At 62.1% G+C, this 55,284-nt stretch carries 55 protein-coding genes and 1 pseudogene (1 of these 56 cut by a window edge); 47 read left to right on the top strand and 9 right to left on the bottom strand.

Annotated elements, in window-relative coordinates:
• Positions 1–308: 308 nt before the first annotated feature.
• From rpsH to rplO, 6 genes are read left to right on the top strand one after another with little or no spacing between them, the layout of a single operon-like run.
• Positions 309–692 (top strand): 30S ribosomal protein S8, encoded by a 384-nt coding sequence (gene rpsH, locus HMPREF2978_RS11305; RefSeq protein ID WP_070527811.1) that lies wholly within the window; start codon positions 309–311, stop codon positions 690–692.
• A 14-nt stretch (positions 693–706) separates the two neighbouring features.
• On the top strand, positions 707–1,243 hold the full coding sequence (gene rplF, locus HMPREF2978_RS11300) for a 50S ribosomal protein L6 (RefSeq protein WP_049157327.1): 537 nt from the start codon (positions 707–709) through the stop codon (positions 1,241–1,243).
• Positions 1,244–1,246: 3 nt separating this feature from the next.
• Positions 1,247–1,648 (top strand): 50S ribosomal protein L18, encoded by a 402-nt coding sequence (gene rplR / locus HMPREF2978_RS11295; protein WP_046648465.1) that lies wholly within the window; start codon positions 1,247–1,249, stop codon positions 1,646–1,648.
• 40 nt (positions 1,649–1,688) lie between these two features.
• Positions 1,689–2,315: a 30S ribosomal protein S5 gene (gene rpsE, locus HMPREF2978_RS11290; protein WP_010189568.1), complete on the top strand. Its 627-nt coding sequence runs from the start codon at positions 1,689–1,691 to the stop codon at positions 2,313–2,315.
• A gap of 3 nt (positions 2,316–2,318) precedes the next feature.
• Positions 2,319–2,504: a 50S ribosomal protein L30 gene (gene rpmD, locus HMPREF2978_RS11285; RefSeq protein ID WP_010189565.1), complete on the top strand. Its 186-nt coding sequence runs from the start codon at positions 2,319–2,321 to the stop codon at positions 2,502–2,504.
• A gap of 3 nt (positions 2,505–2,507) precedes the next feature.
• On the top strand, positions 2,508–2,957 hold the full coding sequence (gene rplO / locus HMPREF2978_RS11280; RefSeq protein WP_070745620.1) for a 50S ribosomal protein L15: 450 nt from the start codon (positions 2,508–2,510) through the stop codon (positions 2,955–2,957).
• 283 nt (positions 2,958–3,240) lie between these two features.
• On the opposite strand, the gene HMPREF2978_RS11275 is transcribed toward rplO, so the two are convergent.
• The gene (locus tag HMPREF2978_RS11275) at positions 3,241–4,722 is read right to left on the bottom strand and encodes an FAD-binding oxidoreductase (protein ID WP_070745618.1); all 1,482 of its coding nucleotides are present in this window, start codon (positions 4,720–4,722) and stop codon (positions 3,241–3,243) included.
• A gap of 16 nt (positions 4,723–4,738) precedes the next feature.
• Positions 4,739–6,046 (bottom strand): class I SAM-dependent methyltransferase, encoded by a 1,308-nt coding sequence (locus HMPREF2978_RS11270; protein WP_070745616.1) that lies wholly within the window; start codon positions 6,044–6,046, stop codon positions 4,739–4,741.
• Between the two features lie 379 nt (positions 6,047–6,425).
• On the opposite strand from HMPREF2978_RS11270, the gene secY reads away from it, so the two are divergent.
• The 12 genes from secY to eccB all read left to right on the top strand — a co-directional run bounded on the left by secY (position 6,426) and on the right by eccB (position 16,033).
• The gene (secY, locus tag HMPREF2978_RS11265) at positions 6,426–7,751 is read left to right on the top strand and encodes a preprotein translocase subunit SecY (RefSeq protein ID WP_070745614.1); all 1,326 of its coding nucleotides are present in this window, start codon (positions 6,426–6,428) and stop codon (positions 7,749–7,751) included.
• Complete coding sequence (locus HMPREF2978_RS11260; protein ID WP_070527829.1) at positions 7,751–8,296, top strand: adenylate kinase; 546 nt, start codon at positions 7,751–7,753, stop codon at positions 8,294–8,296. Before secY ends, HMPREF2978_RS11260 begins: the two co-directional genes overlap by 1 nt.
• Before the next feature lie 14 nt (positions 8,297–8,310).
• On the top strand, positions 8,311–9,105 hold the full coding sequence (gene map / locus HMPREF2978_RS11255; RefSeq protein WP_070745612.1) for a type I methionyl aminopeptidase: 795 nt from the start codon (positions 8,311–8,313) through the stop codon (positions 9,103–9,105).
• A gap of 52 nt (positions 9,106–9,157) precedes the next feature.
• The gene (locus tag HMPREF2978_RS11250; protein ID WP_070745610.1) at positions 9,158–9,949 is read left to right on the top strand and encodes a L,D-transpeptidase; all 792 of its coding nucleotides are present in this window, start codon (positions 9,158–9,160) and stop codon (positions 9,947–9,949) included.
• A gap of 223 nt (positions 9,950–10,172) precedes the next feature.
• A complete protein-coding gene (gene infA, locus HMPREF2978_RS11245) occupies positions 10,173–10,391 on the top strand; it encodes a translation initiation factor IF-1 (protein ID WP_003854422.1) in 219 nt (72 codons plus the stop codon).
• Positions 10,392–10,577: 186 nt separating this feature from the next.
• On the top strand, positions 10,578–10,946 hold the full coding sequence (rpsM, locus tag HMPREF2978_RS11240) for a 30S ribosomal protein S13 (RefSeq protein ID WP_039673764.1): 369 nt from the start codon (positions 10,578–10,580) through the stop codon (positions 10,944–10,946).
• A gap of 3 nt (positions 10,947–10,949) precedes the next feature.
• Entirely contained in the window at positions 10,950–11,354 is a 405-nt protein-coding gene (rpsK, locus tag HMPREF2978_RS11235; RefSeq protein ID WP_010189540.1) for a 30S ribosomal protein S11, read from the top strand.
• A 21-nt stretch (positions 11,355–11,375) separates the two neighbouring features.
• A complete protein-coding gene (gene rpsD / locus HMPREF2978_RS11230) occupies positions 11,376–11,981 on the top strand; it encodes a 30S ribosomal protein S4 (protein WP_010189536.1) in 606 nt (201 codons plus the stop codon).
• A gap of 69 nt (positions 11,982–12,050) precedes the next feature.
• Positions 12,051–13,061, top strand: a complete 1,011-nt coding sequence (locus tag HMPREF2978_RS11225) for a DNA-directed RNA polymerase subunit alpha (protein ID WP_010189530.1) — start codon at positions 12,051–12,053, stop codon at positions 13,059–13,061.
• A 78-nt stretch (positions 13,062–13,139) separates the two neighbouring features.
• Positions 13,140–13,619 (top strand): 50S ribosomal protein L17, encoded by a 480-nt coding sequence (rplQ, locus tag HMPREF2978_RS11220; RefSeq protein ID WP_070527838.1) that lies wholly within the window; start codon positions 13,140–13,142, stop codon positions 13,617–13,619.
• 237 nt (positions 13,620–13,856) lie between these two features.
• Complete coding sequence (truA, locus tag HMPREF2978_RS11215) at positions 13,857–14,717, top strand: tRNA pseudouridine(38-40) synthase TruA (RefSeq protein WP_070745607.1); 861 nt, start codon at positions 13,857–13,859, stop codon at positions 14,715–14,717.
• 56 nt (positions 14,718–14,773) lie between these two features.
• Positions 14,774–16,033 carry a type VII secretion protein EccB gene (gene eccB, locus HMPREF2978_RS11210; protein WP_070745605.1) on the top strand — a complete coding sequence of 420 codons (1,260 nt, stop codon included), beginning with the start codon at positions 14,774–14,776 and terminating at the stop codon, positions 16,031–16,033.
• Here the strand turns inward: eccB and HMPREF2978_RS11205 are convergent.
• Positions 15,993–17,168, bottom strand: coding sequence for a S8 family serine peptidase (locus HMPREF2978_RS11205; RefSeq protein ID WP_070745603.1), 1,176 nt, complete (start codon positions 17,166–17,168; stop codon positions 15,993–15,995). The genes eccB and HMPREF2978_RS11205 overlap by 41 nt on opposite strands.
• On the bottom strand, positions 17,165–18,496 hold the full coding sequence (gene eccD / locus HMPREF2978_RS11200) for a type VII secretion integral membrane protein EccD (protein ID WP_070745602.1): 1,332 nt from the start codon (positions 18,494–18,496) through the stop codon (positions 17,165–17,167). Before eccD ends, HMPREF2978_RS11205 begins: the two co-directional genes overlap by 4 nt.
• Before the next feature lie 129 nt (positions 18,497–18,625).
• Here eccD and eccCa point away from each other — a divergent pair, with 129 nt between their 5' ends.
• The 10 genes from eccCa to HMPREF2978_RS11145 all read left to right on the top strand — a co-directional run bounded on the left by eccCa (position 18,626) and on the right by HMPREF2978_RS11145 (position 29,923).
• Positions 18,626–22,354 (top strand): type VII secretion protein EccCa, encoded by a 3,729-nt coding sequence (gene eccCa / locus HMPREF2978_RS11195; protein WP_246818772.1) that lies wholly within the window; start codon positions 18,626–18,628, stop codon positions 22,352–22,354.
• A complete protein-coding gene (locus HMPREF2978_RS11190) occupies positions 22,351–23,475 on the top strand; it encodes a type VII secretion-associated protein (RefSeq protein WP_070745598.1) in 1,125 nt (374 codons plus the stop codon). The genes eccCa and HMPREF2978_RS11190 overlap by 4 nt, the downstream gene beginning before the upstream one ends.
• Before the next feature lie 179 nt (positions 23,476–23,654).
• Complete coding sequence (locus HMPREF2978_RS11185; protein WP_010189512.1) at positions 23,655–23,972, top strand: WXG100 family type VII secretion target; 318 nt, start codon at positions 23,655–23,657, stop codon at positions 23,970–23,972.
• Positions 23,973–24,042: 70 nt separating this feature from the next.
• A complete protein-coding gene (locus HMPREF2978_RS11180; protein WP_010189507.1) occupies positions 24,043–24,330 on the top strand; it encodes a WXG100 family type VII secretion target in 288 nt (95 codons plus the stop codon).
• A 431-nt stretch (positions 24,331–24,761) separates the two neighbouring features.
• The gene (rplM, locus tag HMPREF2978_RS11175; protein ID WP_010189505.1) at positions 24,762–25,205 is read left to right on the top strand and encodes a 50S ribosomal protein L13; all 444 of its coding nucleotides are present in this window, start codon (positions 24,762–24,764) and stop codon (positions 25,203–25,205) included.
• Positions 25,205–25,741 carry a 30S ribosomal protein S9 gene (gene rpsI / locus HMPREF2978_RS11170; protein ID WP_010189504.1) on the top strand — a complete coding sequence of 179 codons (537 nt, stop codon included), beginning with the start codon at positions 25,205–25,207 and terminating at the stop codon, positions 25,739–25,741. The genes rplM and rpsI overlap by 1 nt, the downstream gene beginning before the upstream one ends.
• A gap of 172 nt (positions 25,742–25,913) precedes the next feature.
• On the top strand, positions 25,914–27,257 hold the full coding sequence (gene glmM, locus HMPREF2978_RS11165) for a phosphoglucosamine mutase (RefSeq protein ID WP_070745596.1): 1,344 nt from the start codon (positions 25,914–25,916) through the stop codon (positions 27,255–27,257).
• 141 nt (positions 27,258–27,398) lie between these two features.
• Positions 27,399–27,710 carry a hypothetical protein gene (locus tag HMPREF2978_RS11160; protein WP_070446536.1) on the top strand — a complete coding sequence of 104 codons (312 nt, stop codon included), beginning with the start codon at positions 27,399–27,401 and terminating at the stop codon, positions 27,708–27,710.
• Positions 27,710–29,347 carry a zinc metalloprotease gene (locus HMPREF2978_RS11155; RefSeq protein WP_070745594.1) on the top strand — a complete coding sequence of 546 codons (1,638 nt, stop codon included), beginning with the start codon at positions 27,710–27,712 and terminating at the stop codon, positions 29,345–29,347. Before HMPREF2978_RS11160 ends, HMPREF2978_RS11155 begins: the two co-directional genes overlap by 1 nt.
• A gap of 357 nt (positions 29,348–29,704) precedes the next feature.
• Positions 29,705–29,923: a hypothetical protein gene (locus tag HMPREF2978_RS11145; protein ID WP_070527870.1), complete on the top strand. Its 219-nt coding sequence runs from the start codon at positions 29,705–29,707 to the stop codon at positions 29,921–29,923.
• Between the two features lie 73 nt (positions 29,924–29,996).
• Here the strand turns inward: HMPREF2978_RS11145 and HMPREF2978_RS11140 are convergent, their stop codons facing one another.
• Positions 29,997–30,818, bottom strand: a complete 822-nt coding sequence (locus HMPREF2978_RS11140; RefSeq protein ID WP_070527873.1) for a dienelactone hydrolase family protein — start codon at positions 30,816–30,818, stop codon at positions 29,997–29,999.
• Between the two features lie 168 nt (positions 30,819–30,986).
• On the opposite strand from HMPREF2978_RS11140, the gene HMPREF2978_RS11135 reads away from it, so the two are divergent.
• The 11 genes from HMPREF2978_RS11135 (at position 30,987) to HMPREF2978_RS11085 (ending at position 42,586) form a co-directional block, all read left to right on the top strand.
• Positions 30,987–32,948, top strand: coding sequence for a PTS mannitol transporter subunit IICBA (locus HMPREF2978_RS11135; RefSeq protein ID WP_210383645.1), 1,962 nt, complete (start codon positions 30,987–30,989; stop codon positions 32,946–32,948).
• Positions 32,948–34,126 (top strand): mannitol-1-phosphate 5-dehydrogenase, encoded by a 1,179-nt coding sequence (locus HMPREF2978_RS11130; protein ID WP_070527880.1) that lies wholly within the window; start codon positions 32,948–32,950, stop codon positions 34,124–34,126. The genes HMPREF2978_RS11135 and HMPREF2978_RS11130 overlap by 1 nt, the downstream gene beginning before the upstream one ends.
• 11 nt (positions 34,127–34,137) lie before the next feature.
• Positions 34,138–36,009, top strand: a complete 1,872-nt coding sequence (gene glmS, locus HMPREF2978_RS11125; RefSeq protein WP_070745592.1) for a glutamine--fructose-6-phosphate transaminase (isomerizing) — start codon at positions 34,138–34,140, stop codon at positions 36,007–36,009.
• Positions 36,010–36,040: 31 nt separating this feature from the next.
• Positions 36,041–37,138: an alanine racemase gene (alr, locus tag HMPREF2978_RS11120; RefSeq protein WP_198531333.1), complete on the top strand. Its 1,098-nt coding sequence runs from the start codon at positions 36,041–36,043 to the stop codon at positions 37,136–37,138.
• Positions 37,128–37,592, top strand: a complete 465-nt coding sequence (gene tsaE / locus HMPREF2978_RS11115) for a tRNA (adenosine(37)-N6)-threonylcarbamoyltransferase complex ATPase subunit type 1 TsaE (protein ID WP_070745591.1) — start codon at positions 37,128–37,130, stop codon at positions 37,590–37,592. The genes alr and tsaE overlap by 11 nt, the downstream gene beginning before the upstream one ends.
• A gap of 1 nt (position 37,593) precedes the next feature.
• Positions 37,594–39,186 (top strand): aspartate:alanine exchanger family transporter, encoded by a 1,593-nt coding sequence (locus HMPREF2978_RS11110; RefSeq protein WP_070517434.1) that lies wholly within the window; start codon positions 37,594–37,596, stop codon positions 39,184–39,186.
• A 97-nt stretch (positions 39,187–39,283) separates the two neighbouring features.
• Complete coding sequence (locus HMPREF2978_RS11105; protein ID WP_070745589.1) at positions 39,284–39,829, top strand: hypothetical protein; 546 nt, start codon at positions 39,284–39,286, stop codon at positions 39,827–39,829.
• Positions 39,829–40,521 carry a tRNA (adenosine(37)-N6)-threonylcarbamoyltransferase complex dimerization subunit type 1 TsaB gene (gene tsaB, locus HMPREF2978_RS11100; RefSeq protein WP_070745588.1) on the top strand — a complete coding sequence of 231 codons (693 nt, stop codon included), beginning with the start codon at positions 39,829–39,831 and terminating at the stop codon, positions 40,519–40,521. Before HMPREF2978_RS11105 ends, tsaB begins: the two co-directional genes overlap by 1 nt.
• Positions 40,518–41,033 (top strand): GNAT family N-acetyltransferase, encoded by a 516-nt coding sequence (locus HMPREF2978_RS11095; RefSeq protein ID WP_010189479.1) that lies wholly within the window; start codon positions 40,518–40,520, stop codon positions 41,031–41,033. The genes tsaB and HMPREF2978_RS11095 overlap by 4 nt, the downstream gene beginning before the upstream one ends.
• Entirely contained in the window at positions 41,027–42,079 is a 1,053-nt protein-coding gene (gene tsaD, locus HMPREF2978_RS11090; RefSeq protein WP_070745586.1) for a tRNA (adenosine(37)-N6)-threonylcarbamoyltransferase complex transferase subunit TsaD, read from the top strand. The genes HMPREF2978_RS11095 and tsaD overlap by 7 nt, the downstream gene beginning before the upstream one ends.
• A 78-nt stretch (positions 42,080–42,157) precedes the next feature.
• A complete protein-coding gene (locus tag HMPREF2978_RS11085) occupies positions 42,158–42,586 on the top strand; it encodes a hypothetical protein (protein ID WP_070527889.1) in 429 nt (142 codons plus the stop codon).
• A gap of 34 nt (positions 42,587–42,620) precedes the next feature.
• Here HMPREF2978_RS11085 and HMPREF2978_RS11080 read toward each other — a convergent pair whose 3' ends face one another.
• Together HMPREF2978_RS11080 and HMPREF2978_RS11075 are read right to left on the bottom strand one after the other, a co-directional pair.
• Complete coding sequence (locus tag HMPREF2978_RS11080) at positions 42,621–43,256, bottom strand: response regulator (RefSeq protein WP_070745584.1); 636 nt, start codon at positions 43,254–43,256, stop codon at positions 42,621–42,623.
• Positions 43,253–44,383 carry a sensor histidine kinase gene (locus tag HMPREF2978_RS11075; RefSeq protein ID WP_070521551.1) on the bottom strand — a complete coding sequence of 377 codons (1,131 nt, stop codon included), beginning with the start codon at positions 44,381–44,383 and terminating at the stop codon, positions 43,253–43,255. Before HMPREF2978_RS11075 ends, HMPREF2978_RS11080 begins: the two co-directional genes overlap by 4 nt.
• 112 nt (positions 44,384–44,495) lie before the next feature.
• On the opposite strand from HMPREF2978_RS11075, the gene HMPREF2978_RS11070 reads away from it, so the two are divergent.
• The 5 genes and pseudogenes from HMPREF2978_RS11070 to HMPREF2978_RS11050 all read left to right on the top strand — a co-directional run bounded on the left by HMPREF2978_RS11070 (position 44,496) and on the right by HMPREF2978_RS11050 (position 50,871).
• Positions 44,496–45,101, top strand: coding sequence for an ABC transporter ATP-binding protein (locus tag HMPREF2978_RS11070; protein WP_070521548.1), 606 nt, complete (start codon positions 44,496–44,498; stop codon positions 45,099–45,101).
• A complete protein-coding gene (locus HMPREF2978_RS11065) occupies positions 45,085–46,359 on the top strand; it encodes an FtsX-like permease family protein (protein ID WP_070521546.1) in 1,275 nt (424 codons plus the stop codon). The genes HMPREF2978_RS11070 and HMPREF2978_RS11065 overlap by 17 nt, the downstream gene beginning before the upstream one ends.
• 140 nt (positions 46,360–46,499) lie before the next feature.
• Positions 46,500–46,799 carry a co-chaperone GroES gene (groES, locus tag HMPREF2978_RS11060; RefSeq protein WP_167595557.1) on the top strand — a complete coding sequence of 100 codons (300 nt, stop codon included), beginning with the start codon at positions 46,500–46,502 and terminating at the stop codon, positions 46,797–46,799.
• 12 nt (positions 46,800–46,811) lie between these two features.
• The gene (gene groL, locus HMPREF2978_RS11055) at positions 46,812–48,428 is read left to right on the top strand and encodes a chaperonin GroEL (protein WP_070745582.1); all 1,617 of its coding nucleotides are present in this window, start codon (positions 46,812–46,814) and stop codon (positions 48,426–48,428) included.
• A 170-nt stretch (positions 48,429–48,598) separates the two neighbouring features.
• Positions 48,599–50,871, top strand: a pseudogene (locus HMPREF2978_RS11050) (excinuclease ABC subunit UvrA).
• Between the two features lie 41 nt (positions 50,872–50,912).
• On the opposite strand, the gene HMPREF2978_RS11045 reads toward HMPREF2978_RS11050, so the two are convergent.
• Positions 50,913–51,212 (bottom strand): WhiB family transcriptional regulator, encoded by a 300-nt coding sequence (locus tag HMPREF2978_RS11045; protein WP_070527902.1) that lies wholly within the window; start codon positions 51,210–51,212, stop codon positions 50,913–50,915.
• Between the two features lie 396 nt (positions 51,213–51,608).
• Between HMPREF2978_RS11045 and HMPREF2978_RS11040 the strand changes: the two genes are divergently transcribed.
• Both HMPREF2978_RS11040 and HMPREF2978_RS11035 read left to right on the top strand, forming a co-directional pair.
• Entirely contained in the window at positions 51,609–52,226 is a 618-nt protein-coding gene (locus HMPREF2978_RS11040; protein WP_070446495.1) for a sigma-70 family RNA polymerase sigma factor, read from the top strand.
• Between the two features lie 105 nt (positions 52,227–52,331).
• Positions 52,332–53,162: a hypothetical protein gene (locus HMPREF2978_RS11035; RefSeq protein ID WP_070745581.1), complete on the top strand. Its 831-nt coding sequence runs from the start codon at positions 52,332–52,334 to the stop codon at positions 53,160–53,162.
• A gap of 85 nt (positions 53,163–53,247) precedes the next feature.
• Here HMPREF2978_RS11035 and HMPREF2978_RS11030 read toward each other — a convergent pair whose 3' ends face one another.
• Positions 53,248–53,622, bottom strand: a complete 375-nt coding sequence (locus HMPREF2978_RS11030; RefSeq protein ID WP_010189463.1) for a DUF5319 domain-containing protein — start codon at positions 53,620–53,622, stop codon at positions 53,248–53,250.
• 149 nt (positions 53,623–53,771) lie between these two features.
• On the opposite strand from HMPREF2978_RS11030, the gene guaB reads away from it, so the two are divergent.
• On the top strand, positions 53,772–55,284 hold the 5' portion of the coding sequence (guaB, locus tag HMPREF2978_RS11025; protein ID WP_070745579.1) for an IMP dehydrogenase. 2 nt of this gene lie beyond the right edge of the window; only the first 1,513 of its 1,515 coding nucleotides appear in the window; its start codon is at positions 53,772–53,774; its stop codon straddles the right edge of the window (only 1 of its three bases is visible, at position 55,284).

Genomic DNA, 55,284 nt, shown 5'->3' with positions numbered 1-55,284 from the left:
TTCCTATGCTAACGCGTTTTGGAAAACTGCATGTCAGCGGGTAGAGTAATCCGACGGACTTGCATTTTTCCACTCCTGCGCCGCGAAAACAGTGCAGGAGGTGCGGAAACGTGCCAAGCCGGAAGAATTGAAAATCATCTACTTTGTTGTAGGCCCCTCGCCGTAGATAGCGGACCGTTGTCTGTATCAAAGGGTGGCGAGCGCCTCGCGGTATTGACTGCGGGGAGCGTGAGTAGCCCGAAATCACACGGAAAACGCTTTGGTGAGCATTATGGGAACCGCAACGAGAAAGGTTAAAGGTCACTCATATGACTATGACTGATCCTATTGCCGACATGCTGTCGCGCGTGCGCAACGCATCTAATGCGCACCACGACGTCGTGTCGATGCCGACCTCCAAGCTCAAGGCGAACATCGCTGAGATCTTGAAGCAGGAAGGCTACATCGCTGACTACTCCGTCGAGGGCCGCGAGCTGTCCCTCGAGCTTAAGTACAACAACCGTGAGCGTTCCCTCTCGGGTCTGCGTCGCGTGTCTAAGCCGGGTCTGCGTGTGTACGCAAAGTCCACCGAACTGCCGCAGGTTCTGGGCGGCCTGGGCGTGGCCATCATCTCCACGTCCCAGGGTCTGCTCACCGACCGTCAGGCTCAGGAGAAGGGTGTAGGCGGAGAAGTTCTCGCCTACGTCTGGTAAGGGAGGATTGACACATGTCTCGTATCGGTCTAGCACCTATCGCCGTCCCGAAGGGCGTCGAGATCACCATCAACGGCCAGGTTGTCAACGTTAAGGGTTCCAAGGGCACCCTCGAGGTTGAGCTGCCGGAGCCGATCACCGCAGCCGTCGAGGACGATGAGATCAAGGTCTCCCGTCCGGATGACGACCGCAAGAACCGCGCCCTGCACGGTCTGTCCCGCTCCCTGGTCAACAACGCCGTTGTTGGCGTGACCGAGGGCTACACCAAGAAGATGGAAATCTTCGGTGTTGGTTACCGTGTCCAGCAGAAGGGTAAGGACCTAGAGTTCTCTCTGGGTTACTCCCACCCGATCCTCATCGAGGCTCCGGAGGGCATCACCTTCGCTGTGGATGGCGCAACCAAGCTCTCCGTATCTGGTATTGACAAGCAACTGGTTGGACAGGTCGCCGCGTACATCCGCCGCCTGCGTAAGGACGATCCTTACAAGGGCAAGGGTATTCGCTACGACGGCGAGCAAGTCCGCCGCAAGGTCGGAAAGACGGGTAAGTAAGCAATGGCTAACACTGAAAACGCAAAGCGCACCCCGGTTGGCAAGGACATTTCCTCGCGTCGTCGTGAAGCACGCGCGCGCCGCCACTTCCGCATCCGTAAGACCCTCCGCGGCACCCCTGAGGCACCGCGTCTGGTCGTTCACCGCTCCTCCCGCCACATGCACGTTCAGGTCATCGATGACCTGGCCGGCCACACCCTGGCTGCCGCTTCCTCCATGGAAGCCGACGTGCGTGCACTCGAGGGCGATAAGAAGGCCAAGGCTGCCAAGGTAGGCCAGCTCATCGCTGAGCGCGCCAAGGCCGCTGGCATCGAGCAGGTCGTCTTCGACCGTGCAGGCTACAAGTACCACGGCCGCGTTGCCGCGCTGGCCGACGCCGCTCGCGAAGGTGGTCTGCAGTTCTAATGATTAAGGCATACGGAAACATCAACGGAAGGAACGCCTAATGTCGGACCGTGAACAGCGTGACGGCGGACGCTCCGCCGAGAACAACAACGACCGCAAGGGTCGCAACAACGGCCGTCGTAACGACCGCCGCAACCACCAGGACAACGAGCGCGATAAGTACATCGAGCGCGTTGTGACCATCAACCGCGTCGCTAAGACCGTTAAGGGTGGCCGCAACATGTCCTTCACCGCTCTCGTCGTCGTTGGCGACGGCCAGGGCATGGTGGGCGTCGGCTACGGCAAGGCCAAGGAAGTCCCGGCCGCAATCCAGAAGGGTGCAGAAGAGGCTCGCAAGAACTTCTTCCGCGTCCCGATGATTGCTGGCACCATTACCCACCCGGTTGAGGGTCGCGACGCCGCTGGCATCGTCATGATGAAGCCGGCCGCTCCGGGTACCGGTGTCATCGCCGGCGGTGCTGCTCGTCCGGTGCTTGAGTGCGCTGGTGTGCAGGATATTCTGTCGAAGTCCCTGGGCTCCGACAACGCTCTCAACGTCGTCCGCGCTACCGTGGACGGCCTCAAGCAGCTGGTTCGTCCGGAGGAAGTTGCCGCACGTCGTGGCAAGTCCCTCGAGGAGGTCGCACCGGCCCAGATGCTGCGCAAGCGCGCAGGTCAGGAGGCATAAGCAATGGCTCTGAAGATTACTCAGGTAAAGGGCCTTGTGGGCACCAAGCCGAACCACCGCGCAAACATGGAGTCGCTTGGTCTCAAGCGCATCGGTCACTCTGTTGTGAAGCAGGACACCCCGATCATCCGCGGTATGGTTCACAAGGTGCGTCACCTGGTCACCGTCGAAGAAGTGGCAGGGGAGTAAACCATGGCTGATATCATCAAGCTCCACGACCTGCGCCCGGCCGCAGGCTCCAACAAGCCCAAGACCCGCGTCGGCCGCGGTGAGGCATCCAAGGGTAAGACCGCTGGTCGCGGTACCAAGGGCACCGGTGCTCGTAAGCAGGTTTCCGCTGCTTTCGAGGGTGGCCAGATGCCGATCCACATGCGTCTGCCGAAGCTCAAGGGCTTCAAGAACCCGAACCATGTTGAGTACCAGGTAGTCAACGTTGCTGACCTCGCAGAGGCTTTCGCTAACGGTGGCGACGTCACCGTTGCGGACATCGTTGCTGCTGGCCTGGTTCGCAAGAACCAGCCGGTCAAGGTTCTGGGCAACGGTGAGATCAACGTTAAGTTGAACGTCACCGCTGACAAGTTCTCCAAGTCTGCTGTTGAGAAGATCGAGGCTGCTGGCGGCACCGCCACCGCAACCAAGTAATTCTCTCCAGGCTCTGTGAGAGCCATCGCCCTCCCGTGGCGCTACTTCCGAGTGGCCTTCGGGAGGGCTTTTGGTGTTTTCGGGGCACTCCAGCAGGCCGCAAAAGGCATTAGTACCTTTTGAGGAGCACCTTATGGTCCGATTGTTATGTGTTGACCTGGGAGTTTTCGCGGGGAGGGCCGCAAATGGCATCTCTCAAAAGGTACTAATGCCTTTTGAGAGGAACCTTATGGCACGAAGTTTATGCGGCTGAGGTGCAGGTGCAGTTTCGGTTGTGGGAATGTTAGGCGTCGTTGACCGTCTTTTCATAGAGGCCGGGGAAGCGGCCATCCGGATCGGTGACGGCCTTGATGCGGTCTGGTAGGTCACCGCCGTAGAGTTCGGCAAATTGCTCGGGGGAGTAGAAGGCTTCCGAGTACAACGACTTATGCCCGCCGAGTTCGCTGACTTTCGCCTCGATGACGCGGTTGAAGGCGCCGTTGCCCGGAGCGGAGGGATCGATGTGATTTCCCTCTACGCCTGACCAAAAGCCCACGTTGACCCAGGTCTGGCCCGGGCGCAGCGGGTACAGCGGCCACGGGGCCGGGGAATCAGCGGCCAGCGTGCCCGTACCAACGAGGTCTTCGACGCCCTCGCGCAACCGAATCGGGCACAGCCACACCGGTTGTATATCGGAAGCCGCAAAGAACCAGTCCAAGAACTCCGGCAAGTTCTCCGGAGTGACCTCGATGTCTTGGACGACTCGCTCCCCGCGGGGCAGGCCCTTCGGCTTCTTGATGAAGTTGTATTCCAGCTCGTACTTGCGCTCCAAGCGCACCAGCTTCCAGTAGAAGGAGCTGCGGCGCAGCTGTCGCGGCCACATCTTGCGTACGCGGGGGTTCTGCGCCCCGAATGCGCGCGAGCACCAGAACCAGTCAGTATCCCAGCGCCAGATGTAATCGCGCACCGTCAATCGGTCGCGGCGAATCCCGCGGGCGTGCTGGAGACTGCGGTAGAAGATTTTATCCCGCGTGTAGTCGGAGGTCGGTCCTTCCTCATCCGTAAAACGGGCCATGACGAGGTAGGATTCCTCCAGGGAGAAGACCACGCCATCCAAACCGTGCACCTCGATGTCGTCGTAGGTGCGGGTGCGGGAGACGTCGTCAAGCACGCGCGTGAGTGAGTCGAAGTCGTGGAAGCGCACCTGACGCAGCTCCACGTAGGGCTTCACCGCGCGCAGCTCAATCTTCAGGCGCACCGCATAGCCCAAGGAACCATAGGAGTTGGGAAAGAGGCGGAAGAGATCGACATTCTCCTCGCGCGAGCACGTGAGAATCTCACCCGTGCCGGTGAGGATATCCATCTCCAGCACGGATTCGTGCGGCAGCCCATCGCGGAAGCTCGTGGATTCCACGCCCATGCCCGTCACAGCGCCGCCCAGCGTAATGGTCTTGAGCTGCGGAACGACGAAAGGCATGAGGCCGTGCGGCAAAGTTGCGTCCACGAGATCCTCGTAGGTGCACATGCCTTGGACTTCGGCGGTCTGCGCAATCGGATCGACCTCAATGACCCCGCCCAGGCCAGAGACATCCAGCCCTGATTGCTTGCCGCTGCGTCCGCGGAAAAGGTTCGAGGTTTTCTTCGCCAGACGTACGCGCTTATCCTTCGGCACCGCGCGGAAGCTACGCAGGAGCTTGTCGACGCCCTCCGCGTGCGCCTTCCACCCCACCGGCGGGATCTCCACGGCGTCGACGCTGCGGTGATTGCGGATGAGATCGGTCAACATAGAACTCCTTCCAGAATTAGAAGCGCGAATCTTCCCACCAGCGGCGCTCGGGAACGCCGGAGCGGGAGCCGGCGTCACCCAGCTTGACGCCCAAGAAGTGGTACAGGTTGATGATGTTGTGCTCGAAACCCCACTCGGAGCCGGCCATGTAGATGGCCCACAGCCGCGCGGTGGGCAGGCCGACCAGCGAGCAGGCCTCCTCCCACGTCTCCTTGAGGTTTTCGCACCAATCGTGCAATGTGCGCATATAGTCGAAGCGCAGGGATTCGGTGTGGACGACTTCGAAGCCGGCATCCTGCATGCACTTGGTGATGGTGCCGGAGCCGGAGAGCTCGCCGTCGGGGAAGATATAGCGGTCGATGAATCCGCCCTTCGGGGTTTTGTGGTTATCCGGGTAGGTGATGCAGTGGTTGAGCATCAATCCACCTGGCTTGAGCTTGCCGTGGAGGAAACTGAAGAAGCCGGGGTAGTTCTTGACTCCGATGTGCTCCAGCAGCCCAATGGCGGAGATGGCGTCGAAGCCTTCCTCAGTAACGTCGCGATAGTCCACAAATCGGATCTCCGCGAGGTCTTCGAGGCCCTCCTCCTTGATCTTGGCCTGGCCCCACTCAGCCTGCTCCTTGGAGAGGGTTACGCCGAGGGACTTCACGCCGCGGCGGGCCGCATAGCGCACCATGCCGCCCCAGCCGCAGCCGACGTCGAGGTGGCGGTCGCCCTCCTTGAGCCGCAGCTTGTCAAAGATGAGCCGATACTTGTTTTCCTGGGCCTCATCCAGCGTGGCGTCGGGGGAGGGGTAGTAGGCGCAGGTGTATGTCATCGAATCGCCGAGGAAGAGCTCGTAGAAGTCATTGCCCACGTCGTAGTGATCGGAGATGACTTCAGCGTCGCGCTCCTTGGAATGCTTGGACAGGCCCTCGTGGAGTTTGCGGCGCAGCCAAGACGCGCGCTCGACCTCGGGGACCGGCTGGATCTGAAAGGCTCCCATCGAAGCCAAAGAGCGGGCTACCCGGGCCAGCGTCATGGCATCGGGGCGGGAGAACTTGTCATACATCGCGTGCAAAGCGTCGAAGATGCCATAAGGATGCGCAGGGTGCTCGCCTTCGACGGTGATGCCATCGGTGACATAGGCGCGGGCAAATCCGACGTCCCCTGGGTGAGTAGCGATATAAGCCAAGCCTTGGAGGTTATTGATCTTGACGGTGAACTGTGCATCAACCGGGCCAGTGGAGGAGCCGTCGAAAGCCTCCCAGCGGAAGGGGTTGGGGCTGGGGATGAAAGTATCGATAATCTCGGCCACAGTCATCGGGGTAAATCGCTTACTCATAAAATTACATACTTCTTTCGGTTCATCGTCTGGCTGATAAAGAACGGCCATACTCCGAGACGTCCCGGGCGTCGCGGGGGAGGTCGAAAAGACGCAGAAATCTTGTAAGGACATTGCCGCGAAGCAACACGGACCATGGTAGGCCCGATCCATAAATGGCGCTAAGGGAGGGGATATGTCCTCCTGGTTAGGGCGGCGTAAACGGGGTCAATGTGGCGAAAGTGGCCGAGGCTGGTAGGGTAATGGGGTCAAAAGTGTTCAACCGTTCCTATGAGAGACCTTAAAAGGGTTCTTAAAGTTTGGGAACAGATGAGATCCACCCCCGTGCGCGGCGAATTTGAACCGCATAACAAGCGCGGTAGGCCAGGAGGATTGAGTAGTGTCCGCCATTTTGCAGGCTTTCAAAGATGCCGACCTGCGTAAGAAGATCATCTTCACGATCGTGATGATCATTCTCTACCGCGTTGGTGCACAGATCCCGTCGCCGGGCGTTGATTACGCCACCATCGCCGGCCGTCTTCGTGACCTCACGGAGGAAGCAGGCAACCTCTATTCGGTGATCAACCTGTTCTCCGGTGGTGCGCTCCTGCAGCTGTCTATCTTCGCCATCGGCATCATGCCGTACATTACGGCGTCGATTATCGTGCAGCTGCTGACCGTGGTGATTCCCCACTTCGAGCAGTTGAAAAAGGAGGGGCAGTCCGGTCAGGCCAAAATGACGCAGTACACGCGCTACCTCACCCTGGCGTTGGCGCTGCTGCAGTCTTCGGGCATCGTGGCTCTGGCGGACCGCGAGCAGCTTCTGGGACAAGGCGTGCGCGTCCTGGCGGAGGACCGCAACTTCTTTACCCTCATCGTGCTCGTTATCACCATGACCTCCGGCGCCATCCTCGTGATGTGGATGGGTGAGCTGATTACTGAGAAGGGCATCGGCAACGGTATGTCGCTGATGATTTTCGCCGGTATTGCTACCCGCCTGCCTACCGACGGCGTTAACATCCTCCAGAACAATGGCGGTCTGGTCTTCGCCATGGTTCTCGCGGGCCTCATCGTTCTCGTCGTGGGTATTACCTTCATCGAGCAGGGCCAGCGCCGCATTCCGGTGCAATACGCCAAGCGCATGGTAGGCCGCCGCCAGTACGGCGGTTCCTCCACCTACCTGCCGCTCAAGGTCAACCAGGCCGGCGTTATCCCGGTCATCTTCGCTTCCTCGTTGATCTACATGCCGGTGCTCATCACCCAGATCGTTAACTCCGGTTCCGCGGGTGTGTCTGATAACTGGTGGCAGCGCAATGTCATTGCTCACCTGCAGGCACCGAGTTCCTGGCAGTACATCGTCCTGTACTTCGTGCTCACCATCTTCTTCTCCTACTTCTACGTTTCGGTTCAATATGACCCGGCCGAGCAGGCTGAGAACATGAAGAAGTATGGTGGATTTATCCCGGGCATCCGCCCGGGCCGACCGACCGCCGAGTACCTAGGCTTTGTCATGAACCGTCTGTTGTTCGTCGGCTCGATCTACCTTGCGGTTATCGCCGTCCTGCCGAATATCCTCCTGGATCTCGGAATCGGCAGCGCTGGTGCCGCTGGCACCTCCGCTTTCGGTGGTACCGCCATCCTCATTATGGTCTCGGTGGCCCTGACTACGGTCAAGCAAATCGAGTCCCAGCTCCTACAATCCAACTACGAAGGACTGCTTAAGTAATGCGTTACGTACTCCTTGGCCCTCCCGGTGCCGGCAAGGGCACCCAAGCCGCTCTCCTCAGCGAGAAGCTCGGCGTTCCGCACATCTCCACCGGTGACCTCTTCCGCGCCAACATTGGTGAGGGCACCCCGCTCGGCGTAGAGGCCAAGTCCTACATTGACGCCGGCAAGCTGGTGCCGACCGACGTCACCGCTCGCATGGTGGAGGACCGCCTCAACCAGGATGATGCCAAGGATGGCTTCCTTCTCGACGGCTTCCCGCGCACCGTGGAGCAGGCCGACATCCTGGAGAAGCTCCTCGCTGACAAAGGCCTGAAGCTCGATGGCGTCCTCAACTTTGAGGTGTCCGAGGACGTCGTGGTCGAGCGCATGCTTGCTCGTGGCCGCGCGGACGACACCGAGGAGACCATCCGCACCCGCCTGGGTGTCTACCGTGAGGAGACCTTCCCGCTCATCGAGCACTACGGCGATGCCATCATCTCCATCAAGGCTGAAGGCAACGTTGAGGACATCAACGAGCGCACCCTTCAGGCGATGGGCAAGTAGCTCATCCTTTAGCCATGGCTTTTCGACGACGCACTAAGACCATCCCTGCTCGCACCCCGGGCGAGCTCGACGCCATGCAGGCGGCAGGCGAAATCGTCGGCCGCGCCCTGCAGGCGGTGCGTGCCGCCGCCGTAGTGGGAGTGAGCACGCTCGAGCTCGATGAAGCAGCCGAGCAAACCATTCGGGATGCAGGCGCTGTGCCCACCTTCAAGGGCTATGGCGGATTCCCGGGCTCTATTTGTGCGTCCGTCAATGACGTAATTGTCCATGGTATCCCCACCAAGGATCTCCTTCTTGCGGAAGGAGATCTTGTTTCCATCGACTGCGGCGCCACGCTCGACGGCTGGGTGGGGGATAGTGCGTGGACGTTTGGCGTCGGCAAGCTCAGCCCTGAGGCGCAGGCGCTGAGCGACGCCACCGAATGGGTCCTATACGAAGGCCTCAAGGCCATGGTTCCCGGCAACCGGCTTACCGACGTCTCCGCAGCCCTCGAGCAGGCCACCTACCGCGCCGAGGATAAATTCGGCGTCGAGCTATTCATCGTTGATGGCTACGGCGGCCACGGTATTGGCCGTGAGATGCACGAAGAGCCTTACCTGGCTAATGAAGGTAAGGCGGGGCGTGGGCCCATCATTCAGAAGGGCTCCGTTCTCGCCATTGAGCCGATGCTGACTCTGGGCACCGAGGACAACGAAGTCCTCGAGGATGATTGGACTGTCGTGACGCTCGACGGTTCACTGTCTGCCCACTGGGAGCACACGGTGGCGGCCACGGAGAATGGTCCTCGTATCCTGACTCAACGTTTTTAAAACCTGTGTCCTGGGTAGGCATTTCGCCTAAAGAAGGTTTATACTTCTTGCCATGTCTAAGATTCGCTCCCTAGTTGGCGCCCGTTCCCTACGCCGCGCCACCGCAATTGGCCTGGTAACCGCCACTCTCTCGGTTGCTCCAGCCGCCAACGCACAGACGGTTCCTTCGATCGAAACCCTGTCCTCCGACGTTCAGACCCAGCTTGATGAGTTCGCTGGCCAGACCCGCGAGAACGCGTGGAATAGCCGCAACCAGATGCTGGAGACGCTCCAGAGCGTTAACCCGCAGGCGGCTGACGCTCTCCGCCCGGTTATCGATGGTGCTATCGAGCTGATTTTCCCGGGTCTGATTGACCAGAAGAACGCTGAGATCCGCGCCGCTCGTGAAGCTGAAGAGCGCGCCCACGCTGAGCAGATTGCTCGCGAGAAGGTCGCCGCTGAGGAAGCCGCCCGCAAGGCTGAGGCCGAGCGTCAGGCCCAGCGCTTCGATGTTGGCCCGTGCCCGGCGGATGCACGCATCTGTGTGGACCGCGATGGCCGCCGCACCTGGCTGCAGGACGGCAACGGCAACGTCACCTACGTCGCGCAGGGTATGTCTACCGGTAAGCCGGGTGAGGAGACCCCAGCCGGTACCTTCTACATCAACCGTAAGATCAAGGACGAGATCTCCTGGGAGTTCGGTAACGCTCCGATGCCCTACGCCATGTACTTCACCAACAATGGCCACGCCTTCCACGAGGGTTCCCCGGCATACCAGTCCAATGGCTGCGTGCGCCTGACCCACCAGGATGCCGTGCGCTACTGGAATGATGTGCCGATGGGCTCCAAGGTCTTCATTTACTAAGATGTAGCGGTGAGCGAGTCACCGCTACATAGCATCAGCCTCCCGCACCATGTGGTGACGGGAGGTTTCTGCATTTGGAAAACCCGTCTTCGCAGCGTATGCTCTAATGCTGGTGTCTGTACGCAGCCGAAGTGGTTGCTGGAGGCACCAGGCAGTAGACACCAAACATGCAGGTGGGGACGGCGCCAAGCGCGGCACGCACTCCACCAGAAAAGTAGAGGTTATGGCTAAGGAAGGCGCAATCGAGGTTGAGGGTCGCATCGTTGAACCCCTGCCCAACGCAATGTTCCGCGTCGAACTCGACAACGGACACAAGGTACTCGCCCACATCTCGGGCAAGATGCGTCAGCACTACATCCGCATCCTCCCAGAGGACCGCGTTGTTGTGGAGCTGTCTCCTTATGACCTGACCCGCGGACGCATCGTCTACCGCTACAAGTAAAGACTGTAAGCCTCCTCACCCACGGGACGCACTAGCTGCGTCCTTTTTTTACCTCAGGCTGCGATGGCCTGAGCCCACGCTGCTAAGCATGCCCACAGTTCCCCGGCACGGCCCGGGGCAAAGTGTATGTGTGGCGGGGGACGGATGTGGAGAAAACCATCGTAACAACCCGAAAGGACTAGCCATATGGCACGTCTAGCTGGTGTTGACCTCCCGCGCAACAAGCGCATGGAGGTTGCTCTCACCTACATCTACGGCATCGGGCCTTCCCGTGCCAAGGAACTGCTGGAAAAGACCGGCATTTCTCCCGACCTGCGCACCGACAACCTCGACGACGATCAGCTGTCGGCGCTGCGTGACGTCATTGAGGCTACCTGGAAGGTAGAGGGTGACCTCCGCCGCCAGGTTCAGGCTGATATCCGTCGCAAGATTGAAATCGGTTGCTACCAGGGCATCCGCCACCGTCGTGGCCTGCCCGTTCGTGGTCAGCGCACCAAGACCAACGCTCGTACGCGCAAGGGTCCGAAGAAGACGATCGCAGGAAAGAAGAAGTAAAACATGCCACCCAAGACTCGTTCCGGCGCGCGCCGTGGTGGTCGTCGCGTCGTAAAGAAGAACGTGGCCGCTGGCCACGCATACATCAAGTCCACCTTCAACAACACCATCGTGTCCATCACGGACCCGCACGGTGCTGTCATCTCCTGGGCATCCTCCGGCCACGTCGGCTTCAAGGGTTCCCGTAAGTCCACCCCGTTCGCAGCGCAGATGGCTGCTGAGAACGCGGCCCGCAAGGCCATGGACCACGGTATGAAGAAGGTTGACGTTTTCGTCAAGGGTCCGGGCTCCGGCCGCGAGACCGCAATCCGTTCCCTGCAGGCTGCAGGCCTCGAGGTTTCCTCGATCACGGATGCCACCCCACAGCCGCACAACGGCTGCCGTCCGACCAAGCGCCGCAAGGTTTAAGGGAAAGGAAGAGGTAAGAAAATGGCTCGTTATACTGGCCCCGCTACCCGCGTATCCCGCCGTCTGCGCGTCGACCTGGTCGGCGGCGACATGGCATTTGAGCGCCGCCCGTACCCCCCGGGACAGGCTGGCCGCAACCGCATCAAGGAATCTGAGTACCTGCTGCAGCTCCAGGAGAAGCAGAAGGCCAAGTACACCTACGGTGTGCTGGAGCGTCAGTTCCGCCGCTACTACGCCGAGGCTAACCGTCTCCCGGGCAAGACCGGTGACAACCTCGTCGTTCTGCTCGAGTCCCGTCTCGACAACGTGATCTACCGTGCAGGTCTGGCCAACACCCGCCGCCAGGCTCGCCAGCTTGTCTCCCACGGTCACTTCACCGTGAACGGCAAGAAGATCAACGTTCCTTCCTTCCGCGTTACGCAGTACGACATCATCGATGTTCGTGAGCGTTCCCAGAAGATGGAATGGTTCGAAGAGGCTCAGGACCGCCTGGTAGACGCCAACGTTCCGGCGTGGCTGCAGGTCGTTCCGGACACCCTGCGCATCCTCGTGCACCAGCTGCCCGAGCGCGCTCAGATCGACGTTCCGCTGCAGGAGCAGCTCATCGTCGAGCTTTACTCGAAGTAATCCTTCGACACTTTCATCTTTACCCCTTCTACCGGCGTCATATAGCGGGCGCCGACAAGGAGAAACTCCATGCTTATTTCCCAGCGTCCTCAGCTCACCGAGGAATTCATCGACTCGTCTCGCTCTAAGTTCGTTATCGAGCCGCTTGAGCCGGGCTTCGGTTACACCCTTGGCAACTCGCTTCGTCGCACGCTGCTTTCGTCCATCCCGGGCGCGGCAGTAACCTCCATCAAGATTGACGGTGTGCTCCACGAGTTCACCACCATCAATGGTGTGAAGGAAGACGTTTCCGAGATCATCCTGAATGTCAAGGGTTTGGTTCTGTCCTCCGACTCCGATGAGCCGGTCGTGATGTACCTGAGCAAGGAAGGCCCGGGTGAGGTCACTGCAGGCGATATCCAGCCGCCGGCTGGCGTGGAGATCCACAACTCGGATCTGCACATCGCATCGCTGAATGAGTCCGCCAAGCTGGAGATGGAACTCGTCGTCGAGCGCGGCCGTGGCTACGTCCCGGCTGCTGCTACCTCGGGAGAGATCGGCCGCATTCCGGTCGACCAGATCTACTCCCCGGTGCTGAAGGTCTCCTACAAGGTCGAAGCTACTCGTGTTGAGCAGCGTACCGACTTTGACAAGCTGATCATCGACGTCGAGACCAAGAACTCGATTTCCGCACGCGACGCCCTGGCTTCCGCCGGCGGCACCCTGGTCGAGCTCTTCGGCCTGGCTCGCGAGCTGAACACCGCCGCTGAGGGCATCGAGATTGGCCCGTCCCCGCAGGAGACGGAGTACATCGCTGCCTACAGCATGCCGATCGAGGATCTGAACTTCTCCGTCCGCTCCTACAACTGCCTGAAGCGTCAGGAAATCCACACCGTTGGTGAGCTCGCTGAGTGCACCGAATCGGACCTGCTGGATATCCGCAACTTCGGTCAGAAGTCGATCAATGAGGTAAAGATCAAGCTGGCTAACTTGGGCCTGGCTCTCAAGGACACCCCTGAGGACTTCGACCCGACCCAGCTGGAAGGTTACGACGCAGAAACCGGTGACTTCAAGGACCCGGCTTCCGACGATTCCGAGTAAAGAATTCCACTGAATCGTGACGGCGCGGCAACCGCGCCCCGTCGCGCGCTCAATTAATCCGCACACGAGGAGTACATAATGCCTACCCCCAAGAAGGGTCCGCGTCTCGGCGGCTCCGCCAGCCAGCAGAAGCACCTGCTGAGCAACATGGCTGCGAGCCTGATCGAGCACGGCGCAATCAAGACCACCGATGCCAAGGCGAAGGTTCTTCGTCCGTACATCGAGAAGATCATCACCAAGGCGAAGGCCGGCACCGTTGCCGACCGTCGCGCAGTTCTCAAGCTCATCCCGCACAAGGATGTCGTTGCCCACCTCTTTGATGAGCTGGCACCGAAGTTCGAGAACCGTGAGGGTGGCTACACCCGCATCATCAAGCTGGAGAACCGCTCCGGCGACAACGCCCCGATGTCCCAGATCTCCCTCGTTCTCGAGGAGACCGTGACCTCCGAGGCAAACCGCGCTACCCGCGCTGCCGCCTCCAAGCAGGCCGAGGAAGCTAAGGCTGAAGAGGCTGAGGCTGAGTCCGCTGAGGCTGAGGAGACCACCGAGGAGAAGTAATTCTTCTTTAGGTCTTAAAGGGCCCGCGCTCACCATCATAGTGGGGCGCGGGCCTTTGCCGTTTTCTGCGCCCTGGGCGGACGGCCTTGTGGCGCAAAGAGGGGAGCCGTGCTCTGGATGACGTACCGTTTTAACAAATAGTGACCTGAAAACTGCAGTTTTTGGACGCATATTTGTTAAAACCGACCTCGGATGCAGCCTGCATGGCACTTCCGGCGCACGGTATCATCAACCTCCATGAGTGAAAGCGTTCGCCTGCGTCTTGACCTGGCCTATGACGGCACCGACTTCCACGGGTGGGCCCGTCAAAAGGACGGCCTGCGCACCGTGCAGCAGACCGTTGAAGAAAAGCTGAGCATGGTGTTGCGCCACCCGGTGGAGCTCACCGTGGCCGGGCGCACCGATGCGGGCGTGCATGCCAGCGGCCAAGTAGCCCACTTCGACACCACCCGCGCGGCGTTAAGCCAACGCAGCATCGACGGCGAGCCGGACAAGTTGGTTAGGCGGTTGGGTAAGCTGCTGCCTGTCGACGTCCGCGTCCACGCCTGCACCGAAGTATCGTCCGATTTCGATGCGCGCTTCTCGGCCTTAAGCCGCCACTACGTCTACCGCATTACGACGCACCCACGCGGGGCGCTTCCCACTCGTGCGCGCGATACCGCGACCTGGTTCAAGACCGTCGACCTGGATCTGATGCAGGCCGCCGCCGACCAGCTGGTGGGCCTCAATGACTTTGTGGCGTTCTGCAAGGCCAAGCCGCACGCAACTACCATTCGCGAGCTGCTCGCCTTCGAGTGGAAGGATGTCTCTACGCCTGCCGAGCCGCAGCTTTATGAGGCGCACGTGAGTGCCGATGCCTTTTGCTGGTCCATGGTGCGCTGTCTCGTAGGTTGCTGCCTGCGGGTGGGCGAAGGTTCCCGCGACGTGGAGTTCGCAGCCCAGATGCTCAAAGAAACCAGCAGGTCTTCCCAGATTCCCCTTGCTCCAGCAGCGGGTTTGAGCCTAGTCGGCGTGGACTATCCCGATGCGGACCAGTTGGCCGCGCGTGCGGAGATGACCCGCAGCCGTCGCGCTGCGGAGGATACCGAGTTGGGTTAATCTAGAACCCACTGCGCCGTGGGAGGGTGGCGCACTGATTAGGGGGGAGGATTCTCATGGCACGCGCGTTGCCTACTACCAAGGCCCAGGTGTCTGGGCACAAGTTTCTACTGCGTCGGCTCGAGCACGGGTTGGTCTTCGGGGATATCCGCATGATTCATGATCCGCTGAAGCGACGGCGCCGCGCCTTGCTCGGTGGGGTGGCCGCGGTGTCCTTTCTGAGTCTCGGCTCAGGACTTATCGCCTGGATGCAGCCGGACCCGCAGCCAGGAGATGCGCCCGTGGTGCGTTCCTCTGAGGGACAGCTCTTAGCGCTGGTGAACGGCACCTATCATCCGGTGGCCAACCTGGCTTCGGCCAGGCTCATCGCCAACGAACCGGTCGAGGCGCAGGTCGCTGGCGACAGCTTCTTGGAGCAGATGAACCTGGGCACACCGCTGGGAATTGCGGATGCCCCCAATCTCTTAGGTGCGGCAACGGGGGAGGAGCCAGGCTGGTCGGCCTGTTTGGAGGAATCTACGCAGGGGGAAAACTGGCAGTCCTCCAACCGCGTTGGCACCGTCACCGTGGTGGCGCACCATGCCGTTCCCACCTTCGATGCGGAGCACGCCGCCGTGGTGGAATCCGCGGGGACGCAGTGGTTGCTGACGGGGCAAGGCCGAGTCGTGCTGCCCGAGGCCACGAGCACGCAGGGCAGGGTGCTGCGCCGCGCGTTGGGGGTGACTGCAGAAACCGCTGTGTGGACCATGCCCGAGGAATTGCTCAACGCCTTCACAGAGCTGGAGCCGTTGAGCTTCCCAGCCGCGCCGCCTGAGATCCTCGACACCGGCGAGCAGCTCTGGGCGCGGACGGAACAAGGCGTTTTCTCCATCACTGATACCCAGGCGGAGATGCTCGTCGGCGTGGGCGCGCAGCGCCTGCCCGCACAGGCGCAGGAGGTGGCCGCGCTGGGCGACGTCCCACCGACCTTCAACCTGCCCACCACCCGCGTGGACTTCCTGTCTCCTGAGCAAGGCTGGTTGTGTGCCACTCACGAGCAGGGTGCTGGCACGCTGCGGCCAGTGGCGTCAACGGTGGACCTACCGGGAGATTCGCCCGCGCACCGTTTCGCTGGCCTCCAAGCTGGCGTAGGCGTGGATAGCGGGCACGGCTATCACGTGGTGTCCGCTACCGGCAGACGCCACGAGCTCACTGGTGCCGCGGAGCTGAGCGCGCTGGGCGTGGAGGAACCGGAACAGGTGCCGTGGGGAATCCTGCGCCTGCTGCCGGAAGGCTCTACCTTAAGCCGCGCGGAGGCCTTAAAGGCTGAGCACTGAAAACCGCCACGAGGATGAGCAAACCTAAGGCCCCAAGAAGCAAACGCACCTGTGGCCAGGCCGTGTCTTTCGGTGCCGCCGCAGGCGCGACCACAATCGAACGATCCTCACGGGCTTCGCTCGCGGGTCGATAGGTCACCGCGGTGAGGGGCTCCACCACCCCGTGCCCGGGTTCGGCTGAATCAATGATGCGCTGGCGCAGTTGTGCCGGGGAGTCCCCAGGGTAGCGCTGCACCAGCAACGCGAGAGTACCGCTGACCAGCGGCGCGGCAAAGGATGTGCCTTGAAAGGTAGCGTCGCCTTTTCCTGTGGCCCAGCCGCCACCGGGTTCAAGCGCAAGAGGGACGCTTCCGTCCGCGCTGAGGGGCGCGGCGATGGAGTACTCCGCGAGGTCATGCGGCGTGGCTAAAGCGCCGACCGCAAGGACGGTATCGGACTCGGCGGGGAAGACCACGTCATCCTTTTCGCAGCCGCCAGCCGTGGCGTTTCCCGACGCCGCCACGACCACCGCCCCAGCCTCTTCCGCGCGGCGAAGCGCGGCATCCACACCAGCGCGGTCCACCCGCGCCGCGGCATCCGGCGGAACGCAGGAGACCACGGAGACGTTGATGACTTGCGCGCCCGCGTTGACGGCATCCTCGATGGCAGCGGCCAGGCTGGCTAGTGTGCCGGTGCCACCTCGTTCAGCGTCACCGTTCTCTGCTGCTTGCGCTTGGTAATGCGAGCTGGTCTGCCGGATGGAGTAGATGTCCGCATCCGGAGCCACACCGAGTTCCTTACCTGCGATGACGCCGGCCACCACCGTTCCGTGCAGGTCACAGTCCCGTAGCGGGTCTGGCTCCTCCGGGGTAACGAAGTCTGCTCCTGGTGACACGCGCAGCTGCGGGTGGGCGGCCACCCCAGTGTCGATGACCGCGACCTTCACCCCGGCGCCCGTGGCAAAGGAATGCAGTCGCGCCCGATACTCCGAGTACTGCGCCGAGGGTTGTGGTCCTGCCGCAGACCGCGTGGCCACTGCACAGGCGGTATCCGGTTCGCGGGCAGCTGCTACCGGCCCGGACAACACGCAGGAGCTCCAAGCCAGGGCGGCGACAAGGACTGCGCTGGCAGCGCCGATTCTGGTTAGAGCTGTCATGCGCCCAACCCCCGAATGAACTCGAAGAGCCCAGCCAGGTGCGCGGCGAGCGGCAGGCAAGCGGCGAGCGCGAGTGCCTCGGCGCGCTCGAACCACACGATGGTGGTCGGCTCAATCTGCTGTAGTTTGCCTGCCCACACCGGTACTGAAAGCATGGCCACTATGATGAGCCCCGCGATGACACTGAGCACCCACGTTCCCGTAGTCGGGGCACTTAGCAGCTGCCACTCGCGCAAAGGTACCGCCACCGCGGCACTAGCCGCGGCGAGGCCATAGATACCCAATGCCCACGCCGCAATGGGCCGGGCATGGCGTGCCGCATGCACGATGACCGCCCCAGCGATACTCACGCACAGTGTCTGGGAAGCAACCACGGTTGTGTCCGCGTGAGCGTTGAGCGCGACGAGAAAGAGGGAAGGAACGCCCGCCAGCGTGCAGCCCACTGCTATACCTTCGTAGGCCTGCCCGGCGCGCCGGGCTTTGAGTGAGTTATCCGTGGGCTCCTCATCCGAGATGCTCAAGTCCTGCCCGGCGGTGGGCAGTTGCGGCACTCGGAGGCCAGCAAGCCGCGTGGTCAGCAGGGGAGAGGCCGCGAGCAAGACCACGGTGGCGGCGAGCAACGGGGCGGGGCCAAGCAAGCCGACGAGCACGAGTAGGCACCACGTGGCAGCACTTGCCCGAGCGCGTAATCCGCCAATACGCACCACATGGGAGAGCACCGCCACAGCGCCCACGGCCGCCGCAGCACCTACGAGTGGTGCGGCCGGAATCACGGTTCCGGCTGGGCCAGCAGCGACAGGTGCACCAGCGGACAGCGCCCCCGCCAGGCCAGCAGCCACGTGGGCAGTCGCAAGCAGGGAACCGCGTCGGGTCCACGCCGCGAGCACGAGGCCGAGGAGTGCAGCGGTGGCACAACCAATCGAGGGAGATAGCGCGGCGGCGAGCAAGGCGCCGACGGCGCTAAGCCCTGCCACGCCCCAGAACCCGGCTAGACCAGACAGCTGCGTGGTCGAGGCCTCGGCAGCGAGTGCCTCTGCGGCATCCCGCACGATGGGCGCCGGTGTTGGCGCATCTGGGCTGAGCACCAGGATGGAGCCGTCTTCCAGACTGGTGCGGTCGAGTGGCGTGGTCATCGATATGGTCTTGCCCGCCGCGGTGGTGGCGCGCCAGAGGATGGGGGCGGGAGGGACGTCGACAAGCACGAGCAATTCCCCCAGCACCTCCCCGAGGCTGGAAGAAAGCGGTAGCGATACATCTGCTTCTTTGTGGGTCTGGCCTGCATGGATGCGGACGGTGACGTGAATGGAATGCGCGAGTGCGCGAGTCATGGAATATACCTCCCCCGAGAAATTTTTCTGGGCAACCCCTTGCCCATTGCCTCACATTGTGGCTTACTAGTGGCACGCTGTCCACCGTTTCAGGAGGCGGTGGAGTACTTCGGGGGGAAGGACTTTGACATGCGCGTACCCACACGCGTCGTTGGCACTGGGGTGGCGGCCTATCGGGAGCCAGCACCACCGTTGCCGCAGGGCAGCATTGACGCCGAGGCGGTGCCGGAGGCGGCCCGCGCCCAACCCGTACCGTTGGTTCGCCTGCTCATGCCGCTGGTGATGATCGCTGCCATGCTGGGCATGGTGGCGCTCATGGTTCTCGGGGCGGGGGATGCGCGCCGGATGAGTCCCATGAGCCTCATGTTCCCGCTCATGATGCTGGCCAGCATGGCCATGATGTTTAATCCACAGGGAGGCGGGCAGGATCCGGATGAGACCCGCCGGACCTACTTGCGCCACCTTAAGGCGCTGCGGGAGGAAGCGCTGGAGCGCGGGGCGGCGCAACGCGCGCACGAAGAACACCGCAACCCTGACCCTGAGCAGCTTGGCGCGTTGATTCCGACAACGCGGCTGTGGGAACGGGACGCGGATGCCCCGGACGCCTTGGAGGTGCGGGTGGGGACGGGGCCGATGGCCCTGTGCACGCCCATTAACGTGCCGGATTCGGGCGCGGCGGAGGACCTTGATCCGGTGTGCGCGGTGAGCCTGCGCCAGACCGTGCGCGCGGTGGGAACGCTGGCGGATATGCCGGTGGTCATCCAGCTGCAAGCCTTTCCCGTCGTCGGTCTGGCCGGTGAAGACGCCGCTGGGATGGCCCGTGCCCTGCTTTTACACCTGGCGGTGCTGCATGGCCCGGAGACCGTGGGCATTGAGTATCACGGTGCGGAATGGGAATGGTTGAAGTGGCTGCCGCATTCCAGGGATCCTGACCAGGCGCAGTTTCGCATCTGCGTCATGACGGAGAAACAAGGGCATAGCGGTGGTGAATTGCGCAGGGACGCGCTGGGGGATAGCCCCACAACCACCATCGCCGTGGGCGTAACACCTCATTCGCCGCTGGGCCGCCTCGCCGAGGAGGGAGGCATCTACCTGCGGGCGGAAGGTACGCTCTCCGTGGTTACTGCCGCGGGCGAGGAGGAGCTGGGAAGCTGCGCGCTTGTCGACGTCCCCACGGCCCTCCTCCTTGCCCGCACCCTCGCGCCCTATCACCGCCCGTTCGGCGGTGATGTCACGTCCACGCCTCGGCACGGTCGCAATGCGGATTTGCCCTCGTTGCTGGGATTCCGGGATGTGGATGCGCTCCAAGCCTCCGGCATGTGGCAGGGGCGCAGCCCTGCTGAGCGGCTGTGCGTGCCCATCGGTGTCGATGAGTCCGGGCACGCGCTGATGCTTGACTTAAAGGAGTCCGCCCAGGGCGGGATGGGACCGCATGGTCTATGCATTGGTGCCACGGGCAGCGGAAAATCGGAATTACTTCGCACGCTTGTCGTAGCCCTGGCCGCCACGCACAGCCCGGAGGAACTCAACCTCGTGCTCGTTGACTTCAAAGGTGGCGCCACCTTCTTGGGCTGTGAGGAACTGCCACATACCTCCGCCGTGATTACCAACCTGGAAGAAGAATCCACCCTGGTGGAGCGCATGTACGATGCCATCTCTGGCGAGATGAACCGCCGCCAGGAGCTGCTGCGCAAGGCAGGAAATTTTGCCAACGTCGGCGAATTCAACGCCTCCGCTGCTGCGGTGGCGGAGCACGGGCCGCTGCCGGCGCTGGTCATTGTGGTGGATGAGTTTTCTGAGCTGTTGGGGCAGCACCCGGACTTCGCAGAGCTCTTCGTTGCGGTGGGAAGGCTCGGCCGCTCGCTGCACGTGCACCTGCTGCTGGCCTCCCAGCGCTTGGAGGAAGGGCGCTTGCGGGGATTGGACTCGCACCTGTCTTATCGCATTGGGTTAAAGACTTTCTCCGCCGGGGAATCCCGCCAGGTCCTCGGCGTTCCCGATGCTTATCACCTCCCTGCCCAGCCGGGAGCCGGCTACCTCAAAACGGATGCCGATGCCCCCACGCGTTTTCAGGCTTCTTATGTTTCTGGCCCGGTCACGCGCCGGGTGGTTCGTGACGAAGCTGCTGCAACTACGCGGCGCTCCGCACGCGTCGAGCTCTTTACCGGGCACAGCGCGGCGGAGGAGGAGCTTGACTTTGCGGAGCTCGTGGACTCCTCGAGCACGCTCCTGGACACTGTGGTGGCTGGCGCCCGGGAGGAAGCTGCCCGGCGCGGCCAGTCGGCGCGGCGGATTTGGCTGCCGCCCTTGCCACCCGTGGTGGAGTTATCCAGCGTTGCTGCTCTGCGCACGGATCCGTCCGGCGCGGATGGCGGGCTGCGCGCGGAGGTGGGGCTTATTGATCGTCCCTATCACCAGCGCCAAGACCCGCTGACCGTGGATTTCACGACGGGCGGCGGGCACCTCGCATTGTGCGGCGGACCGCAGTCAGGCAAGTCGATGGCGCTGCGCAGTATCGCGTCCGGGATGGCCCTGTGGCATTCGCCAGACCAGGTGCGCTTTTATGTCATCGACTTGGGCGGTGGGCAGCTGCGGGTGCTGGACCGCCTGCCCCACGTGGCCGGGGTGGCCGGCCGCGAAGAACCGGAAAAGGTGCGGCGCATCGTCGATGAAGTCGCCGGCCTCGTGCGCCGCCCGGAAGCTCGCCACACCTTCTTGATCGTGGACGGCTGGCACCACATCGGCACCTCCGGGGCAGACTTTGAGGACTTAGCCGAGCCGATTACCCAGCTGGTCGCTGACGGTGCCTCCGCCCGCGTTCACGTCTTGATTGCGGCGGCGCGGTGGACCAGCCTGCGGCCATCGATTCGGGATCTCATCGCGGCCCGCCTTGAGCTGCGCTTGGGAGAAGCCATGGACTCCCTTATCGACCGCAAGGCGCAGCAGAAGCTGCCGGCCGCACCCGGGCGAGGGATCACTCTGGTGGGGGAGAACCTCCTTTTTGCAGCGACATCACCGCAGGATATCGCTCATATCTGCGGCGTGCATGCAGACGCCGAACCGGTCCCACCGCTGAAGATGCTACCCGCTGTGCTCACCGAATTGCCCGAGCCAGAAGAGGGCTCGTCATCAGGTGGGGTGGCCTGGGGAATCGGCGGGCCGGACCTCGAGGTCCTTGACTGGGATCCGGGCGTCCAGCCTCACCTCGTGTGCATCGGCTCCCAGGGCTCCGGCAAATCGCACTTTCTCAGCGTGATTCTCGCCGGGATCAGCCAGCTGAGCCGGGAGGAAGCCCGCCTGGTGGTCATCGATGAGCGCCGCGCGCATTTGGGGACGCTGGATGAGGAGATGGTGGCGGCCTATGGGGCGTCGGCAAGCGCGGCCACCCAAGCCATTCTCGATACGGTGCGCACCCTGGAGCAGCGACTCCCCGGCCCCGACGTCACCCCTGCCCAGCTGGCCGCTCGGAACTGGTGGGAGGGCCCGGATATTTACCTTGTCATCGATGACCTCGACTTGGTCAGTGAGATAGCGCTGGCACCTCTGCTGGAGCTCCTCCCGCACGCCCGCGACGTGGGGCTGCACCTGGTGCTCGCGCGCAAAGCCGGCGGCATCGGTCGCGCGATGTTCGGGCAGTTCCTCTCGGCGGTGCGGGACTTGCAGCCGGCGCTGCTGCTTCTCGACGCCGACCGTGACGAAGGCACCATCTTCGGCATCAAACCAACGGCATTGCCGCCCGGCCGCGGCCAATGGGTCGTCCGCGGCATATCCCAAGGCTTGGCGCAGGTCTATGTGCCAAGCGCCGATAGTTCACACAATTCACCACAGATCGCAGACAACAAGGGAGAGAACCAATGACCGCGACGCATGCACTGCGAACCCCGACAACTGTACCCGAGACCACGCTCGTTATTACGGTGCTCGATGCCGCCACGATTTATGAAGGCCCAGAGACGATCTATCGCTATGACCTGCCCGGCACCGGAATCGCCGAAGGCTGGGCGCTGGAGGCCGTCCTCGACCAAGCCGAAAAGGTCTGCGGGGCGGAATGGCCGGATGTCAGCGTTGAGGTGGTGGCGGATCCCTCCGGAACGGAGATCAGTGTCGAGGCCGTGAGTATCCTGCGCCGTCAGCTTGCCGGCGCGGGCGCGACCGTGCAGGAACCAGAACCATCGCCGCCGCCCGTGTCTGTTGCGGCTAGTGCTGTACCGTCTTCTTCCCGTTTGGCCGTGGGCGCGCAGCACGAGGACCTTGAGGACGCGGCGACTGCCGAGCGGCCCCGGACTGCCCGGCGCGGGCGGTCGCACCGTGCGGCGGAATCCCGTTGGTCTGCGCTGTTGGGAGGTGTCGATCCCTTCTACATCGCCATCGCGGTCATGGTGCTCGTGGTGGCCGGGGTGTCCTGGTGGGCGGTGGGCCGCAAAGATACGGCTGTGGCAGCGTCGACTCCTGATCAGACAGCTGAAAGAGCATCCGCCGCCCCCGGCACTTCGGGCACGGCCCCGAGTCCTGACAAGGAGGCGCAGCCCGAGGGCTCTGCTGAGGAGGCCGGTTCTCAGGAATCCGGAAGCAGGCAGCTGCGACCCGGTCAGCAGGCCATCGACGTGGAGGGAATGTCTCTGGTGCTTCCTCAAGGATTCCGCACCAGCGTGGAGGATGGTCTGGTCACCGCTGCCGGTGAAGACCCTAACCTGCGCATCCTCCTGGCTGCTGATCCACTTTTCAATGTGCCTGTCGACGTTTTGTTCACAGAGATTAAAGAGCAGATCGAATCCGATCCTGGCCTCCGTGATCCGGTAGAGGAGTCTGGACGGCTGACATATACCGAGGACCCCGGCGACGGCTCCCGGGTGACGTGGATGATGTGGGAAGACAAGGGCCATCAAATGTCCGTGGGCTGTCACACCAAGTTTGAGCCCAACGTCGTGCAGAAGGCTGCCTGCCGAATGGCGGCAGAATCGCTGGTCAAGAAGGACTAAGCGGGAAAGCTCTGCGAATCTCAAAGAATCTGAAACTTAGCGGGAACCGATGAGCCACTAGCTCAGTCCAATAAGGGTGAGAAGGACACAGGGTGCTTCTCGGGGGAAAGAAACACACACCAATCCCTAGGAATAAGGGATACGCCCCAAGGTAGGGAACAAGAAAGAAAGAGAAGGACATGACTCAAACGTTCCGCACAGAAGCCGACGTAATGGTGGCCACCGCTGGCCGCGTCGACTCCACCAACGACGAGGTACAGGGGGAGCTCACCCGTCTGCAGGGCGTTGTGGACTCCGTCCGTGGCAGCTGGGCAGGCCGCGCGCAGGTTTCCTTTGACAACCTGATGCAGCGCTATAACTCCTCCGCGCAGCAGCTGCGTGAGGCACTGACCGCCATCAGCGAGAACATCAGGGACAATGCCCGCAACTTTGATTCGGTCGAGGCTGATAACGCCCAGTCTTTCGAGAACGTTGGCGGCGCGGGCTTGGCCCTGTAAGTACTAGCTGCTTTCACTGACTACTGCACACGCTGAACCACGCACGAACACAGAAGAAAAGGAACACGCAATGTCTGGAATCAAGTATCAGTTTGGCGCCATCGCCGGTGCCGCCGCCGACATCAACTCCACCTCCGGCCGCATCAACGGGCTTCTCGGTGACCTCAAGTCCACCCTGCAGCCGATGGTTTCGACGTGGGAGGGAGATTCCGCTGCGGCATACAACGCAGCGCAGGCGAAGTGGGATAAGGCGGCCGCTGAGCTCAACACGGTGTTGGCAACCATCTCCACCACGGTCTCCCAGGGCAATGACAATATGAGCGACGTCAACCGCCGCGCTGCCGCCAGCTGGGGTTAAACCTCACCGGCTGTGAGCCTTGAGCTGGGTGCGCGGACACTTTCTGCCTGACCATTCACCACCATGAGCAGTGAGCGGGAGAAAGGCGCGGAGGCTAGGGGAGGGGCGCAGAGAATGGAAGGGCTGGACGCGCCACCTTGACCCACACCACCCTCCGCCCACTCAGTACAAGGCGCCGGTATCGCTTCTCATCAACGTATCTGTCTCGAACCCCCACCCCGAATTAGCCGGGATGGAGGCGTTGATGAGGGGCGATATCGGCGTTTTGGGTTTTCAAACTGCTGCGTACTAAAGTGAAACACCTATGTGTCCGCACCCTTATTGACGTGGGTGCGCGCGTGCTGCAGGTCTCCACCGGCCGCTGTATGTACCGCGTAGGGGCTTACATAGCGATGGCCGGCAGTTCCGAGACAGACTTTCAAGGAGTCATTTTGTCTACTTTCCACCCGAAGAGCGGTGACATCACCCGCAAGTGGTACGTCATCGACGCTACCGACGTGGTTCTGGGCAAGCTCGCTTCCACCGTGGCTGACATGCTGCGTGGCAAGCACAAGCCCCAGTACGCACCGAACGTTGATTGCGGCGACCACATCATCATCCTGAATGCGGACAAGATCCACATTTCCTCCAACAAGCGCGAGCGCGAGATGCGCTACCGCCACTCCGGTTACCCGGGTGGCCTGAAGTCCATGACCCTTGGTCAGTCCCTGGACGCCAACCCGGTCCGCGTTATCGAGGAAGCTGTAAAGGGCATGATGCCGCACAACAAGCTTTCCAACGCCTCCATCAAGAAGCTGCACGTTTTCGTGGGCGAGGAGCACCCGTACGCCGGCCAGAAGCCGGAAACCTTTGAGTTTAAGCAGGTGGCACAGTAATGACCGAGCAGAACATCGACAACAATGTAGCCGACGCTGCCGACATCGCTGCAGCAACCGCCGCTACCGAGGAGTTCACCAACACCATCGGTGACTCCCTGGCAACCGATACCGAGGCTGAGGTTGAGACCGCTGCCCCGGCTATCCACGAGGGCCCGATCCAGACCGTTGGTCGCCGTAAGCGCGCCATCGCTCGCGTTCGCCTCGTTGCTGGTTCCGGTAACATCTCCGTCAACGGCCGCGCCTTTGACGAGTACTTCCCGAACAAGCTGCACCAGCAGGACATCCTGCTGCCGCTGACCATCCTTGAGCGCGAGGGTCAGTTCGACATCAAGGTCACCGTCAACGGTGGTGGCCCGACCGGTCAGGCCGGCGCCCTGCGCCTGGCTATCGCCCGCGCACTGAACATCTACAACCCGGCTGACCGCCCGGCTCTGAAGAAGGCTGGCCTGCTCACCCGTGATGCTCGTGCCGTGGAGCGCAAGAAGGCTGGTCTGCACAAGGCACGTCGTGCCCCGCAGTACTCCAAGCGTTAATCTTCGCTTACTGCATTTTCCGAAAGCCGCTGCTTCCCTTTCGTGGAGGCGGCGGCTTTTGCCATGCATGGCAGGGGCGGGGCGTGTTTCCTGCCATGTTGCGGGGTATAACCAAGTAGCAAAGGTGGACTGATCTGCGCCAAACAACGGGGAGCGGGCATAATGAACAACTATGACTCGACTTTTTGGAACCGATGGAGTTCGCGGCCTCGCGAACAAGAAGCTCACACCGATTCTCGCGCTGCGCTTGGGCCAGGCGGCGGCGGAAGTTCTTACTTCAGACCGTGAATCTTATGAGCGTCGCCCGCTCGCGATTATCGGGCGCGACCCGCGTGTGTCGGGCGAGATGCTGGATGCGGCGATTGCCTCAGGCTTGGCGTCGCGAGGCGTCGACGTCGTGCGCGTCGGCGTGCTGCCCACTCCGGCCATCGCGTTCCTTACCGATGACTTTGGGGCAGATCTCGGCGTGATGATCTCCGCCTCTCACAACCCGATGCCGGACAACGGCATCAAGTTCTTCTCCGCGGGAGGCAAGAAGCTGCCGGATGAGGTAGAGGATCGTATCCAGGCCGCCATGGACAACCTCACCGAAGACGGTCCGACTGCCACCAAGATTGGCCGCATTATCTCGGAGGCTCCCGACGGTCGCGAGCGCTACCTGAAGCACTTGGCAGAGGTCGTTACTACGGATCTCAGCGGCATCAAAGTGGTCGTTGACACCGCTAATGGCGCTGCCTCGAAGGTTGCACCGCAGGCCTATGAGGCTGCGGGCGCTGAGGTCGTGGCCATTCACAACAAGCCCAATGCTTTCAACATCAATGAGGATTGCGGTTCGACGCACATTGAGAAGACTCAGGAGGCCGTCGTCGAGCACGGCGCCGATCTGGGCCTAGCGCACGATGGTGACGCTGACCGCTGCCTGGCCGTGGATGCAGAGGGCAACGTCGTGGACGGTGACCAGATCATGGCAATCCTCGCCGTGGGCATGAAGGAGGAAAACGATCTCCGCTTCAACACCCTGGTGGCCACCGTGATGTCGAACCTGGGCCTGAAGCTGGCGATGCAGGAGCAGGGCATCGAGGTCAAGGAAACCGCCGTGGGTGACCGCTACGTGCTGGAAGAACTCAACCGCGGTGACTTCTCCCTGGGTGGCGAGCAGTCCGGCCACGTGGTGCTGCCGGATGATTGCACCACTGGTGATGGCACGCTGACCGGCTTGTCCATTATGGCGCGCATGGCCAAGTCCGGAAAGTCCCTCAAGGAGCTGGCCTCCGTGATGACGGTGCTGCCGCAAGTACTCATTAACGTTCCAGTGTCCGACAAGGCCGTCATTCTTAACGCCCCTGAGATCAAGGAAGCTATCTCTGCTGCCGAAACGGAGCTCGGTGATACGGGCCGCGTTCTGCTGCGCCCGTCTGGCACGGAGGAGCTCTTCCGCGTCATGGTGGAGGCTGCTGAAAAGGAGCAGGCGCGCAAGGTCGCAGGCAAGCTTGCGGCCGTCGTCGCTGCAGTTTAGTTCTACTCACTTCATCACAACCCCAGGCTTCTGGCCTGGGGTTTCGCATTTTTGTGGGGTGGCGTGGGAACCGGAGGGGATGTTTCTCAGTCCAATAAAAGCAGGAATCACTGTTTGTTGTGGACGAGAAGGAGGGCGCACATGCCCGACGTATTTTTTGATGAGGATGAAGCCACGCGGCTTCTCGACGCCGTCGTGGACCAAACCCGTGCCCAAAGTGACGCGCACCGCGGGGATAGGCCGAATTTTCCCCAGTCATCAGCGGGCCGGGATTTCGGCGGGCACGGCGCACAGATTCAGGCCCTGCTGAATCGGCTCCATGAACGCGGTGCGTGGCGGTTAGAGAACATATCGGCCACAGCGGATGCCGCGCGCGAACAACTGCGTGCTTTTGGGGACGTGGACCGCGGCCTCGCCGGGCAACTCGGTGACCAGGAAGCGGGGGTGAATTGATGTCCACGATGGTCAAGTCACTCTTGGGTGATTATTCGCAAGCGGTGTCCCAGTTCCAGGCGGCAAGCCAAGGAGGCTATTCCGGCCCCAGCACGCCTATTGGTTTGTTGGGGGACATGGTGGGGTCGGTCGATGGGATTAACCCCGGCGACTTGGTTGCGAACACTGCGTCGGCGATGGGTGCTCGCCGCCCAGGGCGCGGTGGTAACGGTTTACGGGAATTCCTTCTCGGTACGGTTCTATCGCTGGCCGGGGGAGCGATCATGGATCATCTGCGTGGCGTGCAAGATGACTTCGAGAAGGAAAGGGACGAGGCTGATGATTTGGTGGAATCCGCGCAGCAGTGTTCGGATGCCATCGAAGACGTCGTTGATGTTTCTGATTCCGCGGTGGCAGAGCTCATCTCTGCTGTGATTCCACTGATTAACATCTTGACCATGCTGTTGCAGCCGCATCCTCTGGGAAAGGTCATCATCCCGGTGATATCGCGCATTGGTGGGGAGCTTATCGATCAGACGAATGACACCATCACGCAAACGTGCCGGGACCGCGATACCGCCATTGAGAATTGCTACGACGAGTTTGAAAGGCGCTGCACCGAGGTGTGCGAGCGGGAGCTGCCGGAAACCCCGCCGGAGCCCGAATGCGGCTGTGAGGAGAAGCCGAAGGAGTGCCCGCAACCTGAGCCTGAACCTTGTGCACCAGCCCATCCCTCCCCAGCGCCGTCCCCGTCTGCACCGGCTCAGCCCACACAGCCAGCTCAGCCAACCCAGCCTCCGTCGCCGGTTGCACCGCAGCAGCCTGCAGAGCCGAAACCAGAGACACCGGTGGCACCACCAGAAAAGCCAGAGCCCACCCAGCCTGCTGCGGTGCCTGAAAAAGAGTGCCCACCGACTGAAGAGAAGCCACAGCCGGCGAAGCCGACTGAGCCGCACAGTGTGCCGACTGAACCTGCTTCGACTACACCAGAAGAGGAGCACACGCCGTGCCGCTGTAATGCAGAAAAGGAAGCACCGTCGTGTGACTGCAAAGAGCACCAGCGTGAAGTAGGAACCACGAAGCCTGCCGATGCGGGGGTGGAGGTTCCCACCGAGCCTGTCCAACAGGAAGTGATTGACTGCCCTGAAGAGCCAGTAGGAGGCGAGGACTGTGAGGAGCCAGAGCAGCCACCAGTTGCGGGAGAATGTGAGTGCAAGCCTGAAGAATCCTGCTGTGGAAGCTTAGGCCTGCTTGGCGTGGGGGTGGCCATTCTGGGGCTGGGGCTTTTGGCTGAGGCCGCTGTGGACTTCGTGGAAAACCTTCCGGAGCCGGAGCCTCTACCAGAGCCTGTGCCTGAGCCAGAACCGCAGCCGGAGCCAGACCCCTGCCCACCGCCCGCGCCAGAGCCTGCTCCTAACAACGGTGTTACGCCGCCCCCTCCAGAGCTGAACAACGTTCCTGAGCCGGAAGCACCACCGGAGAAGCTCGCTCACATGCAGGCAGCGGAAGCGCCGGCGCCACAACCGGCCCCGGCACCAGCACCTGCACCTGAGGCAGTACCAGGTCCGGCCGCTGAGGCTGAGGCCACGCCAGAAATGCCCCCGCAAGAAAGTTCAGAATCCTCCTCCGTACACGCACGAAAGGCAGGGCAGTGGTAATGCCGCACAATGATTTCGATGAGTTCGCGCGCGGATTTCGCGAGCGCACAGCTGCACGGTTGCTGGAGTTTGAGAAGGCCATGGCTAAAGCACAAGATGAGCTGGAAAAATCTGCGCAGCGTGCAGCCCAAGCCCAAACGCACGCGGAGACGCAGCGGCGGAACCCTGCTTCTAGGAGCGGGGCGCACAGTCAAAGTCAGGGGCAGGGGCGAGGCCGCCCGCGCGGCCAAGTGCAATCAGTACTCAGGCGCGGGTGACACGGAAGCCGGGAAACTTCTCTGTGCGCCAGCAACCCCAGGTGTTACTGTGGCGTGAGTAGCCGCTGCACGTATCAAGCAAGGTTTGGGAGAAGACCGCATGACAGTTCCTTGGCTTTATGACGTCTTGTGGGGTGTTCTTCCTATGCTGTACCTCTTGGTGGCTTTTATCGTGCTTGGCATTGAGATTAAATGCGACAGAGATATGGCCCACATAAAGCTGTGGACGGCCGCGCAGCTGCTTCTGCCGGGCATTGCACTTATTGCCTGGCTTTTCATTGAGGTTCCTCGGCTAAAACGACTAAAGCAGGACGGATAACTGATCGTCCTGCTGTCGTCGAGGCCTAGTTGCACCCTGTGGTGCTACCTGGTTGAAACGCTTCCTTGTCGTGCTAGAAACCTGCGCGTTTGGTGAGGTCCTCGCCGACGAAGCTCTCGACGCCCTTGGCGGAGGCGTCGGCAGCCGCAAAGGCGTCATACTTGGATTCGCCAGCCAGGGTGGACAGCAAGAAGCCGGTGACTAGGCCGCGGGCGGTCTCGACGGCGGAACCCTGGAAGAAGCCGGAGCCAAGCGCCAACTTGAAGAATTTATCCTCGCTGAAACCGGACTGCGTGCCCTTTGCAATTTCTCGGTAAGCCACCGGGCCGCCCCAAGCATTGGCCAGCTTCGCGGGATTACCGGCGCGGAAGATATCATCCTGGCCTGCGCCAATAACGAGGCCGTGGGCCTGAACAGCGTGCGCCGCCTGGACCGCGGATGGGGAGGTATCGGCGGGGTAGAGGGCCGCGACGGCGCGGACCTTAGGGTTATCTACGGCAGCCAGGGTGGCTACGCCGCCGCCCATGCCGTGGCCAAAGACACCCAGTTTGGAAGGGGACACCGAAATCTTTCCGGCGCCCAGCCGGACACCAGCGGCAATCTGCAAAGCCGATTCGAGGTCGGCAGCCAAGTTGCGGTGCTTGGCAAAGACACCCGTCTCCGTATCAGGAGCAACCACCACGATGCCCCAGCTGGCCAGGTGACGCAGGGTGGCGTGGTAGTTCTTGATGCTCTTCGTCCAGTCGTGGGCAAATGCCACGGCGGGAAGACCCTTGCCCTCAACCGGGGTGTACACCTTGCCCTCTAGGCCTGCATAAGACAGGTCCCCGACGAGGACGCGGTGCGGGCCGCGCTTGGACAACGTACCGAGATGCTTCTTCAAATTCGCAGACACGCTTTACAGAATAGAGCAAAGAATGCCCGCACAGGTGGAATGCGTCGTCGCTTGGGTGAATCAAGCTATGTGAAAAGCACTCAAGGTAATAGGATCAGAAACTGAAACTCTCCAATCGTGCGCGGGCCTCATGCGCGCGCACCCAGCCACAAGTAAAGGAAGATGCGCATGGCTGAGACACAACAAAACAAGGGCGGTGCACGAGTCGCTGTCCAAAAGTTCGGAACGTTCCTTTCTTCGATGATCATGCCGAACATCGGCGCCTTCATCGCGTGGGGAATTTTGACTGCTCTCTTCATTCCGGACGGGTTCTTCCCGAATGAAAAGATCAACACAATGGTTGGCCCAATGGTGACCTACCTGCTGCCGATTCTCATCGCATTCACCGGCGGCAAGCTCGTACACGGCGTGCGCGGAGGCGTCGTCGGCGCCATCGTCACGATGGGTGTCATTATGGGAACGTCAGCACCGGAGTGGATCGGTGAGGACGGTCATGCGTCGCCGATGTTCCTTGGCGCGATGATTTGTGGTCCTCTGGCTGCATGGCTTTTCAAGAAGCTTGAGTCACTGTGGAACGGCAAGGTTCGACCCGGTTTCGAAATGCTCGTCGATAACTTCTCTCTGGGCATCTTTGGTTTCGCCGGAGCTATTGCCTCCATGTACCTCCTGACTCCCGTGATGAACCTGATCATGGACTTGGCAGGTCGAGCGGTTGAGTTCCTCATTACGCACAACCTGTTGTGGTTGACCTCGGCATTGATTGAACCTGCGAAGGTGTTCTTCCTGAACAACGCCATTAATCATGGCGTGCTCACTCCGCTCGCAACGGATCAGGCGTCACAAGCCGGCAAGTCGGTTCTTTACCTGCTGGAAGCAAACCCAGGTCCTGGCCTAGGTATCCTGCTCGCTTTTATGGTGTTTGGTGCCGGTTCTGCCCGCGCGACCGCTCCGGGCGCGGCATTGATTCACTTCTTCGGTGGTATTCACGAGATTTACTTCCCCTACGTTCTGATGCGCCCGCAGTTGCTTCTTGCAGCCATCGGCGGCGGCATGACGGGTGTTGCGATTAACACCATCATGGATGTGGGGCTTCGTTCTCCGGCGGCACCGGGGTCCATTCTTGCCATTTACGGCACGGTTGCCTCTGATTCCTACTTGGGCGTGACCATCGCTGTGGCGGCCTCGACTGCAGTCTCGTTCGCTATCGCTGCGCCGATTCTGAAATTCACCAAGGGTGAGGATGACCTCGACAAGGCTACGGCAGACATGGAGGCTATGAAGGGTAAGAAGTCGTCGGTTGCAGGAGCCCTGACTGCAAAGTCTGCTGAGAATGCTCCAGAGATTCGGAATGTGGTCTTTGCTTGCGATGCCGGCATGGGCTCTTCCGCAATGGGCGCTTCGGTGCTTCGGAACAAGATCAAGGAAGCCGGTTTCGGCGATGTCGTTACCGTAACCAACTCGGCGATCAACAATCTCAAGGATGATTATCAGCTGGTCGTTGTTCATCAGGATTTGGCAGAACGCGCCAAGCCAGCTACTCCTTCGGCAATCCATGTTGCCGTGGACAACTTCATGGCATCGCCTCGCTACGACGAAGTCGTGGACCTTATCCGCAAACAGCAATCGGGTGCCACCGCAGCGGCAACTGAAACCGAGATGGCACGAACGATCGCGTCCGAGTCCTCTGAGTCCGCCGGTGAAGAAGTTCTGAGCCTGGACACTATCGTGCTCGATGGACACGCAGCTGACCGGGAAGACGCAATCAACCAAGCTGGTGCATTGCTCGTCTCTGCCGGCGCAGTTGACCAAGCCTATGTGGACGCGATGCATGAGCGTGAGAAGTCCGTGTCCACCTTTATGGGAAATGGCCTCGCCATCCCGCATGGCACCAATGAAGCCAAGGACTCCATCAAGAAGTCCGCTGTTTCCTTCATCCGACTCGATGAGCCCGTAGACTGGGGCGGCAAGCCCGCTACCTTCATCGTTGGTATTGCTGGTGCTGATGGTTCCCACCTCAAGACGCTGGCCAAAATTGCCAAGATCTTCGGCAAAGCTGACACCGTGGAGCAGCTGGAAAACGCCGCGACGAAGGAAGAAATCCTCACTATTTTTGAGAAGGTGAACAAGTAATGACGACCAAGAAAGCACTGCACTTTGGAGCAGGAAATATCGGTCGAGGATTTGTCGGCATCATCTTGCACGAGGCAGGTTATGAACTAGCCTTTGCAGATGTTGCTGCCCCTCTTATCGATTCCCTCAATGAGCTTGAGTCGTACACAGTGCACGAGGTGGGAACCGGCGCTCGCGATGTCCACGTCACTGATTTCTCGGGAGTTAACTCCGCTGAGGACCTTGAAGGCCTTTACTCAGAGATCGTGGATGCCGATCTCATCACGACTGCCGTTGGGCCTACCGTGCTACAGCTCATTGCTCCTTCTATCGCTGAGGGCCTGAAGCGTCGAGCAGCAGCAGGCAAAGGCAAGGTCGCGGTCATGGCTTGTGAGAACGCGATCAACGCTACGGACGGGCTCAGCGCGGCCATTCGAGAGGCTTACCCCGAGGCTGATGAGATTGCATTCTTTCCCAACACAGCAGTTGACCGCATCGTGCCGAACCAGGAGCGTCGCACAGGCAGCGAAGCGCTCGACGTAGTCGTCGAAACCTACCATGAGTGGGCAGTGGAATCCGGGCCATTTAAAGCTGCAGGTCTTGAGATTCCAGAGATCTCAGGAATCACGTGGGTGGATGACCTTGCGCCCTACATTACGCGCAAGCTGTTCACCGTCAACACCGGACATGCTGCGACTGCTTACTTCGGAAAGCAAGCAGGAATTTCTACCATTGCGGAAGCATTGGCGCAGAAAGAAATCCAGGACAAGGTCGCCGCGGTTCTGGCTGAAACCAAGCAACTCATCGTTGAAAAGTTTGACTTTGATCCCGAGGTTCAGCAGGCCTATGTAGAGAAGATTCTGACACGTTTCCAGAACCCTGAGCTGCCCGATACCACCGACCGCGTTGGGCGTGCCCCGCTGCGTAAGATTTCGCGCAATGAACGTTTCATCGGCCCAGCCGCCGAACTGGCAGAACGCGGCCACGGGGTAAAAGCTCTCGTCGAAGCAGTGTCGGCCGCGCTGGCATTTGATGTGCCCGAAGATCCCGAATCGGTGGAGTTGCGCAAGCGTCTAAAGGAAGTTGCAGGTAACCAAGAGGCTACAAATAAGCTGGTTACTGAGCTGACCGGAATTGCCCCGGAGCACCCTCTCTTTGCAGCTTTGTCCCAAGTATTTGCACGTGAATCGGTGAGGTAGGCTCAATAAATATGTGTGGAATTGTTGGATATGTAGGTCCCGTTTCTGGAGACCATGATTACTACGCCCTAGACGTTGTGCTGGAGGGCCTGCGCCGACTGGAGTATCGCGGCTATGACTCAGCAGGCGTCGCAATGTACGCCGATGGCGAGATTGGCTGGCGCAAGAAGGCCGGAAAGGTCGCTGCGCTGGAAGCTGAAATCGCTGCGCGTCCGCTGAAGGATTCCGTCCTGGGCATCGGGCACACCCGCTGGGCTACCCACGGTGGCCCGACCGATCTGAACGCCCACCCGCACGTGGTGGATGGCGGCAAGCTCGCTGTCGTGCACAACGGCATCATCGAGAACTTCGCCGAGCTCAAGACCGAGCTGGAGGCCAAGGGCCATAACTTTGTGTCCGAGACCGACACCGAAGTTGCCGCCACCCTCCTGGCGGATGTGTTCCACAACGAGGCCGGCGGTGACCTCACCAAGGCTATGCAGCTGACCGGCAAGCGCCTAGAGGGCGCGTTTACCCTCTTGGCTATCCACACCGAGCAGGCCGACCGCATCGTGGCCGCACGCCGCGATTCGCCGCTGGTTATCGGCCTGGGTGAAGGGGAGAACTTCCTGGGTTCGGACGTCTCCGGCTTCATCGACTACACCAAGTCCGCCGTGGAGATGGACAACGACCAGGTCGTGACCATCACCGCGGATGACGTCACCATCACCGACTACGAAGGCAACCCTGCCCAGGGCAAGCCCTTCGAGATCAAGTGGGACGCCGCCGCGGCCGAAAAGGGCGGCTTCAACTCCTTCATGGAGAAGGAAATCCACGACCAGCCGGCAGCCGTGCGCGATACCCTGCTGGGCCGCCTCGATGAGACTGGCAACCTGGTCCTCGATGAGATCCGCATCGATGAGTCGGTGCTGAAGTCCATCGATAAGATCATTGTTATCGCCTGCGGCACCGCCGCGTATGCCGGCCACGTCGCGCGCTACGCCATCGAGCACTGGTGCCGTATCCCGTGCGAGGTGGAGCTGGCCCACGAATTCCGCTACCGCGATCCGATCGTTAACGAAAAGACCTTGGTTGTGGCCCTGTCCCAGTCGGGCGAGACCATGGATACGCTTATGGCAGTGCGCCACGCCCGCCAGCAGGGCGCCAAGGTGATTGCCATCTGCAACACCCAGGGTTCCTCCATCCCGCGCGAGTCCGACGCCGCCTTGTACACCCACGCCGGACCGGAGATCGCTGTGGCCTCCACCAAGGCCTTCCTGGCGCAGATCACCGCGACCTACCTGCTGGGCCTCTACCTGGCACGTCTGCGCGGCAACATGTTCTCCGATGAGGTCAACTCCGTCCTCGAGGATCTGCGTGATATGCCCGATAAGGTTCAGGCAATCATCGACAACGAGCAGCAGGTCTATGACCTGGCCAATGCCATGGAGAACGCCAAGTCGGTGCTCTTTCTGGGCCGCCACGTCGGCTTCCCGGTTGCGCTGGAGGGCGCGCTCAAGCTCAAGGAGATTGCCTACCTGCACGCGGAGGGCTTCGCCGCCGGTGAGCTCAAGCACGGCCCCATCGCGCTGATTGAGGAAGGCCAGCCGGTCTTCGTCATCGTGCCTTCCCCGCGTGGCCGCGATTCCCTGCATGCCAAGGTCGTCTCCAACATCCAGGAGATCCGTGCCCGCGGTGCCATCACCATCGTCATCGCGGAGGAGGGCGACGAGGCCGTCGAGGCCTACGCCAACCACATCATCCGCATCCCGCAGGCGCCGACCCTGATGCAGCCGCTGCTGGCTACTGTTCCGCTGCAGATTTTCGCCTGCGGTGTAGCCACCGCCAAGGGCTATGACGTGGACCAGCCGCGCAACCTGGCGAAGTCCGTGACCGTCGAATAGCGCCGCACCCTTAAGTGGCACAATAGTGGGCATGTTGAAAACCACCGTTGACCTCAACGCTATTGCCCACAATGTTGCCCGCGTGAAGGAGGCGGTGGCCCCGGCCCGCCTCATGTGCGTGGTCAAGGCGGATGCCTATGGCCACGGCATCGAGCGCTGCGCCCCGGTGATGGCGCAAGCTGGGGCGGATGCCTTCGGGGTGGCCACCTTGGCTGAGGCGGTGGCCTTGCGGAAGGTGATTGATACTCTCCCCATCGCTGCCTGGCTGTGGGAGCCGACGGAGGACCTCGCCCCAGCCCTTGCCGCTGAGATCCAGATCGGCATCCCTTCGCTGGCGCACGCCCGAGCACTCATCGCCGCCGAGACCCCCACCGAAGTCTTCGTGATGGTGGAGACGGGGATGCACCGCTCGGGCGTCGACAAGCATGCGTGGGAGGAGACCTTCCGCCTGCTTGCCGACGCCCCCCACATCACCGTCCTGGGCCTCATGTCCCACTTTGCCTGCGCTGATGAGCCGGAGCACCCGCACAATGATCATCAGGAATCGGAGTTCCGCCAGGCCCTAGCACTCGCCCGTGAGGTGGGGCTGGAGTGTCCGCTGAACCACCTGGCGAACTCGCCCGCGGCGTTGACGCGCCCCTCGGCTCGTTTTGAGCAGGTGCGCGTCGGACTGGCCCTGTATGGGCTTGAACCAGTCGCTGGGCTCGACCATGGGCTGGAGCCTGCCATGACGTGGGAGGCGTCCGTCGTCGCAGTGAAGCCGATTTCGGCGGGGGAGTCCACCTGCTACGGACTGACCTGGACCGCGGAGAGTGAGCGCGAGCTCGCCACCGTCAGCGTGGGTTATGCCGATGGCCTGCCGCGTGCCTTTCAGGGGGCGCTCCAGGTAGGCATTGGTGGTGAGCTCTACCCGCAGGTGGGACGGGTCTGTATGGACCAGATTGTCGTCGACCTCGGCTCTAACCCCCACGGAGTGCGTGCCGGGGACACCGCCGTTATCTTCGGGCGCGGCGGTATGAGCGCCACAGAATTGGCTGAGGCAACCGGGACCATCAACTATGAAGTGGTGTGCCGCCCCACAGGGCGCACCGAGCGTACATACCGCGAAGGAGCTAGCGATGCGCAGTGATTTTCCACACGAAGGACGCCGCGAGGCAGCCACACCGGAGGACGCCCAGGCCCTCGGCGAGGAGTTAGGTGCGGCTCTGGAGGCCGGGGACCTGGTTATCCTCGACGGCCCTTTAGGTGCCGGGAAAACCACCTTTACGCAGGGCATTGCCCGGGGAATGCAGGTGAAGGGGCGGGTGACGTCGCCGACCTTTGTCATCGCCCGCGAGCACCCTTCCCGCGTGGGCGGGCCGACGTTGGTGCACGTGGATGCCTACCGCCTCCTTGATCATTCTGAGGATCCGTTGGGGGAGCTGGACAGTCTAGACTTGGACACCGAAATAGAGGATGCTGTCGTCGTCGCCGAGTGGGGCGGGGGCTTCATGGAGCGGCTTTCTGACGCGTATCTTGCTGTGAGAATCAACCGCGATTCGGATGATGACGTCCGCGTATTTACATGGAAATGGGTGAATTAACGTGCTGGCTTTTCTTGCTGAACAGCCCCTGCTGACGCTCTTTCTGATCATGGCGGTGGGACTGGCCGTGGGCAAGATCAATGTCTTCGGCATCTCGCTCGGCGCCGCCGCCGCGATGTTCGTGGCCCTGGGACTGTCCGCTGCCAACCCAGACATCGTGGTCCCGGCCTTCGTGTATCAATTTGGCCTGGCCATCTTCGTCTACGTCATCGGCCTGAACTTCGGCCGCAGCTTCTTCGAAGATTTCCGCCGGCGAGGATGGAAGATGTCCATGGTGGTCATCGTCTTCTTCTTCCTTCTCGCGGGGCTGACAACCCTGGCGATGCGCATGTTTGACCTGGACCCGGCGATTAGCGTCGGCACGCTCGCGGGCTCGCTAAGCTCGACGCCGGGTATGGCAGCGGTCGTCGAAGCCCTGGGCGGCGACAGCACCCCGGTGGTGGGCTATTCCTTGGCTTACCCTGGCTGCATCATCGGAACCATTCTGGTGGCCGCCATCGGCGCGAAGATGCTGCGCGTGAACCACGTTGAGGACGCCCGCGCCGAGGGCATGATTGCGGAGCCGCTGGAGTGGCGGGCAGTGCGCCTGACTCGCGACTTCGACGCAACGGTAGGGGAGTTGCAGGAGGTGACTGGCGAGCGCGTCATCGCTACCCGCCACGTCAACAATCCGCATAACCACAACCTGGCCTATCCGGAGCTGCCGCTGCGCGCGGGTATGGAGCTCTTGCTCAACGGCACGGCACCAGCGCTTGATAGCGCGATCTCCCAGCTCGGTGAGGAGATCCACCTCAACCTCCACGAGGAGGATGGCCTGGTCTACCGCCGCCTGACCGTGTCCAGCCCACGCGTTGCGGGCTACCAGCTCAAGGACTTGGACACGGTCAAGGAGGGCTTCCTCATCGCGCGCGTGCGCCGCGGTGACTCGGATGTCGTGCCGAACGAGGAAACCGTCCTGCATTACTCGGACCGCGTGCGCGTTATCACCGCGCCGGGCAGGCTTGACGACGTCCGCCGTTTCCTCGGCGACTCCGAAGCCAAACTCGGCAACGTCGATCTCTTTCCCTTTGCTCTTGGCCTCTTCATTGGTCTGCTCTTCGGCGCTATCCCGATTCCGCTGCCAGGTGGCACGACGCTCTCCTTCGGCTTCGGCGGCGGCCCCATCGTCGTCGGCCTCATCCTGGGTGCGCTGGGCCGCTCGGGCCCGATTAACTGGCAGCTTCCTTTCCACGCCAAGCAGACAATCTCCACGCTGGGCCTGACCTTGTTCTTGGCGGGCGTGGGTACGTCGGCAGGCGGCCAGTTCCGTGATGCGCTGTCGGATCCGACCTCCCTGAAGTACATGGGCGTGGGCATTGTGCTGTCGCTGGTTTCCGCCATCGGCATCGTCGCGGTATCGATGCTGGTGCTGCGCCTGAAGTTTGATGAGTCGATGGGCATCGCCGCGGGTATGACCACGAACCCGGCGATCATGGCCTACCTCAACCCCCAGACCGGAACCCAGCTGGCAGAGCGCGGCTATGCCACCGTGTACCCTACGGCGATGATCGGCAAGATCCTCATGTGCCAGGTCCTGGCACTGCTGATCGTTTGATCCCTTTTCGGTGCCGGAAGGGCCAGTCAGGGCCGCGGTAGGGCGGTCGCGTAGGATATCCCCGTACGGAACTCCCTATTATTAGGAGCACATCCCCATGAGTAAAATCGGCCAATTCATCACGACCGTCGTCATCGGCGGCTTTGCCATCGTCCTTGGCTTGCTCATCGCGCTGTCCATGACCCGTTCGCCGGAGGAGCCTTCCTCGACGTTGGGTGAAGCCTTGGACACGTATCCGAAGAACCTGAGCTTCTCCGCGCTCTTGGTCCCCGACGTCTACGGCCAGGATTGGATTGCCGGTCTCGTCGTCTGCCCGGGTGCTACGGAGCAGCAGCTTGGGGAAGGCGGCGTGGATGTCGCCGGTATCGACTTCGTCGACGGCAAGGTGGCGGAGGATGAGAACTACTTTGTCACCGTCAGCGTCAATCAGGAGTATCAGGTGGAGAAGCTGAACCGCTCCCAGGTGGATCTCTGCTCCGGCGTCCTCGAGCAGGTAGAGATGGCCAAGGCCCAGGGCCAGGACGCTCCGCCGCTGCGCGGCATTCAGCCTGGCGAGCCGCTGCAGTTCCTGCGCGGTGATGACCAGATGTTGCAGCAGGGTGCTGACAATGAGGACGCTCCTGCCTGGCAGTTCGTGGGCTAATGAAGGTTCTCGCACTCGATACCGCCACCACGGATCTGGTCACGGGCATCGTTGACACCGACACCGGGGAGAGCATCGACCGCGTCATCAGTGGTACGCGCGCCCACAACGAGCAGCTCATCCCTACCATCGAAGAGCTGCTTGCCGACGCCTCTCTGACCTATGCCGACCTCTCCGCCATCGTTGTCGGCACGGGGCCCGGACCGTTCACCGGCCTGCGCGTGGGCATGGCAACCGCTTCCGCCCTGGGAGTGGCCCTTCACCTGCCGGTACATGGTGTGTGCACCTTGGACGCCATCGCGCACGGGCGCACGGGGGAGTGGCTGGTGGCTATCGACGCTCGCCGCAAAGAGGTCTACTGGGCCACCTATGTGGACGGCGAGCGCCGTAGCGGCCCCAACGTATCGAAGCCGGAAACCCTTGATCTGAGCGCCGCCGGACTCGCGAGCCCAGCGAGTGCGCGTCTGGTTTTCCCAGAATCTATTGCTCCACGTTTGCCGGAGGACATCGCTGACCTTCCCAGCGAGTGGGCTACCCCGCGCGCAGCGGGTTTGGTTGCTTGTGCCGATCTGTCCGCTGAACCTGAGCCGCTCGTCCCGCTCTACCTTCGCCGTCCCGATGCCGTGGAACCACAGGCCAAGCCGCGCTCGGCTGCCTTGGTCGGCGGCATCGAGGAGACACCGGCATCATGAGGCTGCGGCCACTGACGTCTGCGGACGCTCCGCACTGCGCCGAGCTGGAGAAGGTCCTCTTCCCCGGCGAGAGCCCATGGCCGGCGCGAGCCTTCGAGCAGGAAATAGCGGCGGGTCACACCACCTACTGGGCGGTTGACATGAATGTCAACCGCGTGGGCCACAACGACAACCGCGTGGGCCATAATGACAACCGCGGAGAGGTTCTCGGGTACGCCGGCGTGGGCCGCATGGGCCCCGCAGCCTGGCCGGAGTACGAAATCCGCACCATTGGCGTCGACCCTGCTGCCCAACGGCGGGGCATCGCGAGGCTGATGATGGACGCCATCGTCGAGCTCGCAGATTCCCACGATGCGCCCATCTTCCTTGAAGTGCGCGTGGGTAACGAACCGGCCATTCGCCTCTATGAGGCTTATGATTTTGTCATCAACGGCCTGCGCCGCAACTACTACCAGCCCTCCGGTGCGGACGCCCACACCATGTACCGACCACGAAAGAGTGAGAGATGTTAATCCTCGGCATCGAGTCCTCCTGCGACGAAACCGGCGTGGGAATCATCGAGCTGTCTGACAACGGCCACATGGAGATCCGCGCCGACGTCGTCGCCTCCTCCATGGAGCAGCACGCGCGCTTCGGCGGCGTGGTTCCGGAGATCGCCTCCCGCGCCCACCTCGAAGCCATGCCGCAGGTGATGAAGGCGGCGTTGGAGGAGGCGGGCGTCGAGAAGCCAGACGCAGTAGCCGCCACCGTGGGGCCGGGACTGGCCGGTGCGCTCCTCGTCGGGGCGTCGGCAGCCAAGGCCTTCGCCTCCGCGTGGGGCGTGCCCTTCTACGGCGTCAACCACCTCGGCGGGCACGTCGCGGTGGCCAACCTGGAGGGCGATGAGCTTCCGCACTCGGTGGCGCTGCTCGTCTCCGGCGGCCACACCCAGCTGCTCGAGGTCGAAGCCGTGGGCAAACCCATGAAGGAACTGGGCACCACGCTTGACGACGCCGCCGGCGAAGCCTACGACAAAGTCTCCCGCCTGTTGGGGTTGGGGTATCCGGGAGGGCCGGTCATCGATAAGCTGGCCGCCCAAGGCGAGCCCACCATCGATTTGCCGCGTGGTTTGTCCAAGGCCGAGGACCTGCGCGGGCCCAACCGCCACAACTTCTCCTTTTCCGGCCTCAAAACGGCAGTAGCGCGCCACGTGGAAAAAGCCGAGCGCGAGGGCGCGACGGTCCAGGTTGAGGACCTGTGTGCCTCCTTCCAGGAGGCGGTGGCTGATGTGCTGACCGTCAAGGCTGTGCGCGCCTGCCAGGACACTGGCGCCAAGGTACTGCTGCTCGGCGGTGGCGTGGCGGCGAATTCGCGGCTGCGGGCTCTGGCGGCGAAGCGCTGCGAATCCGCGGGAATCGAGCTGCGTGTGCCGCGCTTCAAGCTGTGCACCGACAACGGCGTGATGATCGCGGCGGTGGCCGCCCAGCTCATTCACGAAGGCGCAGAACCCTCCGGCCTGGCATGCGGGACCGATACGCAGCTTGAGGTGGAAGTGCCGCTCGTGGCCGCCGCGCGCTAGCGGATGCGCAACCCCCAGGGTTCCGGTAGTGTGATGACCGATAATCGTCCGGCTCACACACAAGGAGCTCACACCGTTATGACCACTGGATTCCTCGTTAACCCCGATCTGTCCCGCCGCACCATCGAGTTTGAGCTCGAGCACGCAAATCAATTCCTCGGCGGCACCACCGAGGATCGTGTCTCTGTGGCCTTCCAGGATGATGGCCAGACCTACGCGGCGCTGTTTAACCCGAACGCCAAGGCTGAAGGCGCCGACCCGAACCCGGTGGCTTCCCTGGCGCGCAATGCAGCTGCGACCGGCAATTCCGCCTTCTTGCAGGACCCAATCCGTTCCATCTGCGGTCCGGTTATCTTCGTTGCTGCCGACGGTGACGACAAGAACATCGACGAGGTCGCCGAGGCCGTGGAGCACGGCATCCGCGCGGTGAAGAACTACCACGAGGACAACCCGGAGGAGTACCAGCTGTGGCGCGCGGCTGTGCTGAACTCCCACCGGCAGGTCTAATTCCAGCCCTTGTTTGTAGGGCCTCAGCGCTTTTCTAGCGCTCGGTGTGGCGCAGCCATGCCAATACGGCCTTCCCCCGCCGGTTGGAGTCCTCGGGTCGAAACCCGAGCTTTATAAATACACTGGAGACATGCTTGCTTACTGCTCCGGAGGTAAGGACGAGCGTGTCTTCAATGTCTTTATTGCTCAATCCTTGGGCCATAAGCCCCAGTACTTCCCGCTCGCGAGCGGTGAGCCGGGCTAGACCAGTGTGCCTTGCAGAAAGCAGCGCCGTGACCACCTCTGGGTCCACCACGGTGCCGCCGCGGGCGACATCGTCAAGCGTGCGCACGAATTCTTCAACATCAGAAACGCGCTCCTTGAGTAGGTACCCGAATCCGCCGTGCTCCAGGAGGCGGTCGAGATAGCTTGCCGCTACGTATTGGCTCAGCACCACCACGGGTTGGGTGGGGTCGGCTGCCCGCAGATCGTGCACGGCTTGAAGCCCGTCATCGGTCATCGTGGGCGGCATGCGCACATCGCTGATAATGAGGTCGAAGTCTTCCTGCACTGCGATGGCGCGCAGTGCTTCGGCATCTGTGACCGCCGTGACGCTATGACCGAGAGCACCGAGTAGTTGCTCCAGACCCGCGCGCAGGAGCGCGGAATCTTCTGCGAGTAGTAACTTCATTCCGCCTCCTTCAGCGGTAGTTTGACCAGCAGCTGGCCGCCGCCTTTACCCGTAGCATTGGTGCTATCAGCACCAAAGGTTACTGTGCCGCCGAGTGCAGCAGCACGCTCACGCAGCCCGGCGAGGCCCGTGCCCGAACCCACAGCTGCACTCTCACCGTCCGGCTCTTTGGCCGTGGGGCCCATGCCATTATCTACGATTTCTAGGCGCAGCATATCCCTAAAAGCGACCGTTACCACGGCTTCGGTGGCTGCGCCGTGTTTAGAGGCGTTTGTGAGCGCCTCGGCGACTGCATGATAGGCCAGCAGTGCTGTGGTCTCGTCTATCGAGCTCTCAGCGCCCTCTACGCGAAGTGTGGTCTCAAGCCCGGAATGGGCGAGTAACTCGTCGAGGGCGGGGATAAGCCCGTCGTCGAAAAGCACCTGCGGCGCAATGCCACGCACTGTCGCCCGCAATGAAGCCAGAGCCAAAGAGGCATTATGTTCTGCGTCAGTCAAGGCCTGCTGTGCCTGGGGCGGGGCTTGTAGTTTTGCCGCGGCCAAGTTGAGCTTGAGCGCAGTGAGGTACTGCTGCGGGCCATCGTGCAGTTCGCGTTCGATGCGGCGGCGCTCGCCGGAGAAGGCATCGATAAGCGTGGCACGCGAGGCCGCCATTTCCTCGGCCGAAGGACTCAATGCCAGTCGGGTCAGCGAGACCGACGCTGAGACCAAGAGGCGGTTGAGACCTACCAGTAACAACACAAGCAACAGAGCAGCCAGCCAGCAGGTTAAGAAAATAAGCGGTCGGTTGGAGGTGGACCACTCGCCAACGGAGAACTCGGCCTTAGGTACGAATGGCGCTATCGCTAGCACACCCGCTGTGAAACCCAGGGCCGTCCACGCGGTAAAGCATGCAGTCGAAATCAATAACTGCAACACGAGGTGATAGAACTGCTGCCAATCAAACCATCGATCTGCGCGCCGGGGTGGAATTTCCACGCCCATCCACTGCGCGCCCAACCGGCCGACAAGTTCCGCGGCGCGACCCACCAACGGGATCCACGGCAGCATCAGCACCGAAATCACCAAGGTTGGGATACACAGCATGCCGAGGAGGAGGCTCCACGCACAGGCTTTGAAGGTTCGCATAGTCTTCGACCCTATCCGCCATGCCGGTGGAAGGGCAGTGGAGCTAGCTCCACCATTTTTCGGGCAGCCCGCCCCATGTCATTGTTGTGCGTGGCCGAGTGGAATCAAAGGCATGTTAAAAGCAGAAAACCTTAGTAAGCGCTACGGCCGCCGCACCGTGCTCAATCGCGTCAATGTGTCTATCGCCCCAGGCGAATTCGTTGCCATCATGGGGCCATCGGGAAGCGGCAAAACCACGCTCCTGAACCTGTTATCCGGGCTCGATAAGCCCACTTCCGGCCGAGTCAACGCGCCGGGGCGCAAGCAGCGTGCATTTGTATTCCAAGACTACAACCTGCTGGAATCCCTCAACGCGCAACGCAATGCCACCTTGACGGCGCGCTTTTCCGGCCGGCGCCCTGCACGCGGCCGTGTGGCAGAGGTCTTCGATTCGCTCGGTCTCGCTGGATTGGAGAGCCGCCTGCCCGCACAGCTTTCTGGTGGGCAGCAGCAACGCGTGGCTGTCGCCCGGGCATTGCTGGCCCAAGCGCCCTATATCTTCGCTGACGAGCCCACGGGCGCGCTTGACGACGCCACCGCTTCCACCGTCCTTTCCCACCTTCACGCCGTTGCCCGCGATGGAGCCAGCGTGATCATGGTGACTCACTCGCACCTTGCCGCCGAGGCGGCCGACCGGGTCATTTCCTTGGAGGAGGTGGCCCATGCTGGTGTGGCTTAAGGACTTACAGTCCAATTGGCTATCGTGGCTGGCCGTAGCGCTGACCCTGGTGGTGTCTTCCACCTCGTGCACCCTAGCGCTAGCCATGCTGGTCGCTTCCCCCGGAGCCGAAGAAAACCCCGCTGGGCCTCTGGGCGGCACAGTGCTGGGCATGTCACTGTGCGTGGTAGTGCTGGTGACGCTCTCGCAGATGCGCCTTATCATCGCTGAGCGCGAGCCGGTCTACCGTTCCTGGCGCATGGTGGGCATGCCTGGGTGGATGATCCTGATTTTCATTCTGGGCCAAGTCGCGGTGGTCAGCGCGGCCGCCGGATTTCTTGGTGTGCTGCCGGCCCGTCCACTGCTCGCGCCGTGCGTGCGCGCCCTGCGCAGCGACGGCATCCCTTTGCCAGACATTGCGATTACAGGCCAGGTCGTTGGTATTGCGATAGTTGTCTGCATGTCCGCGGCCCTAGTCGGAGCGCTGCCTCCACTGCGCCGAGTCTTTCGGCCGCACGCCACCGCACACCCGGCGTGGCTCATGGTGAAATTCCTGCTCGCGTCCGTTGCTGTCGGCAGTACGGTCTATGGATGCCTACACATCGATGATCCCGGCGACCTCCTCTCGGCCGAGATGGGCTTGGTCATCCTTGTCGCGCTCTTTTTGCCCTGGCTTATGCCCGTCCTGGATCAATGGACCCGCGCGGCCGGCATCGCTGGGGCTAATGTGCGCGTGCGCCGAAGCTTTTCCACCCCGCACATCGTGCCGTGGGTGCTCGTCGGCGGCTTTATCGTCGCCGTCGGCTCGGGCCTGCGCTTTGGGAACGACGCAGGCGCCGGAGGCACCCTGTCCTCGTGGCAGGCCTTCCTCGCCCTTTTGGGTCCAGTCTTCGCACCTAGCATCGTGGGCGCCGTGCTTACCTCGCTGCTTATGCACGGGCGCATCGCGGCCGATATTCGTGGCCTCACCTTGGCGGGCGCCGCCCCCTCGGCCTGGGCGCGCGTGCAAGTGGGGGAGGCGGCGTGCCTCACCCTGACTGCGGCCGGCGTGGTCTGGGCGCTGTGTTTGGCGACGCTCCTCCCACTCCACCGCCTCCTTACCCCACAAGAGGCACTCGGTCGGACAATCCTGGAGGAGCTGTGGTGGCCGTCCTTCGCCGTAATATTCGGCGCAATGTTTATTGCCCTGGGCGTCGTCAAGCTGGCGTTGGCCGGCTTTGTACACACCCGAGTCGCGTCGTTCGCGGAGGGCGAACGGGTTAGCGGCCCACAACGTTGAGGGCTAGCAGTCGCGAGGGTAGAGTGCTAGGCAGGTTGTTTTGACCCACAGTTGTTCACCCGCGACGACGGCTGTGCTGGACACCCACAACCGGCACGCGCGCGTCCACGTGGACGCGCACTAGGAACACTTTGGAGGAAATCATCATGGCAAACATCAAGCCGCTGGAGGACAAGGTCCTCGTCCAGATCGTTGAAGCTGAGACCACCACTGCATCCGGCCTGGTTATCCCGGACTCCGCGAAGGAGAAGCCGCAGGAGGCCACCGTCGTCGCTGTCGGCCCGGGCCGCACCAATGACAAGGGCGAGGTCGTCCCGGTTGGCGTCAACGAGGGCGACACCGTCATCTTCTCCAAGTACGGCGGCACCGAGCTGAAGTACGACGGCCAGGAGTATCTCCTGCTGTCCGCTCGTGATTTGCTCGCTGTCATCGAGAAGTAGGCGATTAACCCGATGCCAAAACTGATTGCATTTGACCAGGAGGCCCGTGAGGGCATCCAGCGCGGCGTAGACACGCTTGCCGACGCCGTCAAGGTCACCCTCGGCCCGCGCGGCCGCAACGTCGTGCTGTCCAAGGCTTTTGGTGGCCCGACCGTCACCAACGACGGCGTCACCATCGCCCGCGACATTGACCTCGACGATCCTTTTGAGAACCTCGGCGCCCAGCTGGTGAAGTCCGTGGCCGTCAAGACCAACGACATCGCCGGTGACGGTACGACTACCGCCACCTTGCTGGCCCAGGCTCTCGTCTTCGAAGGCCTGCGCAACGTGGCAGCCGGCGCTAACCCCATCGAGCTGAACAAGGGCATCGAAGCGGCGGCTGAGAAGGTCGTCGAGGAGCTCAAGAAGCGTGCCACCCCGGTGAATTCCTCCGCGGAGGTCTCCCAGGTTGCCACCGTTTCCTCCCGCGATGCGGAGGTCGGCGAGATGGTTGCTGGTGCGATGGACAAGGTGGGCAAGGACGGCGTCGTCACCGTCGAGGAATCCCAGACCATCGAGTCCACCGTGGACGTTACCGAGGGCATTTCCTTCGACAAGGGCTACCTCTCCCCGTACTTCGCTACGGAAGAGGAGACCTACAACGCCGTGCTTGACGACGCCGCCATTCTCCTCGTCCGCAACAAGATCTCCTCCCTGCCGGACTTCTTGCCGCTGCTGGAGAAGATCGCGGAGTCCTCGCGCCCGACCCTCATCATCGCTGAGGACATCGAGGGCGAGCCGCTGCAGGCGCTCGTGGTGAACTCCATCCGCAAGGTCCTCAAGGTCGCCGCCGTGAAATCCCCGTACTTCGGCGAGCGCCGCAAGGGCTTCATGGATGACCTGGCTGTTGTTACCGGCGCTACCGTCGTCGACCCTGAGGTTGGCATCAACCTCAAGGAGGTCGGCCCGGAGGTGCTGGGTTCTGCCCGCCGCGTCACCGTGTCCAAGGAGGACACCGTGATTGTGGATGGTGCCGGTACCGCCGAGGCCGTCGAGGAGCGCCGCGAGCAGCTGCGCCGCGAGATCGAGCGCACCGATTCCACCTGGGATAAGGAGAAGCTCGAGGAGCGTCTGGCCAAGCTGTCCGGTGGCGTTGCCGTCATCCGCGTTGGCGCCGCTACCGAGACCGAGGTCAACGAGCGCAAGCTGCGCGTCGAGGACGCCATCAACGCCGCCCGCGCGGCCGTTGAAGAGGGCGTCATTGCTGGCGGCGGCTCCGCGCTGGTCCAGATCTCCCAGGAGCTCGAGGCTTTCGCCGAGGGCTTCGAGGGTGAGGCCAAGATCGGTGTGCTGGCCGTGGCCCGCGCGCTGACCCGCCCGGCCTACTGGATCGCCGAGAACGCAGGCCTGGACGGATCCGTCGTGGTCGCCCACGTTGCCGAGAAGGCCAACGGCGAGGGCTTCAACGCCGCCACCCTGGAGTACGGCAACCTGCTCGAGCAGGGCATCATCGACCCGGTGAAGGTCACCCACTCCGCCGTGGTCAACGCCGCCTCCGTGGCCCGCATGGTGCTCACCACCGAGGCTTCGGTTGTAGAGAAGCCCGCCGAGGAAGAGCCGGCACAGGCTGCGCGCGCGCACGCGCACTAAAACGTGCGTGCGGGAAACATTCGTTTCCCGCACAACCACAAGGGTTCCCGCGTGCCACAAGGGTTCCCGCATAGCCGTAAGGAAGGCCCGCTAACCCGCATATCTGCGGGGCGGCGGGCCTTCGCCGTGTCCGGGGCAGGACCCCCGCCCCGTTAGTAGACTGCTGAGCCGTGGAACAAGAATTCATCACCGTCACCGGCGCCCGCGAAAACAACCTCAAGAACGTGGACGTGCGCATCCCTAAGCGCAAGCTCACCGTCTTCACGGGCGTGTCCGGATCCGGCAAGACCTCGCTGGTCTTCGATACCGTTGCGGCTGAATCGCAGCGTCTCATCAACGAAACCTACCCCGGCTTCGTCCAAGGCTTCATGCAAGCCCCACCCCGCCCCGACGTGGACCGCTTGGAAGGGCTCACCGCAGCCATCGTCGTGGGCCAAGAACCGATGGCGGCTTCCGCGCGCTCGACGTTCGGTACCGCCACCGACATCACCGGGCACCTCCGCGTGCTCTTCTCCCGCCTAGCCGAGCCCCGCGCCGGCGGCCCCGCGGCCTATTCCTTCAACGTGCCCTCCGCCTCCGGGCAGGGCGCCATCGAGGTCAATGGCGTCAAAGAGGTGCGTCGTTTCGAGCGCACCGGCGGCATGTGCCCGAGGTGTGAGGGAAGGGGGAAGTGGGGGACGTCGACAAGCACCAGCTCGTTGATGAGACTCTGACGTTGAACGATGGCGCCATCATGTACCCCGGCATGAAGGTGGGCTCGTGGATGTGGCGCGCCTACGCCGAGTCCGGGCTGTACCCAGCCGACGTGCCGGTCCAGGACTTCACCGAGGAACAGAAACGTGACCTGTATGAGACCGAGACCAAAGGCAAGGTCGGTGGCGTCAACATGAGCTACATGGGGCTGGTAACGCGTTTGAAGACGAACGTGTTGAGCAAGCTCGTGGAGTCCCTGCAAAAGCACATGCGTGCCTTTGTCGAACGCGCTGTGGTCTTCGTGGACTGCCCGGAGTGCCATGGCACGCGCCTGGCGCAGCACGCGCGCGAGTCCTACCTCAACGGAGTCTCCATCGCGGACGTCTGCGACATGGAGCTTGCCGACGTCTCCGCATGGCTCCGCACCATCAACTCACCGCTTGCCGTGGCCCCGCTGCGCGGGTTGGAGGCCGCCCTGGATTTGGGGCTGGGCTACCTGACTCTGGCGCGCCCGACGGGAACGCTGAGCGGTGGCGAGGCACAGCGCACGCGCATGGTGCAGCACATCGGGTCGGCGCTGACAGACGTCACCTACGTCTTTGATGAGCCGACCGCTGGCCTACACCCGCATGACGTCACGCGGATGAACGAGCTTCTCCTGCAGCTGCGCGATAAGGGCAACACGGTGCTCGTGGTGGAGCACAACCTGGCGACGATGGCGATTGCGGATTGCGTCGTCGAGCTTGGCCCCGGCGCCGGAGTGGCGGGCGGCGAAATCCTTTCCGTCGGTACCGCACCGTCCGTCAGCGGGAAGGTGGCGTTGAAGGATGAGGTGCGCGAGCCCACCGGAGCGCTGGAAATCCGTGGGGCGTCCCATAACAATCTCAAGGGCGTCGACGTGGATATTCCACTGGGCGTGCTCACGGTCATTTCGGGCGTTGCGGGTTCTGGAAAGTCATCGCTGATGGAATGCCTGCCGGACGACGACCGCATCCTCATTGTCGACCAGTCTTCGTTGTCTGGCTCGCGGCGCTCAAACCCGGCCACCTACACCGGTGCGATGGACGCGCTGCGCAAGGCCTTCGCCAAGGCCAACGATGGGGCCACGCCGGGAATGTTCTCTTTCAACTCGGAGGGCGCGTGCCCGGCCTGTTCCGGCGCTGGCGTGGTGACCGTGGAGTTTGGTGCGATGGACAGCGCGGATGTGCCCTGCGAGGTGTGCGAGGGCCGCCGCTTTGCTGCCGACGTTTTGGGTTACGAGCTGGCGGGCAAGAACATCGCGGAGGTACTCGCGCTTCCCGCGGTTGAGGCCGTGGAGTTTTGCCGCGAGGCCAAAGTTACTGCTGCGAAGCGCGTGTACGAGCAGCTCGTTGCCGTGGGGCTGGGCTACCTGACGCTGGGGCAGCCGCTCTCGACGCTCTCTGGCGGCGAGCGCCAGCGGCTGAAGCTGGCGGTGCGGTTGTGCGACCGCAAGGCGACTGCGGACATCATCGTGCTCGATGAGCCGACGGTGGGCCTGCATCACAAAGACATCGACACCTTGCTGCGTCTTTTTGACACGCTTGTCGACGCCCACCTAACCTTCATCTGCGTCGAACACCCCCGCGCCGTCCTGGCGCACGCCGATCACATCATTGATCTCGGTCCTGGCGCGGGCTCAGCCGGTGGCGAGGTTGTGGCGGCCTGCTCGCCGCGCGAGTTCTTAGAAACGGACACGCTGACCGCCCGCTACCTAGCGCAGGCCCTGTAAAACCGGCTGACGCTAGGGGAGCGGGAGGAAGAAGGAGCGGACTAGGCGCCGACGGTCGCGTGGGGGCGGCGCGAGCGCAAGGCAACGACGCGCTCGGATTCGCTCATGCCGCCCCACACGCCATAGGGCTCGCCGGATGCGAGGGCGTGTTCGCGGCACATCTCGATGACTGGGCAGGTGTGGCAAATAGCCTTGGCGCGGTTCTCGCGCTGGGCGCGGGCGCGGCCGCGCTCGCCGTCTGGGTGGTAGAACACGTCAGAGTTTTCCCCACGGCATGCGCCGTGTAGCTGCCAATCCCAAAAGTCCGTATTGGGCCCGGGGAGCAGGAAAGGCTGAGACACGTTCGATTCTCCTTATTCGTCAAAGATAGAGTGCCCAAGCTCAAGGCGTGCTGAGAGCGCGACCCAACACAGGGTGATAGTCCCGTGAGCGCTAGGGCGAAGTAAGACGAGATCGAAGTGTGTCTTCCCTTGGTGAACGGCGCGTTAAGCATTGCTGACATGCAGGTGTAACTAGTCGAAATGCCTCACTTTTACCCGGTATGACCTGCATTGAAGGTTAAGATGAACGATGAATGAACTTTTTCATCACAGCTCAAAGGCTGGGGAATGGACCCGTCGTTTCGGGTTTCGCCAAAAGGTTATGACATGATGTTCATGCAGAATATGTAGTAATGAATCAAACGCATTCATTAAGAAAAAGACTTTAGGCAGAAGAGCACAAGCAGAAGAGCAAGGATGGCAGTGGCTACACATGCTACAGGCGCAGGCGGCTCCTCAACAGCGGCGAAGCGCGACAGCGATAAGGAACTAGCAGACCTCGTTCCGCTAGCCGTCGACGGTAGCCGCCGTGCCTTGCAGCGCATCATGCGCATCATTCACCCACAGGTCCTGCGCTATTGCCGCGCACGCATTGGCGGCCACCGCCAGCCCACGGCAGAAGATGTGGCACAAGAGATTTGCTTGGCGGTGGCGACGTCGATTGGCACGTACAAGGACAAGGGCCGCCCGTTTATGGCCTATGTGTATGGCATCGCCGCCCACAAGGTGACTGACGCTCACCGGGCCCTCAGTCGCGACCACACACACCCGACGGAAGACCTTCCAGAAGACGCCGCTCAGGACGCTACCCCCGAAGAATCAGCCCTTGAAGTAGACGGTAGTAACAGAGTGCGGGCAATGCTCGATACGTTAAGTGACAAGGCCCGGGACATTATCATCTTGCGTGTGTTCGTGGGGCTGTCGGCAGAGGAGACTGCGGAAATTGTGGAGTCTACCCCTGGCGCAGTCCGCGTGGCGCAACATCGTGCACTTGCGCAATTGCGCAAATCCCTCGATTCGCACGAGACGTCGTGAACCAGCAGCGTGAACCAGTAGTTGGGCTAGCCCAGAGCTAGCAGTGAGCCATCGGTACTTGGCACCGACAAATTAAAATTTCTCTAATAAGGAAGGGAGGACATCATGGCAAAAAAGGACCAGCCTCAGCAGGGTGTCGCTGAGCAGCTGCAGCCTTTGGTCGATGATGATGCATTCCTCACCACTCTCTCCGAAGGAACGGATCCCTCCGATGGCGGTGATGAGTTGGCGGGTCTTCTGCTGGAGCTGCGCGGGGACGTCGAAAAGCAGATGCCCCCAGCCCCTCTCATCGAAGGCGCGGAGGAGGAGCCGGAGGTTATTTCCCTCGGCGCGGCACGTCGCCGTCGGAGCAAGCCATTCATGCACGGCCTCATTGGAGCGGCCGCAGCTACGCTGCTCATCGCAGGTACCGGAGCTGTGGTGGTCAACGCCGGACCGGGTTCCCCGCTGTATGGCGTGAACCAGTCACTCTTCGGCGCGGATGATTACGATGTGTCTGTGGTCGAGCTTGCCGGAACACTCGATGAAATGGAGAGGCGTTCCGCCGAGGGCGACATGGACGGCACCCGTCAGCTGCTTGAAGAAGCCCGGAAGATGGTGGATCAGGCCAAGCGGGAACGCGAGGCGGAGTCCCCGAGTGCGGCGAAGCAGCAGCCCCGCACTACGGTGACGCAGACGCAGACGGTGGAGAAGCCCGCCCCTGTAGAGGAGCAGAAGCCGCCGGAGCCGGAGACCGTCACGCAGACCGAGACTGCGGTCTCTACCGTCGTGGTGACCCGCACGGTATCGGCAGGCAATCCACTGGAGCCGCCGACGCAGGGCCAGCCGGAGCCGAGTCAGCCGGGTGGTGGAGAGCAGGCAACGCCGCCGCAGAATGACAACTCGGATGGCGCTGGGGATAGCGGCCAGCTCCCGCCGCCGCAGTTCCAGCAATAAAACCACGAAGAACCTCTTCCCTCCCACAGCAGGAGGAAAGAGGTTCTTTTTGTTTAACGCGCGGTAGTTTTACCGCGCAACCGCGCTAGTAGCGCGAATCCATACCGTCGAGGTAACCCACTGCATAATCCCACGGAACATAGCGCATCGGATCCGGCTCGGCGCCCGGCTCGTGCACGGGGGCGAGCTGGCCCGCCAGCGTGGCCTGCATGTTAGAGGCCATAATGTCCCACTCGTAGAAGTGGTTTTCCTCGCAGTCCTCGCAGAAAAAGAAGATGCCGTCGATGCCGCGCGGGCTCAAAACACGCGCAAACTCTTGGACCATGGCCAGATCATGAATGACGGCGAGACGGTCCTCCTCAGACAGCGGCTCGACGTGCTCATCCTCCTCGAGGAAGGAAGCTGGGTCGTTCGGGTCGTCCGCGAAAGGATCGCGGGGCATGTTGGCGAAAAAGTTCACGTCTGCGAGCCTATTGACTCCGTGCGCGCAAGGCAATTCCCTAAAGAGACTTTTTTCTATACCCACGGCTACCACTACGGGGCGTCCACGCACTACAGTGAGGGCTACCGCATACAATTATCTGGTCAGTTTAGGAGAGCCCCACCCTCATGAGCCACGTCCACACCGGCGGAGACAACCCCGACAAGATTGCACTCTACGGCCTAACTTTTGATGATGTTCTGCTGCTGCCGGCAGAATCCAACGTCGTTCCCTCCGAGGTGGATACCTCGGCGCAGTTTACCCGCAACATTCGCCTCGGCGTGCCCCTGGCTTCCGCCGCGATGGACACCGTGACCGAGGCCCGCATGGCCATCGGCATGGCACGTCAGGGCGGCATCGGCGTCCTGCACCGCAACCTTTCCGCAGAGGAGCAGGCCCAGCAGGTAGAAATCGTCAAGCGCTCCGAGTCCGGCATGGTCACCGACCCAGTCACGGCCACCCCGGACATGACCATCGATGAAGTCGACACGTTGTGCGCGCGGTACCGGATTTCGGGCCTGCCGGTCGTCGACAAGCAGGGCACCCTCGTGGGTATCTGCACCAACCGTGACATGCGCTTTGAGCCGGATTTCTCCCGCAAGGTCTCCGAGATTATGACGCCGATGCCGCTCGTCGTGGCCAAGGAGGGCGTCAGCAAGGAGGAGGCGCTGGAGCTGCTGTCCGCCAACAAGGTGGAGAAGCTGCCCATCGTCGACGATGCAAACAGGCTCGTCGGTCTCATTACTGTCAAGGACTTTGTTAAGACCGAGCAGTTCCCCAACGCTTCCAAGGATGCTTCTGGGCGCCTGCTCGTGGCGGCGGGCATCGGCACTGGTGAGGAGTCCTACCAGCGTGCGGGCCAGCTTGTCGACGCCGGCGTGGATGTCCTCGTCGTCGACTCCGCCCACGCCCACAACAACCGTGTGCTGGAGATGGTCTCCCGTGTGCAGAAGGACTTTGGTGACCGCATTGACGTCATCGGTGGCAACCTGGCCACCCGTGAAGCAGCCCGCGACATGATTGAGGCTGGCGCCGACGCCATCAAGGTCGGTATCGGGCCGGGTTCCATTTGCACCACGCGCGTCGTGGCGGGCGTGGGTGCCCCGCAGATCACCGCCATTATGGAAGCTGCAGCCGTCGCTGGCCCGGCGGGTGTGCCGGTCATTGGTGATGGTGGCATGCAGTACTCCGGTGACGTCGCCAAGGCCTTGGCGGCCGGCGCCGATACCGTCATGCTGGGTTCCATGCTGGCCGGCACCACGGAAGCGCCGGGAGACATCGTCGTGGTCCAGGGCAAGCAATATAAGCGCTACCGCGGCATGGGCTCCATGGGAGCCATGCAGGGCCGCGGCCTGTCGGGGGAGAAGCGTTCCTACTCCAAGGACCGCTACTTCCAGGCTGACGTTAAGAGCGAGGACAAGCTGGTGCCGGAAGGCGTGGAGGGCCGCGTGCCATTCCGCGGTGACATCGATGCCATCGTTCACCAAATCGTCGGCGGCCTGCGTGCCTCGATGGGCTACACCGGCTCCGCTAACTTGGCCGAGCTCAAGACCAAGCAGTTTGTCCAGATCACCGCTGCGGGCCTCAAGGAGTCTCACCCGCACCACCTTCAGCAGATCGTCGAAGCTCCGAACTACCGCT

The sequence above is a fragment of the Corynebacterium sp. HMSC074C01 genome, from assembly GCF_001814605.1.
Lineage (GTDB): Bacteria > Actinomycetota > Actinomycetes > Mycobacteriales > Mycobacteriaceae > Corynebacterium.
This window is presented reverse-complemented; position numbering and strand designations above follow the sequence as displayed.

Coding starts and splice junctions, on each gene's coding strand:
- map (WP_070745612.1), top strand. CDS start 8,311: ATGGCTTTTCGACGACGCACTAAGACCATCCCTGCTCGCACCCCGGGC.
- rpsI (WP_010189504.1), top strand. CDS start 25,205: ATGACCGAGCAGAACATCGACAACAATGTAGCCGACGCTGCCGACATC.
- rpsD (WP_010189536.1), top strand. CDS start 11,376: ATGGCTCGTTATACTGGCCCCGCTACCCGCGTATCCCGCCGTCTGCGC.
- HMPREF2978_RS11225 (WP_010189530.1), top strand. CDS start 12,051: ATGCTTATTTCCCAGCGTCCTCAGCTCACCGAGGAATTCATCGACTCG.
- HMPREF2978_RS11095 (WP_010189479.1), top strand. CDS start 40,518: ATGAGGCTGCGGCCACTGACGTCTGCGGACGCTCCGCACTGCGCCGAG.
- eccD (WP_070745602.1), bottom strand. CDS start 18,496: ATGACTCGCGCACTCGCGCATTCCATTCACGTCACCGTCCGCATCCAT.
- HMPREF2978_RS11205 (WP_070745603.1), bottom strand. CDS start 17,168: ATGACAGCTCTAACCAGAATCGGCGCTGCCAGCGCAGTCCTTGTCGCC.
- eccCa (WP_246818772.1), top strand. CDS start 18,626: ATGCGCGTACCCACACGCGTCGTTGGCACTGGGGTGGCGGCCTATCGG.
- rplQ (WP_070527838.1), top strand. CDS start 13,140: ATGCCTACCCCCAAGAAGGGTCCGCGTCTCGGCGGCTCCGCCAGCCAG.
- HMPREF2978_RS11135 (WP_210383645.1), top strand. CDS start 30,987: ATGGCTGAGACACAACAAAACAAGGGCGGTGCACGAGTCGCTGTCCAA.
- eccB (WP_070745605.1), top strand. CDS start 14,774: ATGGCACGCGCGTTGCCTACTACCAAGGCCCAGGTGTCTGGGCACAAG.
- rpsE (WP_010189568.1), top strand. CDS start 1,689: ATGTCGGACCGTGAACAGCGTGACGGCGGACGCTCCGCCGAGAACAAC.
- HMPREF2978_RS11185 (WP_010189512.1), top strand. CDS start 23,655: ATGACTCAAACGTTCCGCACAGAAGCCGACGTAATGGTGGCCACCGCT.
- HMPREF2978_RS11155 (WP_070745594.1), top strand. CDS start 27,710: ATGTCCACGATGGTCAAGTCACTCTTGGGTGATTATTCGCAAGCGGTG.
- rplF (WP_049157327.1), top strand. CDS start 707: ATGTCTCGTATCGGTCTAGCACCTATCGCCGTCCCGAAGGGCGTCGAG.
- alr (WP_198531333.1), top strand. CDS start 36,041: ATGTTGAAAACCACCGTTGACCTCAACGCTATTGCCCACAATGTTGCC.
- HMPREF2978_RS11105 (WP_070745589.1), top strand. CDS start 39,284: ATGAGTAAAATCGGCCAATTCATCACGACCGTCGTCATCGGCGGCTTT.
- HMPREF2978_RS11070 (WP_070521548.1), top strand. CDS start 44,496: ATGTTAAAAGCAGAAAACCTTAGTAAGCGCTACGGCCGCCGCACCGTG.
- HMPREF2978_RS11270 (WP_070745616.1), bottom strand. CDS start 6,046: ATGAGTAAGCGATTTACCCCGATGACTGTGGCCGAGATTATCGATACT.
- HMPREF2978_RS11035 (WP_070745581.1), top strand. CDS start 52,332: ATGGCAAAAAAGGACCAGCCTCAGCAGGGTGTCGCTGAGCAGCTGCAG.
- groL (WP_070745582.1), top strand. CDS start 46,812: ATGCCAAAACTGATTGCATTTGACCAGGAGGCCCGTGAGGGCATCCAG.
- HMPREF2978_RS11130 (WP_070527880.1), top strand. CDS start 32,948: ATGACGACCAAGAAAGCACTGCACTTTGGAGCAGGAAATATCGGTCGA.
- glmS (WP_070745592.1), top strand. CDS start 34,138: ATGTGTGGAATTGTTGGATATGTAGGTCCCGTTTCTGGAGACCATGAT.
- glmM (WP_070745596.1), top strand. CDS start 25,914: ATGACTCGACTTTTTGGAACCGATGGAGTTCGCGGCCTCGCGAACAAG.
- HMPREF2978_RS11085 (WP_070527889.1), top strand. CDS start 42,158: ATGACCACTGGATTCCTCGTTAACCCCGATCTGTCCCGCCGCACCATC.
- HMPREF2978_RS11080 (WP_070745584.1), bottom strand. CDS start 43,256: ATGAAGTTACTACTCGCAGAAGATTCCGCGCTCCTGCGCGCGGGTCTG.
- rpsH (WP_070527811.1), top strand. CDS start 309: ATGACTATGACTGATCCTATTGCCGACATGCTGTCGCGCGTGCGCAAC.
- HMPREF2978_RS11190 (WP_070745598.1), top strand. CDS start 22,351: ATGACCGCGACGCATGCACTGCGAACCCCGACAACTGTACCCGAGACC.
- HMPREF2978_RS11040 (WP_070446495.1), top strand. CDS start 51,609: ATGGCAGTGGCTACACATGCTACAGGCGCAGGCGGCTCCTCAACAGCG.
- rplO (WP_070745620.1), top strand. CDS start 2,508: ATGGCTGATATCATCAAGCTCCACGACCTGCGCCCGGCCGCAGGCTCC.
- HMPREF2978_RS11160 (WP_070446536.1), top strand. CDS start 27,399: ATGCCCGACGTATTTTTTGATGAGGATGAAGCCACGCGGCTTCTCGAC.
- truA (WP_070745607.1), top strand. CDS start 13,857: ATGAGTGAAAGCGTTCGCCTGCGTCTTGACCTGGCCTATGACGGCACC.
- tsaE (WP_070745591.1), top strand. CDS start 37,128: ATGCGCAGTGATTTTCCACACGAAGGACGCCGCGAGGCAGCCACACCG.
- rplR (WP_046648465.1), top strand. CDS start 1,247: ATGGCTAACACTGAAAACGCAAAGCGCACCCCGGTTGGCAAGGACATT.
- HMPREF2978_RS11075 (WP_070521551.1), bottom strand. CDS start 44,383: ATGCGAACCTTCAAAGCCTGTGCGTGGAGCCTCCTCCTCGGCATGCTG.
- HMPREF2978_RS11145 (WP_070527870.1), top strand. CDS start 29,705: ATGACAGTTCCTTGGCTTTATGACGTCTTGTGGGGTGTTCTTCCTATG.
- HMPREF2978_RS11275 (WP_070745618.1), bottom strand. CDS start 4,722: ATGTTGACCGATCTCATCCGCAATCACCGCAGCGTCGACGCCGTGGAG.
- HMPREF2978_RS11250 (WP_070745610.1), top strand. CDS start 9,158: ATGTCTAAGATTCGCTCCCTAGTTGGCGCCCGTTCCCTACGCCGCGCC.
- HMPREF2978_RS11065 (WP_070521546.1), top strand. CDS start 45,085: ATGCTGGTGTGGCTTAAGGACTTACAGTCCAATTGGCTATCGTGGCTG.
- rpsK (WP_010189540.1), top strand. CDS start 10,950: ATGCCACCCAAGACTCGTTCCGGCGCGCGCCGTGGTGGTCGTCGCGTC.
- rpmD (WP_010189565.1), top strand. CDS start 2,319: ATGGCTCTGAAGATTACTCAGGTAAAGGGCCTTGTGGGCACCAAGCCG.
- HMPREF2978_RS11180 (WP_010189507.1), top strand. CDS start 24,043: ATGTCTGGAATCAAGTATCAGTTTGGCGCCATCGCCGGTGCCGCCGCC.
- tsaB (WP_070745588.1), top strand. CDS start 39,829: ATGAAGGTTCTCGCACTCGATACCGCCACCACGGATCTGGTCACGGGC.
- HMPREF2978_RS11260 (WP_070527829.1), top strand. CDS start 7,751: ATGCGTTACGTACTCCTTGGCCCTCCCGGTGCCGGCAAGGGCACCCAA.
- rpsM (WP_039673764.1), top strand. CDS start 10,578: ATGGCACGTCTAGCTGGTGTTGACCTCCCGCGCAACAAGCGCATGGAG.
- infA (WP_003854422.1), top strand. CDS start 10,173: ATGGCTAAGGAAGGCGCAATCGAGGTTGAGGGTCGCATCGTTGAACCC.
- tsaD (WP_070745586.1), top strand. CDS start 41,027: ATGTTAATCCTCGGCATCGAGTCCTCCTGCGACGAAACCGGCGTGGGA.